At 68.4% G+C, this 49548-nt stretch carries 46 protein-coding genes; 24 read left to right on the top strand and 22 right to left on the bottom strand.

Annotation, left to right across the window (positions count from 1 at the left end):
- The 5 genes from EPO51_RS02680 to EPO51_RS02660 all read right to left on the bottom strand — a co-directional run.
- Positions 1-321 (bottom strand): aminotransferase class I/II-fold pyridoxal phosphate-dependent enzyme (locus tag EPO51_RS02680; RefSeq protein WP_293345707.1); only part of this gene is annotated, 321 nt, incomplete at its 3' end.
- 230 nt (positions 322-551) lie between these two features.
- The gene (gene mmsB, locus EPO51_RS02675) at positions 552-1448 is read right to left on the bottom strand and encodes a 3-hydroxyisobutyrate dehydrogenase (protein WP_293345705.1); all 897 of its coding nucleotides are present in this window, start codon (positions 1446-1448) and stop codon (positions 552-554) included.
- Positions 1449-1467: 19 nt separating this feature from the next.
- Positions 1468-2214, bottom strand: coding sequence for a class I SAM-dependent methyltransferase (locus tag EPO51_RS02670; protein ID WP_293345703.1), 747 nt, complete (start codon positions 2212-2214; stop codon positions 1468-1470).
- A gap of 40 nt (positions 2215-2254) precedes the next feature.
- On the bottom strand, positions 2255-3304 hold the full coding sequence (locus EPO51_RS02665) for an enoyl-CoA hydratase/isomerase family protein (RefSeq protein WP_293345701.1): 1050 nt from the start codon (positions 3302-3304) through the stop codon (positions 2255-2257).
- Complete coding sequence (locus EPO51_RS02660) at positions 3301-4440, bottom strand: isobutyryl-CoA dehydrogenase (RefSeq protein WP_293345699.1); 1140 nt, start codon at positions 4438-4440, stop codon at positions 3301-3303. The genes EPO51_RS02665 and EPO51_RS02660 overlap by 4 nt, the downstream gene beginning before the upstream one ends.
- Positions 4441-4550: 110 nt before the next feature.
- On the opposite strand from EPO51_RS02660, the gene EPO51_RS02655 reads away from it, so the two are divergent.
- Complete coding sequence (locus tag EPO51_RS02655; protein WP_293345697.1) at positions 4551-5165, top strand: hypothetical protein; 615 nt, start codon at positions 4551-4553, stop codon at positions 5163-5165.
- Positions 5166-5206: 41 nt separating this feature from the next.
- Positions 5207-6223, top strand: a complete 1017-nt coding sequence (gene hemB, locus EPO51_RS02650) for a porphobilinogen synthase (RefSeq protein WP_293345695.1) — start codon at positions 5207-5209, stop codon at positions 6221-6223.
- On the opposite strand, the gene EPO51_RS02645 is transcribed toward hemB, so the two are convergent.
- Positions 6220-7098: an SMP-30/gluconolactonase/LRE family protein gene (locus tag EPO51_RS02645; protein ID WP_293345693.1), complete on the bottom strand. Its 879-nt coding sequence runs from the start codon at positions 7096-7098 to the stop codon at positions 6220-6222. The two genes, hemB and EPO51_RS02645, sit on opposite strands and share 4 nt — an antisense overlap.
- A 32-nt stretch (positions 7099-7130) precedes the next feature.
- Here EPO51_RS02645 and EPO51_RS02640 point away from each other — a divergent pair, with 32 nt between their 5' ends.
- Positions 7131-7544, top strand: a complete 414-nt coding sequence (locus tag EPO51_RS02640) for an NUDIX hydrolase (RefSeq protein WP_293345691.1) — start codon at positions 7131-7133, stop codon at positions 7542-7544.
- Here the strand turns inward: EPO51_RS02640 and EPO51_RS02635 are convergent.
- Positions 7504-8373 carry an alpha/beta fold hydrolase gene (locus tag EPO51_RS02635; RefSeq protein ID WP_293345689.1) on the bottom strand — a complete coding sequence of 290 codons (870 nt, stop codon included), beginning with the start codon at positions 8371-8373 and terminating at the stop codon, positions 7504-7506. The two genes, EPO51_RS02640 and EPO51_RS02635, sit on opposite strands and share 41 nt — an antisense overlap.
- Positions 8370-8888, bottom strand: a complete 519-nt coding sequence (locus EPO51_RS02630; protein WP_293345687.1) for a GNAT family N-acetyltransferase — start codon at positions 8886-8888, stop codon at positions 8370-8372. Before EPO51_RS02630 ends, EPO51_RS02635 begins: the two co-directional genes overlap by 4 nt.
- 73 nt (positions 8889-8961) lie before the next feature.
- On the opposite strand from EPO51_RS02630, the gene EPO51_RS02625 reads away from it, so the two are divergent.
- From EPO51_RS02625 to EPO51_RS02595, 7 genes are all read left to right on the top strand, one after another.
- A complete protein-coding gene (locus tag EPO51_RS02625) occupies positions 8962-9867 on the top strand; it encodes a flagellar motor protein MotB (protein WP_293345685.1) in 906 nt (301 codons plus the stop codon).
- 75 nt (positions 9868-9942) lie between these two features.
- Positions 9943-10710, top strand: a complete 768-nt coding sequence (locus EPO51_RS02620) for an arginyltransferase (RefSeq protein ID WP_293345683.1) — start codon at positions 9943-9945, stop codon at positions 10708-10710.
- 86 nt (positions 10711-10796) lie between these two features.
- On the top strand, positions 10797-11441 hold the full coding sequence (locus EPO51_RS02615; protein WP_293345681.1) for a P-loop NTPase family protein: 645 nt from the start codon (positions 10797-10799) through the stop codon (positions 11439-11441).
- A 126-nt stretch (positions 11442-11567) separates the two neighbouring features.
- Positions 11568-13151, top strand: a complete 1584-nt coding sequence (locus tag EPO51_RS02610) for a CYTH and CHAD domain-containing protein (RefSeq protein ID WP_293345679.1) — start codon at positions 11568-11570, stop codon at positions 13149-13151.
- Positions 13152-13196: 45 nt separating this feature from the next.
- Positions 13197-15386, top strand: coding sequence for an RNA degradosome polyphosphate kinase (locus EPO51_RS02605; RefSeq protein ID WP_293345711.1), 2190 nt, complete (start codon positions 13197-13199; stop codon positions 15384-15386).
- On the top strand, positions 15367-16869 hold the full coding sequence (locus tag EPO51_RS02600; protein ID WP_293345677.1) for a Ppx/GppA phosphatase family protein: 1503 nt from the start codon (positions 15367-15369) through the stop codon (positions 16867-16869). The genes EPO51_RS02605 and EPO51_RS02600 overlap by 20 nt, the downstream gene beginning before the upstream one ends.
- Before the next feature lie 108 nt (positions 16870-16977).
- On the top strand, positions 16978-18537 hold the full coding sequence (locus tag EPO51_RS02595) for a calcium-binding protein (protein ID WP_293345675.1): 1560 nt from the start codon (positions 16978-16980) through the stop codon (positions 18535-18537).
- A gap of 483 nt (positions 18538-19020) precedes the next feature.
- Here the strand turns inward: EPO51_RS02595 and rnd are convergent, their stop codons facing one another.
- Complete coding sequence (rnd, locus tag EPO51_RS02590; RefSeq protein ID WP_293345673.1) at positions 19021-20199, bottom strand: ribonuclease D; 1179 nt, start codon at positions 20197-20199, stop codon at positions 19021-19023.
- Positions 20200-20276: 77 nt separating this feature from the next.
- Between rnd and purM the strand changes: the two genes are divergently transcribed.
- Positions 20277-21302 (top strand): phosphoribosylformylglycinamidine cyclo-ligase, encoded by a 1026-nt coding sequence (purM, locus tag EPO51_RS02585; protein WP_293345671.1) that lies wholly within the window; start codon positions 20277-20279, stop codon positions 21300-21302.
- A 148-nt stretch (positions 21303-21450) separates the two neighbouring features.
- Here the strand turns inward: purM and EPO51_RS02580 are convergent, their stop codons facing one another.
- Both EPO51_RS02580 and EPO51_RS02575 read right to left on the bottom strand, forming a co-directional pair.
- Positions 21451-22047, bottom strand: a complete 597-nt coding sequence (locus EPO51_RS02580; RefSeq protein ID WP_293345669.1) for a hypothetical protein — start codon at positions 22045-22047, stop codon at positions 21451-21453.
- A gap of 196 nt (positions 22048-22243) precedes the next feature.
- The gene (locus EPO51_RS02575) at positions 22244-23797 is read right to left on the bottom strand and encodes a winged helix-turn-helix domain-containing protein (RefSeq protein ID WP_293345667.1); all 1554 of its coding nucleotides are present in this window, start codon (positions 23795-23797) and stop codon (positions 22244-22246) included.
- Positions 23798-24012: 215 nt separating this feature from the next.
- On the opposite strand from EPO51_RS02575, the gene EPO51_RS02570 reads away from it, so the two are divergent.
- Genes EPO51_RS02570 through EPO51_RS02560 form a run of 3 tightly spaced genes read left to right on the top strand, consistent with a single transcriptional unit; the run spans position 24013 to position 25732 of the window.
- On the top strand, positions 24013-25026 hold the full coding sequence (locus tag EPO51_RS02570; protein WP_293345665.1) for a PEPxxWA-CTERM sorting domain-containing protein: 1014 nt from the start codon (positions 24013-24015) through the stop codon (positions 25024-25026).
- Entirely contained in the window at positions 25008-25187 is a 180-nt protein-coding gene (locus tag EPO51_RS02565; RefSeq protein ID WP_293345663.1) for a hypothetical protein, read from the top strand. The genes EPO51_RS02570 and EPO51_RS02565 overlap by 19 nt, the downstream gene beginning before the upstream one ends.
- Entirely contained in the window at positions 25184-25732 is a 549-nt protein-coding gene (locus EPO51_RS02560; RefSeq protein WP_293345661.1) for a CHRD domain-containing protein, read from the top strand. The genes EPO51_RS02565 and EPO51_RS02560 overlap by 4 nt, the downstream gene beginning before the upstream one ends.
- Before the next feature lie 147 nt (positions 25733-25879).
- Here EPO51_RS02560 and EPO51_RS02555 read toward each other — a convergent pair whose 3' ends face one another.
- Complete coding sequence (locus EPO51_RS02555) at positions 25880-26224, bottom strand: TfoX/Sxy family protein (protein ID WP_293345659.1); 345 nt, start codon at positions 26222-26224, stop codon at positions 25880-25882.
- 85 nt (positions 26225-26309) lie between these two features.
- Between EPO51_RS02555 and EPO51_RS02550 the strand changes: the two genes are divergently transcribed.
- The gene (locus EPO51_RS02550; protein WP_293345657.1) at positions 26310-26783 is read left to right on the top strand and encodes a GatB/YqeY domain-containing protein; all 474 of its coding nucleotides are present in this window, start codon (positions 26310-26312) and stop codon (positions 26781-26783) included.
- Between the two features lie 942 nt (positions 26784-27725).
- Positions 27726-29963 carry an Ig-like domain-containing protein gene (locus tag EPO51_RS02545; RefSeq protein ID WP_293345655.1) on the top strand — a complete coding sequence of 746 codons (2238 nt, stop codon included), beginning with the start codon at positions 27726-27728 and terminating at the stop codon, positions 29961-29963.
- Between the two features lie 90 nt (positions 29964-30053).
- Here EPO51_RS02545 and EPO51_RS02540 read toward each other — a convergent pair whose 3' ends face one another.
- Positions 30054-30848 (bottom strand): DUF3313 family protein, encoded by a 795-nt coding sequence (locus EPO51_RS02540; RefSeq protein ID WP_293345653.1) that lies wholly within the window; start codon positions 30846-30848, stop codon positions 30054-30056.
- Between the two features lie 140 nt (positions 30849-30988).
- On the opposite strand from EPO51_RS02540, the gene EPO51_RS02535 reads away from it, so the two are divergent.
- A complete protein-coding gene (locus EPO51_RS02535; RefSeq protein ID WP_293345651.1) occupies positions 30989-31732 on the top strand; it encodes a hypothetical protein in 744 nt (247 codons plus the stop codon).
- Here EPO51_RS02535 and EPO51_RS02530 read toward each other — a convergent pair.
- Genes EPO51_RS02530 through EPO51_RS02520 form a run of 3 tightly spaced genes read right to left on the bottom strand, consistent with a single transcriptional unit; the run spans position 31713 to position 36362 of the window.
- Positions 31713-32768, bottom strand: coding sequence for a 2-oxoacid:ferredoxin oxidoreductase subunit beta (locus tag EPO51_RS02530; RefSeq protein WP_293345649.1), 1056 nt, complete (start codon positions 32766-32768; stop codon positions 31713-31715). The genes EPO51_RS02535 and EPO51_RS02530 overlap by 20 nt on opposite strands.
- Entirely contained in the window at positions 32765-34585 is a 1821-nt protein-coding gene (locus EPO51_RS02525) for a 2-oxoacid:acceptor oxidoreductase subunit alpha (protein ID WP_293345647.1), read from the bottom strand. The genes EPO51_RS02530 and EPO51_RS02525 overlap by 4 nt, the downstream gene beginning before the upstream one ends.
- Positions 34578-36362, bottom strand: a complete 1785-nt coding sequence (locus EPO51_RS02520) for an FAD-dependent oxidoreductase (RefSeq protein ID WP_293345645.1) — start codon at positions 36360-36362, stop codon at positions 34578-34580. Before EPO51_RS02520 ends, EPO51_RS02525 begins: the two co-directional genes overlap by 8 nt.
- A gap of 340 nt (positions 36363-36702) precedes the next feature.
- On the opposite strand from EPO51_RS02520, the gene EPO51_RS02515 reads away from it, so the two are divergent.
- Positions 36703-36879, top strand: a complete 177-nt coding sequence (locus EPO51_RS02515; RefSeq protein WP_293345643.1) for a hypothetical protein — start codon at positions 36703-36705, stop codon at positions 36877-36879.
- A gap of 39 nt (positions 36880-36918) precedes the next feature.
- Here EPO51_RS02515 and tig read toward each other — a convergent pair whose 3' ends face one another.
- Positions 36919-38277 carry a trigger factor gene (tig, locus tag EPO51_RS02510; RefSeq protein WP_293345709.1) on the bottom strand — a complete coding sequence of 453 codons (1359 nt, stop codon included), beginning with the start codon at positions 38275-38277 and terminating at the stop codon, positions 36919-36921.
- Between the two features lie 323 nt (positions 38278-38600).
- Between tig and EPO51_RS02505 the strand changes: the two genes are divergently transcribed.
- Together EPO51_RS02505 and EPO51_RS02500 are read left to right on the top strand one after the other, a co-directional pair.
- The gene (locus tag EPO51_RS02505) at positions 38601-39029 is read left to right on the top strand and encodes a Zn-ribbon domain-containing OB-fold protein (RefSeq protein WP_293345641.1); all 429 of its coding nucleotides are present in this window, start codon (positions 38601-38603) and stop codon (positions 39027-39029) included.
- Entirely contained in the window at positions 39026-40168 is a 1143-nt protein-coding gene (locus EPO51_RS02500; protein WP_293345639.1) for a thiolase family protein, read from the top strand. Before EPO51_RS02505 ends, EPO51_RS02500 begins: the two co-directional genes overlap by 4 nt.
- Positions 40169-40170: 2 nt before the next feature.
- Here the strand turns inward: EPO51_RS02500 and EPO51_RS02495 are convergent, their stop codons facing one another.
- The 3 genes from EPO51_RS02495 to EPO51_RS02485 are packed head-to-tail and all read right to left on the bottom strand — an operon-like array spanning position 40171 to position 43346.
- Positions 40171-41328 carry a phosphotransferase gene (locus EPO51_RS02495; protein WP_293345637.1) on the bottom strand — a complete coding sequence of 386 codons (1158 nt, stop codon included), beginning with the start codon at positions 41326-41328 and terminating at the stop codon, positions 40171-40173.
- A gap of 30 nt (positions 41329-41358) precedes the next feature.
- Positions 41359-42108 (bottom strand): SDR family NAD(P)-dependent oxidoreductase, encoded by a 750-nt coding sequence (locus tag EPO51_RS02490; protein WP_293345635.1) that lies wholly within the window; start codon positions 42106-42108, stop codon positions 41359-41361.
- Positions 42105-43346 (bottom strand): aromatic ring-hydroxylating oxygenase subunit alpha, encoded by a 1242-nt coding sequence (locus EPO51_RS02485; protein WP_293345633.1) that lies wholly within the window; start codon positions 43344-43346, stop codon positions 42105-42107. Before EPO51_RS02485 ends, EPO51_RS02490 begins: the two co-directional genes overlap by 4 nt.
- 164 nt (positions 43347-43510) lie before the next feature.
- On the opposite strand from EPO51_RS02485, the gene EPO51_RS02480 reads away from it, so the two are divergent.
- The 3 genes from EPO51_RS02480 (at position 43511) to EPO51_RS02470 (ending at position 46615) form a co-directional block, all read left to right on the top strand.
- Complete coding sequence (locus tag EPO51_RS02480) at positions 43511-44155, top strand: glutathione S-transferase family protein (RefSeq protein ID WP_293345631.1); 645 nt, start codon at positions 43511-43513, stop codon at positions 44153-44155.
- A gap of 160 nt (positions 44156-44315) precedes the next feature.
- Entirely contained in the window at positions 44316-45731 is a 1416-nt protein-coding gene (locus EPO51_RS02475; protein WP_293345629.1) for an aromatic ring-hydroxylating oxygenase subunit alpha, read from the top strand.
- Between the two features lie 11 nt (positions 45732-45742).
- The gene (locus EPO51_RS02470; protein ID WP_293345627.1) at positions 45743-46615 is read left to right on the top strand and encodes an enoyl-CoA hydratase; all 873 of its coding nucleotides are present in this window, start codon (positions 45743-45745) and stop codon (positions 46613-46615) included.
- Here the strand turns inward: EPO51_RS02470 and EPO51_RS02465 are convergent.
- Positions 46612-47388, bottom strand: a complete 777-nt coding sequence (locus EPO51_RS02465; protein ID WP_293345625.1) for a TetR/AcrR family transcriptional regulator — start codon at positions 47386-47388, stop codon at positions 46612-46614. The two genes, EPO51_RS02470 and EPO51_RS02465, sit on opposite strands and share 4 nt — an antisense overlap.
- Before the next feature lie 121 nt (positions 47389-47509).
- Positions 47510-48331 (bottom strand): 2-oxo acid dehydrogenase subunit E2, encoded by an 822-nt coding sequence (locus EPO51_RS02460; RefSeq protein ID WP_293345623.1) that lies wholly within the window; start codon positions 48329-48331, stop codon positions 47510-47512.
- Positions 48332-48388: 57 nt separating this feature from the next.
- On the opposite strand from EPO51_RS02460, the gene EPO51_RS02455 reads away from it, so the two are divergent.
- Entirely contained in the window at positions 48389-49546 is a 1158-nt protein-coding gene (locus EPO51_RS02455) for an acyl-CoA dehydrogenase family protein (protein ID WP_293345621.1), read from the top strand.
- Positions 49547-49548 lie beyond the last annotated feature (2 nt).

Genomic DNA, 49548 nt, shown 5'->3' with positions numbered 1-49548 from the left:
TTCCTTCTGGTGAAGGTCGGCCAGCTCGTGCTCCAGCTCCACATGGTAGTGGGTCGTGCCCGAGATGTTCCGCGTGCCGCCCGATCCGGCCCCAGCCTCCTCGATGGCCTGATGCATCGCGTCCAGCACCACCGGGTTCTGCCCCTGCCCCAGGTAGTCGTTCGAACACCAGACCGTGACGTCGGCCGTCGAGCCGTCGCCCCGCGTCCAGGTGGCGCGCGGGAACTCGCCGCGATGCCGCTTCAGGTCCGCAAAGACCCGGTAGCGGCCTTCGGACCGGACGCGGTCCAAGGCGGTGCGGAAGGCTTCCCTGTAATCCATCGACTTGTTCCCGGTGCGCGTTCTTGGGAGCGCGCTCTTCCCGGCCCCTGAATTATGCACGCCTTTTGGCGCCGTGATTTCACGTTGTCCATAAATTCAGGGGTCGCAGGCGCTGCAACTTTCGTGACCTGATCCGCAGAATTCGTGAGTGGGGGGCCCGCATTGCGAGCCGTCCCGAGAGGCGCGCTAGAGAACGCTTCTCATTCGCGCGCCATCTGCCCTTGCGCGGATCAGGACGCCTGCGGCGCGTTGCCTCGGAGCATCTCCAGAATCGCCGAGAAGTCCTTACCCCCGCCACCCAGGCGATCGAACAGGGCGTAGAGACCTTCGGCCGCCCCGCCCAGCGGCGTGGCTGCGCCGGCCTTGGCTGCGGCGTCCTGGGCCAGTTTCAGATCCTTGAGCATCATGGCGGTGGCGAAGCCGCCCTCGTAGCCGCGATTCGAGGGCGCGGTCGGCACCGGGCCCGGGAACGGACAGTAGCTGGTCAGGCTCCAGCACTGGCCTGAGGACTTCGAGGCGATCTCGAAGAACCGCTCGCCCTCCAGACCCAGCTTCTCGGCGAGCGCGAAGGCTTCGCAAACTCCGATCATCGAGATGCCCAGCACCATGTTGTTGCAGATCTTGGCCGCCTGCCCCGCCCCGTGGTCGCCGGCGCGCATCGTCACGCGCGACATGGGCGCGATCATCTCCTCGACGGCGGCGAAATCGGCCTCGTCGCAGCCCACCATGAAGGCCAGGGTCCCGGCGTCGGCCGCCGCCGTGCCGCCGGAGACCGGAGCGTCGGCGAAGCGGAACCCCGCGGCTTTCGCCTGGGCGGCCACGGCGCGGGCGCTCTCCACGTCGATGGTCGAGGAGTCGATCAGCAGCGCCGACTTCGGCGCGTTGGGCAGGATCTGCTCCGCGTAGACCTGGCGGACATGCGGGCCGGCCGGCAGCATGGTGATGACGGCGTCGGCGGTCTTCACCGCCTCGGCCACCGACGCGGCCTTGGCGCAACCCGCCCCGGCGGCCTTGTCGAGAGCCGCCTGGGAGAGGTCGAAGGCCATGACCTCGCGCCCCGCCTTCGCCTGGTTGGCGGCCATTCCGCCGCCCATGTTGCCCAGGCCGATGAACGCTACGCGGGTCATGGATACCTCTTCGCTGTGGCTATTTGGGTTTGCGGAACTTGTAGACGAACTGGTCGGTGTGGCCGCGGATCGACGGGTCGAACACGGGCTTGGTGTGGTCGTCGGCCGGGTTGCGCAGCACGGTGCTCTCGCCGTCGTACTTGAAGCCCGAGCTCTCCAGTTGCTTGCGGACCGCCGCGGGATCGATCCGGTGCAGCTTGTCGTCGGGGTCGATCGGGGCGCCGGCCGCCGCGGCGTGGTCCAGGACGATGAAGACGCCGCCCGGCTTGATCGAGTCGAAGATCAGCTTGTCGACCTTCGCGATGTCGATGTTCCGGGCCCGCGCGAACAGGTCGTGGTAGTTTTGGGAGGTCCAGAATACGTCGACCTGCTCGGGCAAGGCGAAGCTGCCGATGCCGGTCGAGACGACGGTGATGTTTCCATATTGCGGGTCCGCCGCGATGCCGAGGATGGCCGGCGGGGTCGTGGCTGTGGCCGGCGGCGGGTTGGTCACCGCATAGACCTTGCCCTTCGGTCCGACCGTCTTGGCGAAGATGCGGGTGAAGTAACCGCCGCCCGGGATGAAGTCGGCCACCTTGTCGCCCGGCTTCACGCCGGCGAACTCCATCATCTCGGCCGGCTTGCGGTCGGCGTCGCGCTTGGTGTCGGCCTCGGGGCGGCCCTTGTCGGCGACCGCGGCCACGACGGCGGCGGACGGCGCAGCTTCGGCCATGCCGGTCGAGAGCGCGAGCACGGCGGCGGCCGCCAGCAGGATCTTGGATCTCATGTCGATGTTCCTCCCGCGGCAGATCTTCGCCGCCCTGCGGTCAAGGTAGAGGCGACCACTCCTGATCGGAAGGGAGAGGGGCGAAAATGGCGTCCAGCGTCGCATCATCCACCGCGGACGGCGTCGGCGGGTTCCATTTGGGGGCGTTGTCCTTCTCCACGATCACCGCGCGGACGCCCTCCAGGAAGTCGTGGCGCTGAACGACCCGGGCGCCGATCCGGTACTCCATGGTCATGTTTTCGGCGAAGTCCCTGGCCTTGCCGCCAAGCTGGAGCTGGCGGAAGGCCACCTTCAGCGTCTGCGGCGACTTGGTGGCCAGGATGGCGAGCTGCTCGCGGGCCCAGTCGGTGTCGGCCGCCTCGAGGGCCGCGACGATCGCCTCGACGCTGGGCTGGGCGAACAGGCGGGCAATCTCGTCCTGATGCTGGGCGATGGTCGGGCGGCCCGCATCGCCTTCGAACTCGGTCAGCAGCGCCTCGGTCCGCTCGGGATTGGCGACGATCGCGGCCTTCAGCTCCGGAATGCGGGCGCTCTCCACATAGTCCGTCGCGATCTGCAGCAGTTCGCAGTCCGCCGCCTTGATCCGCGCGCCGGTCAGGGCCAGCCACAGGCCGATGTGGTCGGGCATGCGCGGCAGGTACCAGCCGCCGCCCACGTCCGGGAACAGGCCGATCCCGGTCTCCGGCATGGCGAAGGTGGTCCGCTCGGTCGCCACCCGGAACCGGCAGGGCCGCGACAGGCCCACGCCGCCGCCCATGGTGATCCCGTCCATGATCGCCACCCGCGGCTTGGCATATCTGAATATCAGATCGTTCAGCCGGTACTCGTTGAAGAAGAACTCGCGGGCCTTGCTCCCGTCCCCGGCCCCGCTCTCCGCCAGCATCCGGATATCGCCGCCCGCGCAGAACCCGCGCTCGCCCGAATGGTCGATCAACACCAGCTCCACGGCTGGGTCGTCCCGCCAGGCCAGCAAGGCGTCGGTGATCAGGGCGATCATGTTGGTGGTCAGCGCGTGGATCGCCTGCGGCCGGTTGAGCGTGATCCGCCCGACCCTGCCCTCGATGCGACAAAGGACTTCTGGTTCGCTCATGCCCGGAACAGCTCCCGCGCGGTGATGACCCGCATGATCTCGTTGGTGCCTTCGAGGATCTGGTGGACCCGCAGGTCGCGCACGATCCGCTCCAGCGGATAGTCGCGCAGGTAGCCGTAGCCGCCGTGCAGCTGCAGCGCCTGGTTGGCCACCTCGAAGCCGGCGTCGGTAGCGAAGCGCTTGGCCATGGCGCAGTACTGGGTGGCCTTGGGATTCTTCTGGTCCAGGGCATGGGCGGCGCGGCGCACCATCAGGCGGGCGGCGTCCAGCTGCGTGGCCATGTCCGCCAGCCGCCATTGCAGGCCCTGGAATTCCTTCAGCGCCTGGCCGAACTGCTTGCGGGTCTCAAGGTAGGCCTTGGCGGTGTCCAGCGCGAGGCCGGCCCCGCCCAGCGAGCACGACGCGATGTTGATCCGCCCGCCGTCCAGGCCGGCCATGGCGAACTTGAAGCCCTCGCCCTCCTCGCCGATCCGGTTGGCTTCGGGCACGCGGCAGTCGTCGAAGTTCACCTGGGCGGTGGGCTGGGAGTTCCAGCCCATCTTCCGCTCCTGGGCGCCGAACGACAGGCCGGGCTCGTCCTTCTCGACCACGAAGGCCGACACGCCCTTGGCGCCCTGCCCCCCCGTCCGCGCCATCACCACATAGACGTCGGAGGTTCCGGCGCCGGAGATGAAGGCCTTGGAGCCGTTCAGGACATAGCCGTCGCCGTCCTTCACCGCCGTGGTCTTCATGGCCGCCGCGTCGGAGCCGGAGCCCGGCTCGGTCAGGGCGTAGGACGCGATCAGCTCCATGGTGGTGAGCCTGGGCAGGTAGCGGCGGCGCAGGTCCTCGGACCCGAACCGGTCGATCATCCACGACGCCATGTTGTGGATCGAGATGAAGGCCGCGGTCGACACGTCGCCGTAAGAGAGCTGCTCGAAGACGGTCGAGGCGTCCAGGCGGCTGAGCGCCGAGCCGCCTACGTCCTCGCGGACGTAGAGGCCTGCGAATCCCAACTCGGCGGCCTTCCTAAGCACGTCGACGGGAAAGTGCTTCTCCTCGTCCCAGCGGGCGGAATGGGGGGCCAGCTCGGCGGCGGCGAAGGCGCGCGCGGCGTCCTCGATGGCCCTCTGGTCCTCGGTGAGGTTGAAATCCATGGCGTGCGGAGTCGCGCGCCGTGTGCGGGGTGTCAATCGTCCGCTGCGGAAGTCGCCCGCCACATCCCCGTCGCTTTTCGCAGCTTGGCTGCCGTCGGGAGGACGACGGGATGATCGGCCGGACACGCGTGGCATCGCCACGCATCGCTGGCCGCCGAAGTCGGTCCCTCGCGCTGGCGCTGTCGGCGTTGGCCCACGTCATGGTGCTGGGGTGGTTCGGCCTGAAGCGCGCCGCGGAACAGCCGCTAGCCGAGGCGCCGACGGTGAACGTAGAGATCGTGCGCCTCCGCCCTGCCCCCCAGGCAACGCCCGCGAACGCGCCGACGGCTTCGGCGGGGCGCTCAACGCCGGCGCCGCCCGATACCGCGGTTGAGGGCCGCATCGCTTCGCCGTCCGCTGCGCCCGTGGCGGGCGGCGGCGCAGGGATCGATCCGCGCTGGGCGGTCGACCTCAACGGTCCGGTCTTCGCCGACGGCAAGTGGCCCCGGCCGCAGCAGCGGATCCTCGCCCGCTGCGACCCGCTCAAGGACCCGAAGCGCGAATCCAAGGCCTGTCGGCGGGAGGACGACGTCGCGAACGCCGTCACCCGCGCCTATGATCCGCAGAAGGGAACGGGGGAGTTCGCCCGCGAAGGGCGGCACAACGAGGCAGTGAAGCGCTATCGCGAGCTGCCGGGCGGGGCCGGCTATCCCGGCATCGCCTGCCACGTCTTTCATCGCTGCTAGGCCCTTGCGCGCCAGGGCCCCGCGGGTGCAAACGCGCGGCCATGACGAAAGCGCCCCTCGCCGCCTACCCCGCCCTGCGCCTGCGCCGCCTGCGCCAGGCCGATTGGATCCGCCGGATGGTCCGCGAGACCGTGCTGACCCCGAACGACCTGATCTGGTCGATGGTTGTGCATGAGGGCGAGGGGACGCTCCCGGTGGGCTCGATGCCGGGCGTCAGCCGCCTGTCGGTGAAGGACGCCGCCGCCGCCGCGAGGGAGGCCCGTACGCTGGGCATCCCGGCCATCGCGGTCTTCCCCCACATCGACGGCGCCAAGAAGGACGCCACCGGCAAGCTGGCCCACGACCCGAACGGGCTGGTCGCCACGGCCGTGAAGGCCATGAAGGACGCCGCCCCCGAGGTCGGGATCATGTGCGACGTGGCGCTCGACCCCTTTACCGACCACGGCCACGACGGGCTGCTGGAGAACGGCCGGATCGTCAACGACGCCACCGTTGAGACGCTGGTCGCCCAGGCGCTCATGCAGGCGAAGGCCGGCTGCGATATCCTGGCGCCGTCCGACATGATGGACGGCCGCTGCGGAGCGATCCGGACGGCGCTGGAGGCCGAAGGCCTGCAGGACGTGATGATCATGTCTTACGCGGCCAAGTACGCCTCGGCCTTCTACGGTCCGTATCGCGAGGCCATCGGTTCCGGGAAGCTCGGGACCGGCTCGGTGGACAATCCCGGCGATAAGAAGACCTACCAGATGGACTCGGCCAACCACGCGGAAGCGCTGCGTGAGGTGGCCCTCGACATCGCCGAGGGCGCCGACATGGTGATGGTGAAGCCGGGGATGCCGTACCTCGACATCGTCCGCCAGGTGGTCGACGCCTTCGCGATGCCGACCTACGCGTTCCAGGTCTCGGGCGAGTACGCCATGCTGATGGCCGCCGCCCAGAACGGCTGGCTGGACGAGGAGCGCGCCATCCTGGAGAGCCTAGGCGGCTTCAAGCGCGCCGGCGCGGCGGGGGTCATCACCTATTTCGCGCCGCGCGCGGCGCGGATGCTTGGGGCCTAGGGCCGGCCCGCGCGCGGGCTGTCGACGTCCGCGACCACGATCTTGCCGGTCTGCGCCTTGGCCGCGGCCTCGTGGTCCGAACTGGCGGCGGTCAGCATGAACAGTGTCTTCCCGTCGTCCCCGCCCAGCATGCACGCGTAGCAGGGTTGGCCGGTGTCGATCACCTCCAGCACCTCGCCGCCCTGGGCGATGCGCACGCATTGTGGCGCGATAGGGTTGGCCACCCAGATCGCCCCCTCGACATCGAGGCAAATGCCATCGGGAACCACAGGCAGGCACGAGGCCCACAAGCGGCGGTTGGACAGCGCCCCGCCCGCGCCGATGTCGAAGGCGGTCAGCGCCCCGGCAAGGGTCTCGCCCACGATCAACGTCCGGCCGTCCGGCGTGATCACCGAACCGTTCGGAAAGTGCATGTCCTCGGCCGCCACGCTGGCGGCGCCGTCCGGCGCCACATAGGCCAGTCTCGCGGTGGGATGCTCGGCCAGGACGCTCTCGACGCCCCGCACGCCGATCTCCGCGTCCAGGTCGAAGCCGAAGTTGCCGACATAGGCCCCGCCAATGGAATCGACCACCATGTCGTTGCAGTGGAAGCCCGCGATGTGGCCGAGCTCTGCATGGACGGCGATCTGCCCGCCCGGCCGTCGGCGCAGGAGCTGGCGCTTCGTCATGGAGACGATCAACATGGAGCCGTCGGGCATCCACCCCAGCCCCGAGGGCCGATCGTCGATCTCGACCTCGGTGCGCAGGTCGCCGGCCAGGGACACGGACTTGACCGCATGGGCGTAGAAGTCGCTGAACCACAGCCGCCCGTCACGCCAGCGCGGCCCTTCGCCGAAGTAGATTCCGCCGATCAGCTCGCGCGTCGCCCGCCCCATGGTGTCGCCTCTCTGTGGAAGGTCTCCGGAGCATGATCGTCGAGGTGGTGGGCGCTGTCATCCGTGACGCCGCGGGAAGGCTGCTCACGGTCCGCAAGCACGGGACCCAGCGCTTCATGCTGCCCGGCGGCAAGCGCGAGCCCGGGGAGGACGACTTGACCGCGCTCGCCCGCGAACTGCGCGAGGAACTGGGGGTGCGGCTGCTTTCGGCCGGACCGCTCGGGCGCTTTGAAGCCGCGGCGGCGAACGAAGCCGGCGCGACGGTCCGCTCTCACGCCTATCTGGTCGAGATCGAAGGCGAGGTCACGATCCAGGCCGAGATCGAGGAATTGCTCTGGATCGACCCGGCCGCGCCGCCCGACCTCCCGATCGCGCCGCTGCTGGCGGGCCAGATCCTGCCGGCCCTCAACGCGGTGCGGAAAGCCACGCCTTCAGGATCGGATTAACCTTTTCCGGCGCCTCCTGCTGCACCCAGTGGGAGACGCCGGGCAGGCGTTCGATGGTCAGGTCGCGGACGTACGCTTCCGTGCCGTCCAGCAGTTCGACGCCGAGCGCAGAGTCCTCCTCGCCCCAGATGATCAGCGTCGGCGTCTCGATCACCGGCCAGGGCCCGGCCAGCTTGCCCCGCAGGCGGAGGGCGGCGCGGTACCAGTTGATCATGCCGGTCATCGCGCCCGGCCGCTGGGCGTCCCGGGCGTAGCGGTCGAGGACGTCGGGTGTGAAGTGGGTCTTGTCGACCGCCATGTCGTAGAAGGCGCGGCGCACGGCGCGGGCGTCGTTGGCCGTGGTAAGCCGCTCGGGCAGGCCGGGGATCTGGAAGAAGAACATGTACCAGCTCTTCTTGAGCTGGGCCCACGACCGGCGCAGGTGCGCGTTCATCACCGCCGGGTGCGGCACGTTCATGATCACCAGGCGCTCCAGCGGCCTGGGCGCGTTGGCCGCGAAGGTCCAGGCCAGCCCCGCACCCCAGTCGTGGCCGATCAGGGTCACCGTCTTCGCCCCGCTGGCGTCGATCAGGGCGGCGACGTCCTCCATCAGCCGGTCGATCAGGTAGGACGCGACGTCGCGCGGCTTCGGCTCGGTCTCGCCGTAGCCCCGCAGGTCCGGCGCCCAGACGCGGTAACCCATCTCGGCCAGCAGCGGGATCTGATGGCGCCAGGAGAACCGGCTCTCCGGAAAGCCGTGCAGGCAGAGCGCGAGGCGGTCGCCCTCCCCGGCCTGATCGACGGCGAAGCGGAAGCCGTTGGCCTCGACGGTGCGGGTGGTGATGGTCATGGGGCGGTGAAGTGGGTGCTCTCGCGGTCGACGCCCGGGAGCTGGATCGTGCCCTGGTAGGTGAAGCCGACCTTCCTCAAGACCGCCATCGAGGCGAAATTCTCCAGGGTGGTGATCGCCGCCAGCTTCGGAATGCCCAGCGCCTCCCGCGCGTGGGCCAGCACGGCGGCGGCGGCCTCCTGGGCGTAGCCCTGGCCCCAGGCGCGCTGCGCGAACGCATAGCCCACATCCGGCATGTCGAGCCCCTCGCGCCGCACCAGGCCGGCCAGGCCGACGGCGGTGTTGTCGAGCTTCTGCACGGTCAGCCACATGCCGAAGCCGTGCTCGCGGTAGCTGCCGATGATCCGCTCGACGATATAGACGCGGGCCTCGTCCTCGGTGCGCACGCCGCGGTCGCCGATGTTCTCCAGGAAACCCGGCGAGTTCAGCAGCTCCAGCACGAACGGCGCGTCGGCCTCCTCGACCTCGCGCAGGGCCAGCCTCTCCGTCTCCAGCACCGTCACAGACGCCCCCAACGCTTCCTCTGAAACGTCATCTTAACGCGGTCCCCGCACTTTGCTCGGGAATCAGCGTTAAGCCGGGTGAACCATGGCGGTGGGCGAGCAGCCGATCGTAATCAAGAAGGTCAAGAAGGTCGTCGGTGGCGGACACCACGGCGGCGCGTGGAAGGTCGCCTACGCGGACTTCGTGACCGCCATGATGGCCTTCTTCCTGCTGATGTGGCTGATTAACACCACATCGCCGGAGCAGAAGCGCGGCATCGCCGACTATTTCGCCCCGGCCAGCGTATCGGAAACGACCTCCGGCGCCGGCGGCATCCTGGGCGGCGCGGCCTTGGGTCGCGATGGTTCCAAGAGCGCGGGCTCCAGCGACGTGATCGAGGAGCTCGCCCCGTCGTCCGAGCACCCCAACGACGGCGACTCGAAGGACGGCAGCAAGCCGCAGACTCCCGAGGAGGTCGCCGCGGCGGCGCGGCAGCAGGCGGACGCCGAGGCGGAGGCCGCGGTCTTCGCGTCGGCGGCGCAATCGCTGCGCCAGGCCCTGCAGTCGATGCCGGAGCTGGCCGAGCTGTCCAAGAACATCATCATCGACCAGACGCCCGAAGGCCTGCGCATCCAGCTCGTGGACCAGGAAGGCCGCTCGATGTTCAACCAGGGCTCCGCCCAGCCGAACGACCGCGCCAAGCTGCTGCTGCGGGCGATCTCGAAGATCGTCAACCAGCTTCCGAACCGGATCAGCCTCTACGGCCACACCAGCGCCAGCACCGGCGGCGTCAAGCCGGCCACGGACTGGCAGCTCTCGGCGGCCCGGGCCGATGCGTCGCGGGTGGTGCTGCAGGCCGCCGGCGTGGACGCCGACCGGATCTACCAGGTGTCGGGCAAGGCCAGCTCCGAGCCGCTCTACCCCGACGACCCGATGCTGCCGGGCAACCGGCGCATCGCCATCGTGTTGCTGCGCGAGGCGCCTGTGCTGCCGCCGAACCCGGGCCTGTAGGACAATCCTTGCGCGGAGCCGCAGCATGACGCCTAATCCGATCAGGCGTTTTGTTTCGAAAGCGACATCCGGTCCGTGACGCAGCACTTCCCGACCCGACAGCTCCGGTTCTTCCTGACCGCGCCGTCGCCGTGTCCGTACCTGCCTGAGCGCTTCGAGCGGAAGGTCTTCGCGCACCTGCCGCTGTCGGATGGGGCCTCGGTCAACGACAGCCTCACCCAAGTGGGCTTCCGGCGGTCGCAGAACATCGCCTATCGCCCGGCCTGCGAGGCGTGCTCGGCCTGCGTCTCGGCGCGCATTCCGGCGGCGGACTACATCTTCTCGCGCTCGGAGCGGAAGGTGCTGTCGCGCAACGACGACGTGGAGCGCCATCTGGTCGAGGCCGAGGCGACCATGGAGCAATTCGACCTGCTTCGCCGCTACCTCCTGGCGCGGCACGCCGACGGCGGCATGGCCGAGATGACCTGGCCCGACTACGTGGCCATGGTCGAGGACACCGCGGTCCGTACCCACATCATCGAGTACCGCGTCCGTTCGAAGGACGGCGGCCCCGGCGACCTGATCGCCTGCGCGCTGGTGGACCTGATGAGCGACGGCCTGTCGCTGGTCTACAGCTTCTACGACCCGACGCTGGCGCGGCGCAGCCTGGGCTCCTTCGTCATCCTGGACCACGTGATCCAGGCGGGCCTGACCAGCCTGCCCTACGTCTACCTCGGCTATTGGGTCCGGGGCTCCGAGAAGATGGCCTACAAGGTCCGCTTCAGCCCGATCGAGCTCCTGAAGCCCGATGGGTGGACGCTCGCCTCGGCCCGAGACCTGAAGGATCTGGACAACCGCGCCTGATCTGGGGACGACGGGCCGCGGCCAGTGGCGCTCGGCGGTCCGCAGGCCTAAGTTCGCGCCGTGACCTACTCCGACCGACAAGACCCATGGCGCGACAGCTTCGGCTGAGCCTGGGGCGCGAAGGGCCGCCTTCCTTCGACGACTTCGCACGCGGGCCCTCAAACGCCGACGCGGTCGCCGCCGTGCAGGCGTGGCCAGCGTGGCGAGACGGCTGCCTGGCGCTGGTCGGTCCCAAGGGCGCGGGCAAGAGCCACCTCGCGCGGGCCTGGGCGGAGGCGGCCGGCGCCCTGATCCTCGATCCCAAGACGCCGGACGTGATCGCCGCGGCGGGCCGGCCCGTGCTGCTGGAGGACGCCGACCGGGGCGTTTCCACCGAGGGATTGTTCCACCTGATCAACCTGGCGGCGCGGCCCGGCGGAGGCCTGCTGCTGACCGCCCGGACCCTGCCGGCGACCTGGCCCACCGCCCTGCCCGACCTGCGCTCGCGCCTGAACGCCCTCCCGGTGGCCGAGATCGGGCCGCCGGACGACGAGGTGCTGGAAGGCGTGCTCCGCCGCTTCTTCCGCGATCGGAACATCCGGCCGCCGGCCGAAGTCTATCCCTACCTGCTGGCCCGCATGAGCCGCTCGATCCCCGACGCCGCCGAGATCGTGCGACGGCTGGACGAGGCTGGCGACGCCGGATTCCGGCCCGTGACGCGGGTCCTGGCCCGCCAGATACTCGACGAATAGACGCCTGGCGGCGGGGCGGTCTCGCCCGCATCGCAAAAATCTTTCGCTGCGCGATAGACAAAACGATTCGTTTTCCTGCAGTGGTTGCCCGCGTGGCGCGTCGGCCACGTTTCCGAGACCCGCCGAATGCTCGCGCGGAACCCGGCCAAGGCCGCCCCGGAGCTGGAACTGAAGTTCCAGCTTGGCGTCGGCGCCGTCGAGGCGCTGCAGGGGGAGGTTTTTCCCCTCGCGAAGGCTTCGATCGCCCAGCTCCACGCCGTCTATTTCGACACGGCTGGCCATGCTCTGCGCGACGGCGGGTTCAGCCTGCGGGTCCGGCGCAAGGGCGACACCTACATCCAGACCCTGAAGCATCGCGCTGGCGGCGGACTGTTCGAGCGCGATGAATGGGAGACGGAGGTCCCCGGACCCGACCTGGACCTCGCCGCCCTGGCCGGCACGCCGGCGCGGGCCGCCATCGGCGACGCGCCGCTTTCCGCCGCCTTCACCGTCGAGGTCGAGCGGCGCACCCACGTCTGGGTGAAGGGCCGCACGCGGATCGAGGTGGTGTTCGACACCGGCCTGATCGTCGCCGGCGAGCGCCAGGACCCCATCGCCGAGATGGAGCTGGAGCTGCTGGCCGGCGCGCCGCAAGCCCTGTTCGACCTGGCGCGCGATCTGCAATCCAAAGCCGCCCTGACCCTCGCCTTCGAAAGCAAGGCCGAGCGCGGCTATCGCCTCGCCGGCCACGACGGCGTGGCGGCGCTCAGGGCCCAGGCCTCGGTCGTGGGACCCGGGACGAGCGGTGCGGAGGCCTTCCAGCAAATCGCGCGCGAGGCCGTGATCCAGATCGCCGGCAACGCGCGACTGCTGCAGCGGGCGCACAATCCCGATGTGCTGCACCAGATGCGGGTGGGCCTGCGCCGATTGCGGGCGGCGCTGTCGGTCTTCAAGGGAATGCTGGACGCCGAAGGCCTCAACACCGCCCGCGCCGAGACCCGCTGGCTGGCCGGCGAGTTGTCCGAGGCGCGCGACATCGACGTGTTCCTCCAGCGCGCCGCGACGCCGGATGAGATCGAGGAAAGCCCCGGCCGCGCCGCATTCTTCCGCGCCCTGCGCATCGCCCAGGCCGAGGCCTACGAGCGTGCGCTCGCCGCCGTGCGGTCCGAACGGTTCCGGACGCTGCTGCTCTCGCTGGGCGAATGGATCGAGGTGGGCGGCTGGATGCGCCTCGCCAACGACGAGCAGCGGGCCTTGCGCGAGGGCCCGGCCGTGGCGCTCGCCGCGCCGGTCCTGGACAGGCTCGACCATCGGCTGCGCCATCGCTCGCGCAAGTTCATGCAGATCGACGCCGCGGGGCGGCACGACCTGCGCAAGCAGGCCAAGAAGCTGCGCTATGCGGCCGCCTTCTTCGGCGAGGCGTTCCCGAAACACCCGAAGCGCCGCCAGCGCTTCGTGGCGGCGCTGAAGGCGCTGCAGGACCAGCTCGGCGAGCTCAACGACATGGCCGTGGCCCGCGCCGTCGCCATGCGCGCGGTCGGGCGGCGCTCTGGCGAGCTGGCTTTCGCCGCGGGCCTGGAGGTGGGCCGGCTCACCGGCGACGAGGAGGTCGTGCTCGCGACGGCCAACAAGGCCCTGAAAGCGTTCCGCAGGATGAAACCCTTCTGGTGGTCTTCAGACGGTCGCAATGAGGACATTAACCTTTCCCGAGCACGCTTGCGCAGCGCCTGACGCACCCAGGGAATCACTATGCCTCCGCCCAATGACGTCGCCCCGATGAACGCCTCCACCGCGGCGTCCGACGCGGTGACGGTCCCGGCCGAGGACCTGTCGCAGTCGCCGGCGCGGTTCTTCAACCGCGAATTGTCGTGGCTGGCGTTCAATCGCCGGGTGCTCGCGGAGAGCATGAACCCGCGCCATCCGCTGCTCGAACGGCTGCGGTTCCTGGCGATCAGCGCCAACAACCTCGACGAATTCTACATGGTGCGCGTGGCCGGCCTGAAGGCGCAGGTTCGCGAGGGCGTGCGATCCCTGAGCCAGGATGGCCTGACCCCGGCCGAGCAGCTGGTTCGGGTCAACGAGGCTGCGGCCGACCTGATCGGCCACCAGCAGACGCGCTGGCGCCAGCTCTGCGCCGAACTCGCGACCGAAGGACTGCGCTACATCTCCGCCGACGAGGTCACCGCGACGGAGCGCGCGGCGCTGGAGGAGCGCTTCCTCGCGGAACTGTTCCCGGTGCTGACGCCGCTGGCGATCGATCCGGCTCACCCCTTCCCTTTCATCCCGAACCTGGCGTTCTCGCTGGTGCTGAAGATCCGCCGCCTGTCGGACGGCCGCCAGCTCTATGCGCTCGCACCGTTGCCGGCCCAGGTCGCGCGATTCTGGGACGTGGCCCCGGGCCGGCCCAGCACGCGGCGCAAGGCCCAGCGCCGGGTGATCTCGCTGGAGAGCATGGTCACGCTGTTCCTCGACCATCTGTTCCCCGGCTGCGAGATCGAGGAACAGGGCGTGTTCCGTCTCATCCGTGACTCCGACGTCGAGATCGAGGAGGAGGCCGAAGACTTGGTGCGGGAGTTCGAGGCGCGCTTGAAGCAGCGGCGCCTGGGCTCGGTCGTCCGCGTCGAACTGGAGGCCTCGACGCCCGAGGAACTGCGCGGCTTCATCTCCGGCAGCCTCCACGCCAACCCCGAAGACATCATCGTCATGGACGGACTGCTGGGCCTGGACGAGCTGACCCAGCTCATCCCCGCCGACCGCCCCGACCTGAAGTTCAAACGCTTCGAGCCGCGCTTCCCCGAGCGAATCCGCGACCATGGCGGCGACTGCTTCGCGGCCATCCGCGAGAAGGACATCCTGGTCCACCATCCGTTCGAGAGCTTCGACGTGGTGGTCCAGTTCCTGCGCCAGGCGGCGCGCGACCCGAACGTGCTGGCGATCAAGCAGACGCTCTACCGCACGTCCAAGGACAGCCCGATCGTGGCGGCCCTGATCGAGGCCGCCGAGAACGGCAAGAACGTCACCGCCCTCATCGAGATCAAGGCGCGGTTCGACGAAGAGGCCAATCTGAAGTGGGCGCGCGACCTGGAACGCGCCGGCGTCCACGTCGTGTACGGCTTCATCGAGTACAAGACCCACGCCAAGCTCTCGACCGTCGTCCGCAAGGAGGGCGAGGCCCTGCGCAGCTACTGTCACTTCGGCACGGGCAACTACCACCCGGTGACGGCGCGGATTTACACTGACCTGTCGCTGTTCACCACCGAGCCGCCATTCGGGCGCGACTCGGCCAAGCTGTTCAACTTCATCACCGGCTACGCCCAGCCGGTCGGGCTGGAGCGCCTGTCGTTCTCGCCCGTCACCATGAAGCGCGACCTGCTGCGGATGATCGCGCAGGAGGCTGAAAACGCCCGCGCCGGCAAGCCCGCCGCCATCTGGGCCAAGATGAACTCGCTGGTCGACCCGGAGATCATCGATGGCCTGTACGCGGCCAGCCAGGCGGGCGTGCCGATCGACCTGGTCATCCGCGGCATCTGCTGTCTGCGCCCGGGCGTGCCGGGCCTGTCGGACAACATCCGGGTGAAGTCGATCGTCGGCCGATACCTCGAGCACGGGCGGATCGTCGCCTTCGCCAACGGCCATCCAATGCCGTCGCAACACGCGCGGCTCTACATGTCCTCCGCGGACTGGATGCCACGGAACCTCGACCGCCGCGTGGAGGTCATGACGCCGATCGAGAACCCGACCGTACATCAGCAGGTTCTACAGCAGATCATGCTGGCGAACCTGAAGGACGAAGCGCAAAGCTGGACCCTGGACGCCGACGGCCGCTATACGCGTGACCCTGCCTGGGACCACCCGAACGCCTTTTCGGCGCACGAGTATTTCATGACCAATCCGAGTCTCTCCGGTCGCGGGCAGAAAGTGAAAGACATGCCGCGCGCGATCGAAAATGTGGCCTCTCGGGGATAGCGACAGTCGCGCGGCGGGCCACCAGGCCGCCGTCATCGATGTCGGATCGAATTCCGTGCGCCTGGTGATCTACCGGGTCGACGGCCGCGCGCTCTGGACCATCTACAACGAGAAGGTCGTCGCCGGCCTCGGCAAGGACCTGACCGCCACCCGCCGCCTGTCACCCGAGGGGGTCGAGGCGGCCATCGGCGCGCTGCGGCGGTTCCGAGCGGCCCTGGACGGCTGGAAGGCCGACGAGGTCACCGCCTGCGCCACCGCCGCCGTGCGCGAGGCGGCGGACGGCAAGGCCTTCCTGAAGCGCGTCATGGACGAGACGGGCCTGCAGGTCCGCGTCCTCTCCGGCGAGGAAGAGGCGCGGTATGCCGGCCTGGGCGTGATCTGCGGCCAGCCCGACGCCGAGGGCGTGGTCGGCGACCTAGGCGGCTCCAGCCTGGAGCTGGTGCGTCTGAACGGTTTCACCAACATCGAGGGCGCGACCCTGCCTCTGGGCCCGTTCGCCCTGGGGGCGCCGAAGCCGCTGAACCTGGATCGCACGAAGCGGCTGGTGGACGATCACCTGGGCCCGCTGGCCAAGCGCTACGCCAGCCCCGAGTTCCATGCGGTCGGCGGCGCCTGGCGCAACCTGGCGCTCCTGCACATGCAGCTCGCCGACTATCCGCTGCACGTCGCGCACCAGTACGAGATCAGCCGCACCGATGGGCTGGAGCTGGCGCGGTTCGTCCAGCGCCAGTCGCGCGGGTCGCTGGAGGGGATCGAGGGCCTGTCCAAGAAGCGCTTCGACACCCTGCCCTACGCCGCGGTGGTGCTGGAGCGGCTGATCGAGCGCCTGGGGGTGGAGAAGGTGGTGATCTCCGCCTACGGGGTCCGCGAGGGCCTGCTGCTGGAGGCCATGCCGCCCGAGGTGCGCCAGCTCAGCCCGCTGATCGAAGGCTGCGAGGCCTTGGCCGCGCACCGCGGGATCGCGCCCGGCCTCGGCCAGGCGCTGGAGGCCTGGGTCGGACCGCTGTTCGAGAAGCTCCCGCCCCTGTTCGGCGACCGCGACGGGGTGCTGCTGGCCGCCGCCTGCCGGCTGGCCGACCTCGGCGCCTTCCTTCACCCCGACCATCGGGCGGACCTGGCGTTCGAGCAGGTGCTGCGGGCGCCTCTGGCCGGGATGAACCACGCCGAGCGTGCGTTCCTCGCCAACGTCGCCTTCGCCCGTCACTCGGCCTCGCCGCAGCCGCCGGACGCCACGGCGGTCGGCCGGGTGCTCACGCCGGAGCGCCGCCAGCGAGCCCGAGCCCTGGGCTCGGCCATCCGGCTCGGCTGCGACCTGTCAGCCCGTAATCCGCGCCTGCTGGAGAAGTCCGCGGTGACGATCCGTGGCGAGCGCCTGTCGCTGACCGCACTCGCCGGCTGGGAGGACATGCTGCTGGGCGAGCAGACGGCGCGCCGCGCCCAGGCGCTGGCCCAGGCCCTGAAGCTCAAGCTGGAGATGGGCTGAGCACTTCGACGCGGTTCTGGGCCAGTTCGTCGCAACGCAGCTTGCGGCGCGCCTTCCGCCAGACAAGGTGCCCGCGCGAGTACCGCGATCAGAGTTCGAGTAGAGTTCATGCCCACGATTTCGACCACCACCCTGGCCAATGGCAGCCGCGTCGAGTTGTCGATCCCCAGCGTTCCCACCAACGGCGCCTACACCCTGGTCGCCCAACTCCTCGACCCGAAGGGCGCGGTAGTCCGCACCATCACCGTCGACACGGCCACCAACAGCGACGGCTCCACCGCGCCCCCGCGCGCCGAAAGCTTCGCCAACTTCTCGGTGGTCAGCCTCTCCGGCGGCGGCTTCGCGATCGCCTACGACGACACCGTCGTGAACCCGCCCGGCGGGTCGAACGCCGTCGAGGTCCACCTGTATGACGCGGCGGGCGTCGAGACGGGCTCGCAGCGTATCGGCACCACCACCGGGGGCGAGCCGTATCCCACCGGGGGCGTTCCGCAGCTCGCCGCCACGCTCGATGACGGCGTCGTCGTCGTCTCGCGGCTGTCGGACGGCCGCAGTTCCGTCGCGGTGCTAGGGTCCGACGGGACGGTCGAGGGCAGCCGGTTCTACGATGGGCGCCCGCAAGTCTATCACGCCGGCTTCAGCGATCAGGTCGTGGTCACGCTCACGACCGGCAGGACTGGCGAGCCCTTGGCGAACCCGGTCCGCGAGGTGCTGACGCACTCCATGACCGTGGTCTCCAGCACACCGGTCACCGAAACCCGTGGAAGCGAGAGCGGCGACCTGCTCACCGGCGGGGCGAACGCTGACCTGCTTTTCGGCCAGGGCGGGAACGACACACTGCAGGGGGGCGCCAGTTTCGACTCCCTGACCGGCGGCGCCGGCCGCGACAAGTTCGTGTTCGCGGTGGACGGATCGGTCGACCAGGTCACCGATTTCAACGCTGCGGAGGACACCCTGGCGCTGGTCGACGCCAGCGGCGCGCCGCTCAATTCCGCGACGGGCGTCCTCACCTTCTGGCGCTCGACGGGCGTCCTGACCTACGATGCCGATGGCGATCTGGGGCCGGGGGCGGCCCAGACCGTGGCGGTGCTGCCAGGCGTCACGACGCTGACCCAGGCCAACTTCGCCCCGGGCTACGAGCCGGCGCTGCTGCGCATCTACAATCCGATCGCGCCCGCCCAGGCCGGGCTGGAACCTGGATCGCGCAGCGACATGACCTTCGGGTTCGGCAAGCAAGGCTATGTCTCGGCCAGCGCCGACTACAGCGTCACCGGCACGCTGCTCACCTATGGTGTCAGCTTCGCCGACGGCAGGTCGTCGATGCAGTGGTTCGACACCCTGAACGCCCAACCCTGGAAGAACCTGGTCGCCAGCTATGACGCCCAGGCCCGGCTCACCGTCTACGCCACCTACGACGACGACGGCTCGCACATCCTGTGGAACTACGACGTCAACTCCACCCAGACCTGGCAGCGGACCATAGACCACTACGACGCCCAGGGCCGCTACACGGCGCGCGACGTGGTCAACGACGACGGCTCGCGTTTCGAGGCCATCTACGACGTCGCCGGGACCCAGCCGTGGGGCTATTCGGTCGAGCACTTCACGGCGGCGGGCGCGTCGGTCGGGCGCAGCTTCTTCAACGACGACGGCACGCCGTACGGCTGACGAGACGGAGGACCGCCGCCGGCGACCTCCATCCCCGGACCTTCGGCACCGGAGAACCGCAGCCGTAGGGCCCAAATGAAGAGGGCGGCGTCCCGGTCGCCCGGAACACCGCCCTCTGAAACAGATCCGTTGGGGGACCTGTGCCTGCTGGTGGGAGTGGAACCTCGGCCCGGCTGGTCGCCCAGCCGAACTCCGCTCCGTCTCCTTTGCCCGCCGTCTCTCCGAACTTCCGGGTCGCCCCGGACGCCTTCGATCTGGAAGACCTCCTGCCCGCTTCGCCTTCCGGTCGCCCGGTCCGCCGCGCCGCAGTTCCTCTCGGCAAGGAGAGGTTCACCCATCCTCGGGCGGCCCGCAACGTTGTCTTGCGGCGGCCCTGTGAACGTTCCGTGGCGCCTTCGGTGCAGAACCTGTGGACGGCGCGGGGGCGGCGGCCGAAACCGGCGTTCGATCAAGCGTTTGGAGTTATCACAAGGTTCGCGCGGATCATCCCGCCGCGGCCGTTCGCGGGGCCCGTCGGACCTCGACGACCCGCACCCGCGCGCCGTCCAGCACCAGGGCCAGCTCGCCGCGCTTCAGCTTCAGGGCGTCCTCGCCGAACGCCTCGCGCCGCCAGCCCTTGAGGGCGGCGACGTCGGCCTCGTCGTCGTTGGCGATCTGCTCCAGGTCCGAGACCGTGGCGATCAGCTTGGAGGCCACCCCGGCCTCCTCCGCCCGCGCCTTCAGCAGCACCTTGAGCAGCTCGACCACGGCGCCGGCGGCGGGCGACGCCGACTGGCGGGCCCGCTCGATCACCGGGGCGTAGGCCTCGGGATCCTTCAGCGCCTCGCGGATCGCCATCACCAGGTCGGGGCCGAACCGCGAGCCCGAGAAGCCCTTGGGCACCGAGCGCAGCCGGTCCAGGCCGTCGGCGTCGGTCGGGGCCTGCGTCGCGATCTCGTCGATCGCCTCGTCCTTGAGGATCCGGCCGCGCGGCTGGTCGCGGGTCTGGGCGGTGCGCTCGCGCCAGGCGGCGACGGCGCGGTACACCGCCAGGTACTTGGAATTGTGCTTGCGCGGACGCAGACGCTTCCAGGCGTTCTCCGGCTCGACGTCGTAGTTCGACGGGTCGGTGAGGTCGTTCATCTCGTCCTGCACCCAGCCCAGGCGGCCTTCCCGCTCGAGCCGATCGCGCAGCAGGGGGAACAGCTTGGCCAGGTAGGTCACGTCGGCCAGGGCGTAGGTGAGCTGGTTGTCCGACAGCGGCCGGCGCGCCCAGTCGGTGAAGCGCGAGCTCTTGTCGAGCTCGATCTTCAGCATCTGCCGGACCAGGGCGTCATAGGCGATCTGCTCGCCGTAGCCCGCCGCCATGCCGGCCACCTGGGTGTCGAACAGCGGCCTGGGCATCGCCTGCAGGTTGTTGAAGATCTCCACGTCCTGCCGGGCGGCGTGGAACACCTTCAGGATCGACGTATCCCGCATGATCGCCAGGAACGGCTCCAGATCCAGGCCCTCGGCCATCGGATCGATGCACGCCTCGGCGGACGGCGCCGCCGCCTGGATCAGGCACAGCTTGGGCCAGTACGTGGTTTCACGCATGAACTCGGTGTCGACCGCAACGAACGGCTGGCCCTTGATCTTGTCGCAGAACGCCGCGAGTTCGGCGGTGGTAGTGATAGGCGTCATAAATCAGCTATAGCCCCGCGCGCGGACGACTCCAGTCCGCAAGCGCGTCTCTCTGCACTCCAAGTCCGGGTTCGTAAATGTCCGAACGGCCAAACGGTCTCACCTATGCGCAAGCCGGCGTCTCCATCGACGCCGGAAACGAGCTCGTGGAGCGCATCAAGCCCCTGGCGAAATCGACCCGCCGGTCGGGTTCGGAGCCGTCGCTGGGCGGGTTCGGCGCCCTCTTCGACCTCAAGGCCGCGGGCTACGACGACCCGCTGTTGGTCACCACGACCGATGGGGTGGGCACCAAGCTGAAGGTGGCGATCGAGACCGGGCGGCACGGCACGGTCGGCATCGACCTGGTCGGCATGTGCGTCAACGACCTCTTGGCCCAGGGCGCCGAGCCGCTGATGTTCCTGGACTACTACGCCACCGGCAAGCTGGACGTGGAGGCCGCCGCCTCGGTCGTGGCCGGCATCGCCGAGGGCTGCCGCCAGGCGGGCTGCGCCCTGGTGGGCGGCGAGACGGCCGAGATGCCCGGCATGTACGCCGAGGGCGACTATGACATGGCTGGGTTCTGCGTGGGCGCCGTCGACCGTGACAAGGTGATCCCGCGCCTGGGCGACCAGAAGCCGGGCGACATCCTGGTGGGCCTGGCCTCGTCCGGCCCGCACTCCAACGGCTATTCGCTGATCCGCCGCATCGTCGAGCGCTCGGGCCTGGCCTGGGACGCGCCGGCGCCGTTCGCCGAGGGAAAGACCCTGGCCGAGGCGCTGCTGGAGCCCACGCGCATCTACATCAAGTCGGTGCTGCCGCATCTGAAGGCCGGCCGGATCAAGGGCCTGGCGCACATCACCGGTGGCGGCCTGGTCGAGAACCCGCCGCGCGCCATCGCCGAGGGCCTGGCGCCCCGGTTCGACTGGAACGCCTGGGCCCTCCCCCCGGTGTTCGAATGGCTGCAGCAGGCCGGCGGCGTCTCGGAACAGGAGATGCGCCGCACCTTCAACTGCGGCCTGGGCCTGGTGCTGATCGTGGCTCCGCACGACCTCCCGGACGTGCTGGAAGGCCTGGTGCGCGACGGCGAGGACGCGTTCGTGGTGGGCGAACTGGCGACGGCGTAGCCCCGTCCCTCCCTTAATGGGGAGGGACAGGTCGCGCAGCGGCCAGGGTGGGGAGGTTTGGATCCTCCCCGCCGTCTGAAATCTGGCCCCGTATTCCCCACCCTGCTCGCCGCCGGCGAGCTGTCCCTCCCCATTAAGGGAGGGACGGTTACGCCGAGCTTTCCCAGTCGATCTCCTCGGCGACGGTGTCGAGGGCGGCCTGCGGCGGATCGGGCAGATCGCGCCAGCGGACGATGATGTCGGGCGGCAGGCGCAGGTCCATCGCCAGGCGGGCGACGTCGTCGTCCAGCGGCGCCTCGCCGAAGTCGGGTTTGAGGCAGGCCTGCGTCACGAGGATTTCGACCCCCTCGCGCCGGGAGGCGAACTCCTCGCAGGCGGCCGCGAACTCGGCGGTGTCGTCTTCGGTTTCAGGCGGATCGGCCTCGTCCCAGGTCAGGCGCAGGAGCGCGGTGCGCAGCTCGCCGATCCGGCGCGCCACCGCGGCCCCGCCGGGCCTGGGCCGGGGCGTGTCGGCCCGCACCCTCGCCGCGGCCGCCAGATCGCGCTTCAGCCGCGCCTTGACCGCCAGCGTCTGGCGATACGACCGCGCCGCGCGCTGATAGCTGCGCGCCAGCCGATTGGCTTCGTCGTTGTCCTCGGCCTCCAGCGCCCGGCGCGCGAAGTCCCGCGCCAGCTCCAGGTCATGCCGCGCGATCTCCGCCAGCCCCTGGGCCTCTTCTTCGGTGATGTCGAGGGCGTCCCACATGTCGGCGGGAGTGTGGAGGCGTGGTGCGTCAGGTTCGGACGTGGGTGGTCGGGCGTGGGTGGGAGGGCCGGATTTGACTCAACAGCGAAGTTCGGAAGGTCTGCTCTCTGGAAGCGCTGTAACGAGTAGATCGAGCATCACACAAGCCGCGCCATTTCGTCGGTGAAAACGCAGCCGTGGCGATCAACGCTCGACCTTAGCCTTCAAGCCGCCTGTAGTCGGGTTGCGCCTTCGCCTCTCTCCAGTAGCGTTCGAGGCCGAGTTCCTCGGTTAGACGACTGAAGCGGGGATCCGCGCGCATCGCGCGCGTGGCGGGAAGGAAGAGCAAGGACGGTTCGCGTTCCTCGAGCACGGCCCTCGCCTGTTCCCCAGGCCCCGCCGGGACATCGGGGATGACGAAGCCGCGCGAGAAGAAGTAGGCGTCGGCCAAGGCAAAGGCCTCGTCCACGCGCCCGACAGCGCTCAGGTTCTCGATCGCGTACCGGGCCGGGGTGGGCGAGCTTCGTCCCCTGCGCGTCTCATAGGCGACGAGGGCCGCAACCGCGGGCGGGGCGCGGGTCTCGACGGCGACGGCAAGCCGCATCAGATCGTCGACATTTTCCTGCGGCATCCCACGTGGACGAGACTCGGCGTCCCGAAGCATCGCGACGGCGGCGCTCGCGCGCCCGCCGAACAGCAGCAGCTTGAAGCGCGTGAACCAGATGCTCTGATTGGCCGCGTAGATCGACATGGCCTCGTCCAGGAGGCGCTCGGCCTCATCCTGCCGGCCCGCGCCCCACAGGGCGTCGATCTGGTGTCGGTACTGGTTCACGGTCGGAGCCACATCGCGGACCCGCTCGAACAGCGGCGCGGCTTCCGAGAACCGGCCGACGAGCAGGAGCAGACGGGCCACGCCGAAGGGCCCGAGCGTCTTGCCCGGCTGGTCCGCCATCGCCCGCCTGAATTCTCGCTCCATGAGCAGCCAATTGCCTCGGATGGGCCGCGCCCAGGCGATCGCAACGCGGCCGCAGGCGTTCCTGGAATCCAGCTCCAGTGAGCGCCGGCCCGCCGAGCTCGCGCGAAGGCGGACAGACTCACGCTCGGAGGGGCGGACCCAACCCTGGGCGCGATCGGCATAGGCGCACCCGAGGAGGCCCCAACCGTCCGCCGAGCGGGGATTCGCGTCCAGCAGACGCCGATAGAGACCGATCGCCTGCGAGTTTCCCTCAGCACTGCCCTGGGTCCATGCCGCCCACGCCTGCGCCATGAGCGCTTCGTTCTCGGGGGTCTCGGCGCCACCGCGACGTCCGCGGATCGCCACGGCCAGGCCGGCGACGCCCGCCACGCCGACGGCCGCGGCCCCCGCCAGCGCCGCACGCCGCGAGAACACGGGCCCCGTCGCGGCTTTCGGGACCGCCGGCGCTTCATGCCCGGCCCCGCCCTGCGCCACCAGCCGATACCCGACCTTGGTGATCGTCTCGATGGCGAACGAGCCCGCGCCGATCCCCTCGGCGGCCTTGCGCAGGCGCGACATCACCCGGTTGATCGCGTCCTCGCCGACCACGCGCCCGCTCCAGCAGCGCGCCAACAACTCTTCGCGCGTGAGGATCGCGCCATTGGCCCTGGACAGGGCGATCAGCACCTGCATGACGCGGTGCTCCAGCACTTCTCGTTGACCATCGTCACGGACCAGCTCGCGCTGGGCGGGCAGGACGGTCACGCGACCGAGCTGGAAGCCCGGTTCATGCGCCAGTTCGATCGTGTCGATCATCCCTCCCTCGCGCCACTGTCGACGGCGCCCGCACCACAGGCGCCGACCCCAGATTACAGACGGGGCCGTAACGAACAGTAGCGGCGAAATGTCAGCCGCGAAGCCGAGATGTCGGCGAAACATCGGCGATTCATCAGGTCCTAATCCTGTCGCTCCGGCGCCCGTCGATGCACCTCTCAAGTTCGCGTCGGTGCGGCAGGCACGGAGTAGAACAGATGAACGGCAAGTCTTGGATGATCGCGGCGGCGCTGATCGTGGTCCCGGTGAGCGCTCAGGCGCTGGGCCGAACGATGACGAACGGTTCCGGCGACGGCCAAGTCTCGATCACTGTGACCGGGGGCGGCGGGGCAGGCAACAGCGCCGGCGGCGCGGGTGGCTTCTACAATCCCGTTGGGCCTAGCGCCACTGCGTACACTGTGGCCCAGTCGGACCTTTACTATCGTGTTGGTGGCAGGGGCCCACTTACTAGTCTGACCAAAGCATTCGCCAATGGAGAATATACGACATTCACGTTGGATCTCACGACCAAGGAGGTCTTCAGCCGCTTTTATTACGATGGCTTGTTCATCCAATTGAGGCAGCAGCTTTCGGGCATTTTCGATATGGGCATCCAGGTCGGATCATTGCTCACGCAGGAGTATGGGTTCTTTTCGCAAGATTCGATCACACTCGATCTGGTGCGCTATCTGGACGTCGATCTGGTGTTCGACGGCGGCACTGAGGTTAATGACGGGGGCGGCATGCTCACGCAGGTGGACGGCAGCGCGATGCTGTTTGGGATCGAGGGCGACCTCAGCCCCGACGCCGCCACGACGTCGGTCGGCATCTACAATGAAGGCGGTGTCGCCAACGGCTACCAGATCGGCAACTATATCACCCTCAATGACCTCGTAACCGCGGGCGGCGCGCTGAGTGGCTCGATCGCGGGCGACGGGTCCGACTCAGATCTCTTCATCGACGCCGGGGCCGGCCACGACGTGGCGTTGGCTCTCGGTGCGCGCCTCGATGTCCCCGCGGACATCGTCACGAGGTTCACCACCTACACCTTCTTCCGCTCAGACCCCTTGGTCGCTGGGCAAGGCCCGGGCGGCCCAATTGGGGGCGTTCCGGAACCCACCACCTGGGCAATGATGATCATCGGCTTCGGCCTGACTGGCAGCGTGGTGCGCCGTCGCAAGCCCTCTAACGAGCCAAGAATGGAGATCGGCCTATGCCAAACCCTGAACTGACCAAGGGGCCCGATTTCGCGGGAGTCCTCCGCTCGGCCGGCAAGATCCGCCGGCAGTTTTCCAACCTTGGCGTCAAGGGCGGGCTGGCGGTGGTCGGCGGCGGCCAGGCGCCAACCGAGGTCGGCTGCATCTTCGACTTCTCCGGCGTCAGCAAATCATGAAACGAGCTTTAGCGACTATCGCGCTTCTTGCCGCCGCCCTCGCGGGCACCGCTCACGCAGCTACGTTCAACTTCTACGGAACGATGAGCGGCGAGAACGAGGCTCCAGCAAACGCATCGGCTGCGACGGGAGACTTCACGGCCATACTCGATGATGTGGCGAACAGCTTCTTCGTCGACCTGTCCTATTCGGGCCTATCGACCAACGCCTCCATAGGCATACTTCATTGCTGCGCCCCTGCCGGAGCCAACGCCGTATCAATCCTAAATTTCACCGGATTCCCGTCTGCGACGTCGGGCACATATAGCAGCACCCTCTTCGGCCTCACCGAGGCCGACATAACCGGCATCAAGAGCGGGCTGTCCTATATCAACATTCACACAGTCGCTTTGCCACAAGGCGAAATTCGGGGGCAGTTGATCTCGTCTGCGGGTGCGGCCATTCCGGAGCCGGTCACGTGGGTGATGATTGTCGTTGGCTTTGGAGTTCTCGGCTCCAGCCTGCGCCGGAAGCAGCGCCAAAAGTTGCGTTTCAACTTCGGCTAAGGCCCCTCGCGTCGGCAGGGAACACCAGTTTGCTCGGGCGCCCTCGGTCATTACAGGCAGACTATCGGTTGGCGGCGAACGCCTGCTTCTCGGACCGATGCTAATGTCTCCAACTGGCGCCCAAGAGACCTTGCCGCCTTACACTAACTACCGGGTCCCCTTTTGCGCCTTAGCCACCTTCGGCTTCGGCGCGGGTAATGCCGCCGCCGTGGCGCGGACGAGATCGCTGAGCGCGTCCTGATCCTCCCAGCGGTCCGCATCGATCAGCATGTGGGGCTTCGCGCCGGGATAGGGCGGGGCCTCTTCGGCGCCGGCGGCCAGGGCGCGACCGGCCGGGGTGGGTTTGAGGAAGAGCTGACCGTCGGCGATGATCGCGACCATCTTGCCGTCACAGTAGACACCGTACTCGCCGAACATCGGCCGGGCGGACACAGGCCCGGCCTTCGACATCTGGTCGACGAGGTAGTCCACGGTCTTGCGATCGGTCGCCATGGTTTCTTGCGGTCCCTGGATGGCCGAGGGCGGCCCCCTGCCCTAACTACAGCTACGGAATAGCGTGAATTGGAAGGACGGCGACATGGCTTTGCTCGATGCGCTGAAGGCGGATCAACTCGCGGCGCGCAAGGCGAACGACCGTCTGAAGGCGGACCTGCTCAGCACGCTGATCGGCGAGGCGACGCAGATCACGACCGAGGAGTTCAAGCGTGGCGTGACGGAGGTCACGGACGAAAAGGTCGCCGCGACCGTCGCGAAGTTCCTGAAGAACACGAAGCTGACGCTGGAGAACCTGAGCACCGAGCGCGCGAGGCTGGTCGAGGCCGGCGGCGATGCGTCGAAGGTCGAGGCGCGCACCACGGCGGCGGAAACCGAACTGGCGATCCTGGCCTCGTATAGCCCCAAGCAGATGACGGAGGCGGAACTGCGCGCGGCCATCGACGATTTCCGGGCCAGGACCCCCGACGCCAACGTCGGGGCGATCATGGCCTACCTGAAGACCAGCTTCGGCGGCCAGTATGACGGCAAGGCCGCCAGCGCGTTGGCGAGGAGCTGAGCGGGAGAATTCGGGGACGGGTTATCCCGCCCGAGCTGGCGGCGTGGCGAGTGTACGAGCGGGCGGGATAATCTGTCCCCGAATTCGAGGATCCCGCCGACAAGACGCCGAGCGGACCTTCGGTTCTCCGCCCCCCAATGGACGCTCCGAACGTCAGTGCGGGATGGGAAGGCGATGTCGGTCAGTCGAAGACCTTTGTGGCTTCACGGTCTTGCCGCGCCCAGCGGCGTAGAAAGTATGCTAGCGCGATCAGGCTAGTAGCTTGGGCGACCACAGCCACGCCAATTGCGTGCTCCGTGGGGTCAAGGCCTAACACCATAGCTGCGATAACCGTGACGGCACCGCCGGCGAAAACTATCAAGCCTCCAAGAACCAGCCGTCGGGCGCTGAAGTGTAGCTGCTTGGGACTGTCCGCCATCGGAATATGGCTGCACGCCGACGGAACTTCCGCAAGGGGTCGGTTTCGCCCGTTGGCTCTCGGCCTGGAAGCAGCACTCGAGCGGCAAAACGAAATCCAAGGGTGACCGGCGGAACGGGGCCTGGGATCGCGTCGTCGTTGGCCGCGGCAAGCGTCTTCCCGCGCGGGCGCTCGAGGCGCCTACGGCGCGGCGCCCTGACTGGCCCCAAGGCGGCGCATTCAGGCCACGATGCGCGAGGTCATCAGGTCAAAAGCTGAGGTCAAGCTTGGTGACGTGGTATTAAGCGTGACGACCTAAGTCGGCTGCAGGGCGGCAGCCGCAACGTAGTCGGATGGACTGGGGGATCTATTTCGGATCCCGGATCGATCCGACCTATTCCGGACGCCGTCGCGAGATTCAGAAAATCAGACGCCAGGTGGCGTAGACGTGTGTCTACACGCGCGGCCTTTGTCGACGCCGCGACCCGGCGAAGTCCTAGCGGCGCCGGTCAATACTGGTCGCCGCGCGTTCATCAGGCGACTTCATGGCTTATCCCGATCCCAACATCGTTGTCTCGAACACCACGCTCGGCATCGGCGGGACGGCCCTCGTCACGTTCACGTTCGACCAAGATATTTCCGGGTTCACCAACGCCGACCTGACGGTCGCCAACGGCTCGCTGAGCACCTTGAACGTAATCAATGCGCGGACCTACACAGCGACCCTTACGCCGGACGCTGGAGTCTCCGACACCACCAACATCATCATCTTCAACAACGAAGGCGTGATCGACGCCGGGGGTGTGCGGGCTGGGGACGGACTTACGCTGTCCGCCAACTACGTCGTGGATACGGTTCGGCCAACCGCCACCATCGTGCTGGCCGACAGCGCCCTCGCCGCGGGTCAAACCTCGCTCGTGACCTTCACCTTCTCGGAAGCCGTGACGGGTTTCGCCAACGCCAACCTGACCATCGGCAATGGCACGCTCTCCAGTGTGAGCAGCGCCGACGGCGGGATCACCTATACGGCGACCTTGACCCCCACCGCAGCCCTGAACGAGCCGGTCAATGTGATCACGCTCGACTACAGCGGCGTGACGGACCTCGCCGGCAACGCGGGGACCGGATCGACAACATCGGCCAACTACGTCCTCGACAGCACCGCGCCCACCGCCACCGTCGTCGTGGCGGACACCGCCTTGGCCGCGGGGGAAACCTCGCTGGTCACCATCACGTTCTCAGAAGCCGTGACGAGTTTCACCAACGCCGACCTCACCGTGGGCAATGGCGTCTTGACCACTGTCAGTTCAGTCGACGGCGGGATCAGCTACACGACGACCTTCACGCCGACAGCTTCGATCGTCGCTGGCGCCAACGTCATCACGCTGGCGAACGCAGACCTCACAGACCTGGCGGGGAACGCGGGCTCCGGAACTACGGACTCCAACAACTACGGTGTCAGCACCGTGCGTCCGGGCGTGACCGTGTCGGTCTCCGACACCTCGCTCGCCCTCGGCGACACTTCGAACGTGAGCTTCACGTTCTCGGAAGCCGTGACGGGCTTCGACAACGCCGACATCACGATCGCCAACGGCGCGCTCTCGACGGTGGCGACCAGCGACAACATCACCTTCACGGCCACGCTGACGCCGACCACGGCGATCACCGACACCACCAATGCGATCACGGTGGCCAACACCGGCTATGCCGCAACCAGCAGCAGCAACGCCGGGATCGGCACGACGGACTCCAACACCTACGCGGTTGATACGGCGCGCCCGACGGCCACCATCGTCCTGGCCGACACCGCGTTGACCACCGGCGAGACATCGCTGGTCACCATCACCTTCTCGGAGGCGGTGAGCGGCTTCAACAACAGCGACCTGACCATCGGAAACGGCTCGCTCAGCACAGTCGCCTCGGCGGATGCGGGCGTGACCTGGACGGCTACGTTCACGCCATCGGTCCCGGTAAGCGACACGACGAACATCATCACCCTGGCCGGCAGCGGTGTGACGGACGCCGCTGGCAACGCGGGCAGTGGGACCTATGCCTCGGCCAACTTCACGATCGTGACCTCCGCCCCGCTGCCCGATCCTGAGCCGATCCCGCCGGTTGCGCCCGGTTCCACCGCGCCCGACGTCATCGTCGGCGACGCCCAGAACAACTTGGTTACAGCCGGCGCGGGCAATGACACCGCCGGGGGCGGGCTGGGCGCCGACAGCATCTCGGGCGACGCCGGGGACGACGTCGTACAGGGCAACGCCGGCAATGACGATCTGGCCGGCGGAACCGGCGACGACGTGGTGTTGGGCGGCCAGGACAACGACCAGGTCCAAGGCAACACCGAGAACGACTATGTCTCGGGCGACAAGGGCAATGACATCGTTCACGGCGGCCAAGGCGACGACGTCGCCTACGGCGGCGAAGGCGACGACTTCGTGTTCGGCGACCGGGACAACGACATCGTCCGGGGCGGCCAGGGCGACGATCTGGTGCAGGGCGGCGACGGCGATGACTACGTCTCCGGCGACCGTGGCTCCGACACCGTCACCGGCGGCGCCGGGTCGGACCTTTTCCACTCCTTCGGCGAAGCCGGCATGGACCTGGTCACCGACTTCGACCGGACGCAGGGCGACCGTGTCTTCCTGGATTTCGGGACCACCTACACCACCTCGCAGGTGGCTTCGGACACCGTCATCGACATGTCGGGCGGCGGGCAGATGATCCTGGCCGGGGTGCAACTGTCCACGCTGACCCCTGGGTGGATCTTCGTCGGCTAGGACGGCGCGGCTCCCGCGGATTCTGCCCCGATGCGGGAGTCCGCCTCTGGCGCCAACCCAGCGCTCAGGCGCTCAGCAGCCCTCGATGCGTCATGCCCCGTCGTCCTTCGGCGCTTCCTTCGGCACAGCCTTCGCGCCGCTCATCTGGGGGACGTAGAGGCCGCTGGCCAGGCCGGCGAGGAAGCCTTCCGGGCGGAACCTGGGGCCGAACTGGGCGCAGGGGTCCTCGCCGGACTCGATCTTGCGCGACTTCAGCCCCTTGGGGGTCATGGTCGCAGCCGCAACGTCGGCGAACGGCTCGGCGAACTGCAGGGCGTCGCCCAGGCGGCTGAGCGAGGGATCGTCGGTGCCGACGGCCGTGGCGTCGCGGTTCCAGACCAGGGCCGCGACCTGGCGGCCGCCGTCGGTCACCATCTCGGCCTCGGCGCCCAGGCCCCCCAGCGTGCCGGGCACGCGCAGGCCGATGGGTCCGGGGATGAAGAAGCCGGCGGCCGCCGAGGCGGTCGAGGCGAACCGGCCCGTGGGCCTGACCCGCGTGACCACGGCGCGCACCCGGGCGTCGGCCTGGGCCGGGTCGTAGGTGAGTTCGTAGCGCTCGGTGATCTCGAAACACATCTGGGCGTCCAGCTCTCGCAGCAGGAGCGCGCGCTCCTTGTCGTTGAGCCAGCCGGTCTCCGGCCCCGGCGCCATACGCGCCGGCTCCAGCATCACCCGCCTGACGGCCGTCAGGTCCGGCTCGCTCTTGCGCTCCGCGATGCCGGTGCGGAGCGTGCCCGTGCGGGGGGTCAGGCCCTCATAGCTGGACAAGGCGCCCGAGGGCTTTCCCGCCGTCGCGCAGGCGGTGAGCGGCAGGGCGGCCAGGAGGAGTGCAGTCAGGGGTTTCATGGGAACTCACGGTTGCAGGCTGCAACCGGCGCTTCCCTTGCGGCGGAGTTGTGGCGAAGCTCGCCTTCGGCGGGCGGCGGCCCTATGAGGGATGGACCTGCCTCGGGATCACACACCGTGCGCCCCGCGTTCCGGCCCTCATGAGCATCCATCCGCGCAATATCCTCGTCATCGGCGCCGTGGCGCTCGGGCTGGGGGCGCCGGCGTTGCAGGCGATGACGGGGTTTGGGCTCTCCGCCGCCGAGTTCGCCGGCGACGGGAACGGGACCCTGCGCGCGGCCGGCTACGCCTTCTCGATCTGGAGCCTGATCTACGCCGGGCTGGTGGCCTATGCCGTCTGGCAGACCCTGCCGCGCAATCGGGACGATCCGCGCCTGGCGGCCATCGCCGGCCCGTCGATCGTCGCCATCCTGGGGTGCGGGCTGTGGATCTGCGCCTCGGCGCTGGACCTGAAGATCGCCAGCGTCGGGATCATCGTGGTGTCGGCCCTGGCCCTGACCATCGGCCTGTGGCGGACCGCGCCGCGTGACGCCGACCTCAAGAGCCGCTTCTTCGTCTGGTGGCCGCTCAGCCTGCTGGCCGGCTGGCTGACCATCGCCTCGGCGCTCAACATCCTGACCGTGCTGACGGCCATGGAGGCCCTGCAGGGCGTCGCCAGGGCCGCGGCCTTCGCGGGCGTCGTGGCGGTGCTGATCGTGGCGCTGTTCGTGCTACGCACCGGCCGGCTGGCGGTGTACGGCATCCCGATCGCGTGGGGCCTCGTCGCGGTGTGGGTGGCGGAGAAGGACGGCAAGCCCGACGTGGCAGCCGTGGCGCTGGGGGCGGCGGTGCTGGTGGGGTGCTATGCGGCCTGGCAGGCCAGACCTAGCGCAGCGCGGCGTTGATGCGGTCCAGGGCGGCCGAGCCCGGCACCAGCTCGGCCTCGGCGAGCTGGTTGAGCGGGGTGTCCACAGTGCCCACCGCGTCGTGCAGGTCGCCGGCCTCGGGGTCGACGAACAGCAGACCGGTGACGATCTGGCCCCTCGCCTGCCGGGCCTGGAGGTAGCCCAGGGCCTGGGCGCGGTTGCCGGGGTTGTAGAGCTCGGCCAGCTTGTGGAGCGACAGGATCGAGCCGTCGTGCTGCTGCACCCGCACGGTCTCGCCGGGCTTGTAGTCCACCTGGATCGGGTCGCGCGGCGTGATGACGTCCAGGCGGTTCACCGCCTCGTTGTGCTCGCGCACATAGTCGAAGCTCTTGGTCGAGCCCACGTGGTTGTTGAACTGCACGCAGGGGCTGATGCAGTCGATGAAGGCCGCGCCCTTGTGGGCCAGGCCGGCCTTGATCAGGGGCACGAGCTGGTCCTTGTCGCCTGAGAAGCTGCGGGCCACGAAGGTGGCGCCCATCTGCAGGGCCAGGCCCACCATGTCGATGCCGGTGTCGTGGTTGACCACGCCCTTCTTCGACTTCGACCCGCGGTCCGAGGTGGCGGAGAACTGGCCCTTGGTCAGGCCGTACACGCCGTTGTTCTCGACGATGTAGAGCATGTTCACGCCGCGCCGGATGGCGTGGGCGAACTGGCCGAGGCCGATGGAGGCTGAGTCCCCGTCGCCCGAGACGCCGAGGTAGATCAGGTCGCGGTTGGCCAGGTTGGCGCCGGTCAGCACCGAGGGCATCCGCCCGTGGACGGTGTTGAAGCCGTGCGAATTGCCGAGGAAGTAATCCGGCGTCTTCGACGAACAGCCGATGCCCGAGAGCTTGGCCACCCGGTGCGGCGGCAGCTCCAGCTCGAAGCAGGCCTGGATGATCGCCGAGGAGATGCTGTCGTGGCCGCAGCCGGCGCAGAGCGTCGAGACCGAGCCCTCGTAGTCGCGGCGGGTGTAGCCCAGGCTGTTCTTCGGCAGGCTGGGGTGATGCAGCTGGGGCTTCAGGATGTAGGTCATTCCGCCGCCTCGCTTTGAGCCATCTGCATCCGCTGGCCGATGGCGCCGGCGATGAACCGCGCCGTGATGGGCGTTCCGTCGTAGTGCAGCACCGAGACCAGCTTGCCCGGGTCGACCTCGCCCTCGGTGACCACCAGGGTCTTGAACTGGGCGTCGCGGTTCTGCTCGACCACGTAGACGCGATCGTGGGCGGCGATGAAGTCGAACACCTCGTCGGCGAAGGGGAAGCCGCGCACCCGCATGGCGTTCAGCCGGCGGCCCTGAGCCTCCAGCATCTCCAGCGCCTCGTGCATGGCCGGCGTGGTGGAGCCGAAGTAGAGGACGCCCTCGCTGGCCTTGCCCTTGGCGGGGCGAAGGACCGGCGCCGGGACCAGGGTCTTGGCCGTCTCGAACTTGCGGAGCAGGCGCTCCATGTTGTCGACGTAGACCGCCCCCTCCTCGGAATAGCGGGCGTAGGGGTTGCGGGACGTGCCGCGGGTGAAATAGCCGCCCTTGGTCGGGTGCGTGCCGGGATAGGTGCGGTACGGGATGCCGTCGCCGTCCACCTCCTTGTAGCGGCCGAAGTCGGCGCCGGCTTCGAGCTGTTGGGCGGTCATCACCTTGCCGCGGTCGAGGCGGCGGCTGTCGTCCCACCGGAAGGGCTGGGTCAGCCACTCGTTCATGCCGATGTCCAGGTCCAGCATGACGAAGATCGTCGTCTGCAGCCGGTCGGCCAGGTCGAAGGCCTGGGCCCCCATCTCGAAGCACTCGCCGGGGTCGGCGGGCAGCAGCATCGGGTGCTTGGTGTCGCCGTGGCCGGAATAGGCCGCGGCCAGCAGGTCAGCCTGCTGGGTCCGCGTCGGCATGCCGGTGGACGGGCCGCCCCGCTGCACGTCGAAGATCACCGCCGGGATCTCGGCGAAATAGCTGAGGCCGATGAACTCGGTCATCAGCGAGACGCCCGGCCCCGAGGTGGCCGTGAAGGCCCGGCAGCCGTTCCAGCCGGCGCCCACCACCATGCCGATCGAGGCGATCTCGTCCTCGCCCTGGATGATGGCGTAGCGGGCCTTTCCCGTCTCAGGATCCACCCGCAAGTCCTGGCAATAGCTGGTGAAAGCCTCGGCCAGGGAGGTGGACGGCGTGATCGGGTACCAGGCGCAGACCGTGGCCCCGCCATAGACCGCGCCCAGGGCCGCGGCCTGGTTGCCCTCCACATAGATCCGGTCGCCCACCGCGTCGGCCGGGCGCACCTGCAGCGGCAGCGGCGCGAGGTGTTCCAGTACATGGCCGTGGCCCATGCGCAGGGCCTCGACATTGGCCTTGATCAGCCGGTCCTTGCCCGCGAAGTCGTCCGCCACCAGCGCCTCGACGGCGGACAGATCCATGCCAAGAAGCGCCGCCAAGGCCCCGACATATATGGTGTTCTTGAAAAGCTGCCGTTCGCGCGGAAGCTCGTAGGCCTCGTTGCACATGGCCGTCAGCGGCACGCCGATCACGCCGATGTCGTCGCGGAACCGGGCCAGCGGCATGGGTTTGGTCGAGTCGTAGAACAGGAACCCCCCGGACTCGATCTCGGCCAGGTCGCGGTCCCAGGTCTGCGGGTTCATGGCGACCATCAGGTCGACGCCGCCGCGCCGCCCCAGGCGCCCCGCTTCGGTAACCCGCACCTCGTACCAGGTGGGCAGGCCCTGGATGTTGGACGGGAAGATGTTCCGCGCCGCCACCGGCACGCCCATCCGCATGACCGACCGGGCGAACAGGCCGTTGGCGCTGGCCGAGCCCGAGCCGTTCACATTGGCGAACTTGACGACGAAGTCGTTGATGCGCGGCTCAGGCATGACAGCCCTCCGCGTGGGTCATCTCCAGGTAGAACTTCTGCATATCCCACGCCCCCGTCGGACATCGTTCGGCGCAGAGGCCGCAGTGCAGGCAGACGTCCTCGTCCTTGGCCATCACCCGGCCCGTGGCCAGCTTGCCCGAGACATAGAGGTCCTGGGTCAGGTTGGTCGCCGGCGCCTTCAGGCGGCCGCGCAGGTCGTCCTCGTCCCCGTCCTCGGTGAAGGTGATGCAGTCCATCGGGCAGATGTCGACGCAGGCGTCGCACTCGATGCACAGCTTGTCGGCAAACACGGTCTGGACGTCGCAGTTCAGGCAGCGCTGCGACTCCGCCAGCGCCTGCTCCAGATCGAAGCCCAGCTCGACCTCGACCCGCACGCTCTTCAGCGCCTCGGCCTTCTCCCGCAGCGGCACCCGGTAACGGTGGTCGTTGGAGACGTCGTTGTCGTAGCTCCACTCGTGGATGCCCATCTTTTGGCTGACCAGGGTGGCGCCAGGCGGCGGCCGGTCGGCGACGTCCTGGCCCTCGCAGAACCGGTGGATGGAGACCGCGGCGTCGTGGCCGTGGGCCACCGCCCAGATAATGTTCTTGGGCCCGAAGGCGGCGTCACCGCCGAAGAAGACGCCCGGGATCGTGGACTGGAAGGTGACGGGGTCGACCTTGGGCATATGCCACTCGTCGAACGCCAGGCCGATGTCCGGCTCGATCCACGGGAAGGCGTTCTCCTGGCCGACCGCCACCAGCACATCGTCGCATTCGTGGTGCTCGTCCGGCTCGCCCGAGGGGACGAGCCGACGTCGGCCCGACACGTCGAACTCCGCCTTGACCACTTCGAATAGCACGCCGGTCAGCCGCCCGGCCTCGTGGGTGAAGGCCTTGGGGACGCGGAAGTTGAGGATCGGGATGTCCTCGTGCATCGCATCCTCCTTTTCCCAGGGGGACGCCTTCATCTCCTCGAATCCCGAGCGGACGATCACCTTCACGTCCTCGCCGCCCAGGCGGCGCGAGGTGCGGCAGCAGTCCATGGCGGTGTTGCCGCCGCCCAGGACGATCACGCGCCGGCCGATCTTGTCGATGTGGCCGAACGAGACGGTGGAGAGCCAGTCGATGCCGATGTGGATGTTGGCCGCGGCCTCCCGGCGGCCCGGCAGGTCGAGATCGCGGCCGCGCGGGGCCCCGGAGCCCACGAACACCGCGTCGTAGCCTTCGCCCAACAGCGCCTTCAGGCTGTCGATCGGGGTCCCGAACCGCATCTCGACGCCGCCCAGGGCCTGGATATAGCCGACCTCCTCGTCGATCACCTCCTCCGGCAGGCGAAAGCGCGGGATCTGGCTGCGGATCATGCCGGCCGACTTGGAATCCTTGTCGAAGATGGTGAGCTGGTAGCCCAGCGGGGCCAGGTCGCGGGCGACGGTGAGCGAGGCGGGGCCGCAGCCCACGAGGGCGATGCGCTTGCCGTTGGGCGCTGCGGCCCGCGGCGGCATCAGGCCCGTGACGTCGTCCTTGTGGTCGGCCGCCACCCTTTTCAGGCGGCAGATCGCCACCGGCTCCTCTTCCACCCGGCCTCGTCGGCAGGCCGGCTCGCACGGTCGGTCGCACGTCCGGCCCAGGATTCCCGGGAAGACGTTGGACTTCCAGTTGATCATGTAGGCTTCGGAGTATCGGCCCTCGGCGATGAGGCGGATGTACTCCGGGACCGGGGTGTGGGCCGGACAGGCCCACTGGCAGTCTACGACCTTGTGAAAGTAGTCGGACTCAAGCTCACGCGTGCGCTGCAAAACTCGCTTCCTTCCGGGGACGCTCTACTCCCGAGGACAAGAAGTCGAACTCTGCGGTCGGCAGAGATGGCTCCGCGCCCCGACGCGGCGATGGAAAGGCAGGTTACGTCCCGAACCCCGCGGAAGCCAACCGATTCCTGATCACGGTTCATCGATTTCTGATGGGCCAACCCCGAAGACCACGGTTCATTTCAAAAGGGCGAAGGCATGAACTTCCACACCACAGTGTGATCGCCGGCGCCTCGTTTCGGGGCATCGGCCCGTTGGCGGGTGTGACAGGTAAATGATACCTTAAGCGTCGGGAGAGGCCCTGCGTCCGCAGGGTGATGGGAGACTGACTATGGACATGCCTCATGGGCGCGTGCCTGAAGCCACGCCGACCGCTTATGACGACCTGGATACGTCGATCCTGAGCCCGCTGGACCCGGCCGAGGCGCTGGACCTGCACCGCGCCATCAACGAACGCCGCGCCCAGCTGGAGAATGCGGAAATGCTGCGGCGGCTCCGGTCGCTGTAAATACCCGCTCATCCCCGCGCATGCGGGGATGAAGGCTGATTATTCGGAGTAGCCGTCCGGCAGGTCGTCTTCCTTCATCAGCTCGTCCTTGCTGACCTTCTTGTCCTTGACCTTGGCCTTGGAGACGATGAGGTCGACGACCTTGTCCTCGAAGATCGGAGCGCGGAGCTGGGCCTGGGCGTTCTGGTTCTCGCGCAGCAGGTTGAAGATCTGCTGGGCCTGGGCGCCGTACTTGATGGCTTCACGGCGGATCGCTTCGTTGAGCTCGGCCTCGGTCACCTGGACGTTGTTGGCCCGGCCGATCTCGGCCAGCACCAGGCCCAGGCGCACGCGGCGCTCGGCGATCTTGCGGTATTCCTTCTGGAGCTGCTCCTCGGACTTCTCCGCGTCCTCGGGCGGCAGCTGGCCGGCTTCCTTGTCCTGCTGGACCTGGCTCCAGATCGAGGAGAATTCGGCCTCGACCATCTTCGGCGGCAGCGGGAAGTCGTGCTTCGAGTCCAGCTCGTCCAGCAGGGCGCGCTTCAGCTTGAAGCGCGAGGCGCCGGCGTACTGCTCTTCGAGGTTGCCCTTCACCAGCTCCTTGAGCTTGTCCAGGCTCTCAAGGCCCAGGCGTTCGGCGAAGGCGTCGTCGGCGGGCGATTCGACCGGGCCGCGGACTTCCTTCACCTTGGTCTCGAACTCGGCGTCCTTGCCGGCCAGGTTGGCGGCCTGGTAGTCGGCCGGGAAGGTCACCTTCACGGTCACGTCGCTGTCCGGCTTAGCGCCGACCAACTGGGCTTCGAAGCCCGGGATGAAGTTGCCGGAACCCAGCACCAGCTCCACGTCGGTGGCCGTGCCACCTTCGAAGGCTTCGCCGTCCACGCGGCCGATGAAGTCGATGACGACCTGGTCGCCGTCCTTCGCCTTCACGGTCTTGCCGGTCTTGGGCTCGTAGGTGCGGTTCTGGCTGGCCAGTTCGGCCACCGCCTCGTCCACTTCCTTGTCGGTCGGGGTGTAGACCGGCTTAGTCAGCGACAGGGTGGAGCCGTCGACCGGCTCGAACTCGGGCATCAGGTCGATGGAGAGCTCGTAGGCGAGGTCCGCCTTGCCGTCCATGACCGCCGCGATGTCGCCCTCCGGCTTCAGCTCGGGCTCGCCGGCCGGGCGCAGCTTGTTGTCGTCCAGGATCTTCTGGGTGGTTTCGGTCAGGCTCTGCTGGACCACTTCGCTCATCAGCGACTTGCCGTACAGGCGACGGACGTGGGCGGCGGGCACCTTGCCCGGGCGGAAGCCCTTCACGTTGAGGGTGGGGGCGATCTCCTTGATCCGCGCCTCGAGGCGCTCGGCCAGATCGGAGACGGGGACCGTCACGCCGTAAACGCGGCTAAGGCCTTCGCCAGACTTCTCAACGATTTGCATCGGCATTCTCAGATTCTCGGGGCCCGGCGCCAGTGCGCGCCTGGTCCGCCCTTCACGTCAAACAGGGGAAGGCCGCCGAACGGGGTCCGGCGGCGCGCGGGCGCCCTTATGTCACGACGCGGACGCCGGTCCAAGTCCCCACCCCCCTGACGCGGGCCCACGCGTCCCGACGGCGGGCCCCTACCCCACGCGGATGTGGCGGAATTGGCGGACGCACTGGAGCCGGGCGCCGCCATCCGAATCCAGAAACTAATACGCATGATATTTTTCGTTGTCCCCCTCCCGCAGCGCGCCTAACGTGCCTGGCAGACAGCGGAGGATGCATGGCGACGCGAATGGTGGCCGAAGGCCTGGTGAGCGGGCTGGGCGACGACGCACGCCTGCTCGGCGGGCGGCGTCGCGCCGACGGGAAGGTGGTGTTCCCCTTGCCCCTGGGCGCCGGGGCCGAGGCGTATGACGCCATCGAGCTGCCCCGCGAGGGCACGCTCTGGTCCTATACCGTCCAGCGCTTCAGGCCGAAGCCACCCTATGCCGGGCCCGGCGACGACCGGAGCTTCACGCCCTATGCGGTGGGCTATGTGGCGTTGCCCGACGCGATCATCGTCGAGACCCGCATCGAGACCGACGCGATCGATCGCCTGCGCATCGGGATGCCGATGACATTCACCCTGCAGACCTTCCGGACCGACGCCGATGGCGCCGAGGTCCTCACCTATGCCTTCCGGCCGTCGAAAGAGGGAGACGCACCATGACCGACGTCCATATCGTGGGAGCGGGGATCCACCCCTTCGGTCGCACCGAAGGCCGCAGCGGCCTCGACCAAGGGCTGTTCGCGACCAATGAAGCTCTGGCGGACGCCGGGCTCGACTGGTCGCAGATGGAGTTCGCCTTCGGCGGCTCGGCCGCCGCCGGCAACGCCGACGCGCTGCTGCCGCGGCTGGGGCTGACGGGCGTGCAGTTCATCAACGTCGCGAACGGCTGCGCCACCGGCGGCTCGGCGCTGCTCGCCGGCTATTGGGCGATCAAGTCCGGCGAATTCGACCTGGGCCTGGTCGTCGGTTTCGACAAGCACCCCCGGGGCGCGTTCAACGCCGACCCGGAGAAGTCGGGCCTGCCGGCCTGGTACGGCGAGACCGGCCTGATGCTGACGACCCAGTTCTTCGGGATGAAGATCCAGCGCTACATGGGACTGCACGGCATCACCGCGGAGACCCTGGGCCGGGTGGCCGAGAAGGCCTACGAAAACGGCGCTCGGACACCGCACGCCTGGCGACGCGAGCCGGTCGGCCTGAACGTGATCATGAGCGCGGATCTGGTCAGCGACCCGCTCACCAAGTTCATGTTCTGCTCGCCCGCGGAGGGCGGGGCCGCGCTGATCCTCGCCTCCGATCGCAAGATGCGGGAGCTGGGTCTTGCCGGACCGAAGGTGCGGGGCGCCGCCGTGCGCACGCGGGTCAGCGGATCCTTCGAAGTGTTCTCGCCCTCGCTCGAACTCGAGCGCGGGCCCTCGCCGACCGTTCTGGCGTCGAAGGCGGCCTACGAGATGGCCGGGGTCGGTCCCACGGACATCGACGTGATCCAGATCCAGGACACCGAGAGCGGGGCCGAGATCATGCACATGGCCGAGAACGGATTCTGCCAGGATGGCGAGCAGGAAGAGCTGATCGCCGCCGGCGCGACCCGGATCGGGGGGCGCATGCCGGTCAACACCGACGGCGGGTGCCTGGCCTGCGGAGAGCCGATCGGCGCGTCCGGCCTGCGGCAGGTCTACGAGAATGTGCAGCAACTCCGCGGTCGCGCCGAGGGACGCCAGGTCGAGCAGGCTCGCCTGGGCTATAGCCAAGTGTACGGCGCCCCCGGGCTCTCCGCCGTCGCGATCCTCGAGGCCTGAGCCTATCCGGGAAGGCGATCGAGCAACTGGTGGTCCATGATCACCGCCGAAGCGCGCGCCATCAGCTGTTCCATCATCAGCGCGGCGCGCGCGTTGCCCGGGTCCAACGCCCCGGCGATCACGACCCCGTAGCTGAACAGATAGAGCGCCGCGACCAGGTAGTCCTCCCATGCCTGCTCGGCGCTGTAGTCGGCGATCCCCTGCTCGCGCAGCCGCTGCTGGTAGCGGGCGACGAGGCGACGTTCATGGCGGCGCCGCTCGTCGGTCCGAAGGTTCTGGGTCAGCAAATAGGCCAGGTCGTGGATGGCGGCCGAGAACGTCACGATCCAGTCGATGGCGACCGCCGGCCGCTGGCCCGGGGCTTGCCCGAACATCAGGTTATCGAGGCGAAGATCCCCGTGGACCAGGGTCTGGGGGGCCGCCCCCATTCGCCGGCTGAGTTCGGGCACCGCGGCCACGAATTGATCCCGTCGGGACAGGATATCCTGTCCGATCACATGGCCGAAGCGAGACACGCACGGCTCCCACCCTGCCGCGCAGCCTTGCGCGAATCCTTCGAGCTGCATTGGACCGTCGATCCGCGGCGCCCAAGCCAGGCCCGGATCGTCTACCCGCCCCCAGTGCCGCACATGCATGGGGATGAGGAGCTCGATGACATCTTCCACTTCGCGCGCCGCGCATCCCGCCACCTGATCGCCCATCCGGTAGGCGGCGAGGTCCTCGAGGATCAGGACGCTCCCCCCGGACGCGGCGTCGTACTCCGCCGCGAAGCAGCGTGGCGCGATCCCGGGAAGGTGGGGCGCGACATGGCGATAGAACCCGACCTCGCGGGCGTAGACGCCGAAGGCCATGGCGACGGCGCGGTTCTCGGCATTGGAGGTGGAGAACTTCGCCACCAGCGTCCTGGGCGCTTCCCCGCCCGACGCCCGACAGACGACGCCGATCCGCACAAGGGCTCCGAGCAGGCCAACCCCCTCGCCAAGCGGCGACGTCTGGAAGGTCAGGACCTCGTCCCCCACCCCCAAGGCTCCCGCGTCCTGGAGAACCGCCTGGAGCCAAGCGCAGCTGAGTGCGTCCGGCGCCCAAGGCGTCGTGGACACCGATCCGGCGATCATCTCCTGCTCCCCCGTCTTTCCGATGCTGGCGAACGCCTCGCTCATCCTAGGCTCGCCTCATGTCCTGCCCCGGGATCACCAGTTCTCGCCGCCGCCGCCGACATAGATGGCGCCGCCGGTCATGTAGGAGGCGTCCGAGGAACACAGGAACGCCGCCGCGGCCGCGACCTCCTCGGGCTTGCCGAGCCGCTTCAGGCTGGTGCGCTGGGACACCATCTGATCGAATCGCGCGGCGCCTTCCGGCGTGGCGGTGATCCGGTCGAACAGGGGCGTCTCGGTATATCCCGGCGCCAGGACATTCACCCGAATGCCGCGCGGCGCCAGTTCCTCGGCCCAGCAGCGGGCGAACTGAATGAGCGCGGCCTTGCTGGCCGCATAGGCCGAGCCGCCGGGCACCACGATCTTGGCGGCGATGGACCCGATCATGACAATCGACGCCGACGGGCGAAGCAGGGGCAACGCCCGCTGCGCGGTGAAGAAGACGCTGCGCAGGTTGAGATCCATCAGCTGGTCGAAGGCCTCCTCGGTGACGTCGGCGAGCGCCCCTCCCCCGGCCATGCCCGCGTTCATCACCAGCGCATCCAGGCCCCCCAGATGCTCCGCCGCCGCGTCGAACATGCGCGCGAGGTCCTCGGTGCGGGTGACGTCGCAGACGATGGGAACAGCCATGGGCCCCAGCCGTGCGGCCGCGGCCTCCAGCACGTCGGCGCGTCGCGCGACCATCGCCACCCGAGCCCCCTCGGCGAGCAGCCGCTCGGTGATCGCAAGGCCGATGCCTTCGCTGGCGCCGGTCACCAGCGCCGTCCGGCCTTCCAGGCGGTTCATGCGGCCCCCCGCGTGGCGGCGTGCGGGCGGCGCGATGCGGGGGCTTCGACGAACCGTCCGAGCACCGGCGGCACGCGCAGCTCCGACGGCACCGCGTCGACCCCGATCGCCCGGTCGATCTCTTCGTGCGCCCAGTAGAGACGGCGCTCCTGGTATCCGAGCATCATGCCGGTGAAGGCGCCGGACTCCAGGGAGGCCTGGATCGCGGCGAGGTTCTCGATGTCCTCCATCAGCACGCCATCGAAGCGGGTGTTGGCCAGGTCGCGGTCGGCCGGAAGCCCGCCCTCGCCCCAGGCCGGCCCCACGCCCATGACTTCAATCTCGCACTCGCCGGGCCCGATCGGCCAGAACAGGATGAAGCGGCCCGATCCGGCGCCCCAGGGGACCACCATGTTCGGCCAGAGCGTGTGGGCGACGCTGGAGCGCCGGTAGATCTCCCCATCCGGCCACCCGCCGTCCGGGACCTCGTCGATATCCACGGTCTTCAGTTGGACGCACATCCGGGAATGTCCCCGCGGCAGGAGGCTCATGGCCGCGACGGAGTGGACGAGCGTCGCCCCGACCGTCTGGGGATGCAGGGTGTTGATGTGGTAGACCTCCTGGAACGCGTCGAGGCCGCACTTCCAGTTGCAGCTGACCCGGCGGGAGAAGCGGTAGTCGACCTGTCCGTCGGCCAGGCCGAGGTCGCCCCACTCCTCGGCCAGGGGGCCGACCGCCTCGAGAAGATCCGGCGCGGCCTCGTCCTGGTTCACGAAGATGAGCCCGTGCAGAAGTTCGCAGCGCACCGGAATGAGGCCTCGCGCCGCCCGGTCCAGGTTCGGAAACTCGTGCTCGTCCGGAACCTGCACCAGTCGGCCGTCGAAGTCGTACGCCCAGGAGTGGTACTGGCACCGCAGCACGTTGCATCGGCCCGCATGGTCCTTGACCACCGGCGCGCCGCGATGCCGGCAGGTGTTGTAGAAGGCCCGCACCTGGCCGTCCCGGCCGCGCACGATGAGGATGGGGGCGCTCGGCAGCTTGGCGAACACCTTGTAGCTTCCGCTCTTCGGCAGCTCCGAGATGTGCCCGGCCAGCACCCAGGACCGGCGGAAGACGCGCGCCATCTCCAGGTCGAAGAAATCCCGGCGCGTGTAGCGCCCACCCGGAATCTCGGCCAAGGCCGGAAACCCGTCGGGAACGGCCTTGCGCGCGCGTTCGGACCGCAGTTCCTGGAAGATCAGGTCATCCATCTTGCCCATGCGGTCCTCCAAGTTCACGCAGCGGCGCGCCGCCTGCGGCCTGCCGTCGCCGCTCCGAAGATCGAGCTTAATCTTACGAAAATTGCGTGTCATGCTATTATTAATCTGCGACGCAGCGCGATCGGTGACGCGCGGCGGCGCCTCCGCCGGACCGGGATGTCGCCATGAAGTTGTACGCTGTCGCCCGATCGCCGTTCGGGGCCCGGGTTGAGGCCGCCGCCATCCTGAAGGGCATCCCGCTCGAGATCCTCCCGCCGCCGGCCGAGGGCCTCAAGTCGCCCGCCTACCTCGCCGTCAATCCGATGGGTCGCCTGCCGACCCTGGTGCTCGACGACGGGCGGACCCTCCCCGAATCCGAAGTGATCGTAGAATACCTGGAGCAGATGTTCCCCGAGCCGGCGCTGCTCCCCGCGGCGCCTTGGGACCGCGCCAGGACGAGACTGATCGGTCGGGTCGCGGAACTCTATGTGATGGGGCCGCTGTTCGGGCTCTTCCGCCACCTGGCCGCGCCCGCGGATCCGGCGGCGGAAGCGCTGTTCGTGGACATCGAGCGCGGGCTCGGCCACGTGGAGGCCGTGCTGGGCGGCCAGGGGTTCGCCTGGGGCGACGCGCCGACCCTGGCCGACTGCGCCCTCGCCCCGTTCCTGTTCTGGGTCAAGGAGCTGCACCGGATGTTCGCGCGGCCATCGCCGATCGGCAGCTTTCCGAAGCTGGCCTCGTACGACGCCGGCCTGCAAACCCACCCCGTCTTCGGGCCGTTGCTGGCGGCCATGGCGGAAGACTTGGCGGCGCTGCGCGCGGGCCGCTGAGCCTGTCGGCGGGCGGCGCGCGCGGGCTGGAATCGAGTCTCGTCAAAAAGTAACACGCGCAGCAATTTACGTTGACAGCCCAGACCCTGCCGGCGTTACGTTCCCGGCGACGGCCCGTGAGGTGCCGCGGGCTGAGACAACGACCAGGGAGGACTCACCGATGGACGGATCAGGTTCCGTGGAACGCGCCGACCGTCATCCCGGCGACAGCTATGAGGACATCCTGAACCGGGACAGCCGGCCCGTGCCGAGCTACCTGCGCGAGGGTCGCGTGCCGGACGTGGGCGTGCAGCCCGTCGCGGCGTCACGCTATTTCGACCGCGCCTTCTTCGAGAAGGAAGCACGCTTCATGTGGAGCCGCATATGGCACATGGCCTGCCGCGAAGAGGACATTCCCGCCGTGGGCGACCATCACCTCTATGAGGTGCTCGGCAAGTCGCTGATCGTGGTGCGAACCTCGCCCACCGAGGTGAAGGCCCTGTACAACTCCTGCCTCCACCGCGGGCGGAAGCTGGTCACCCACAACGGTTGCAAGGACGAGTTCAAGTGCCCGTATCACGGGTTCACCTGGCACGCCGATGGCCGGTTCAAGGAGAACCCGATCGCCTGGGACTTCCCGCAGTGGAAGGACCGCGACATGCGCCTCCCCGAGGCGAAGGTCGACCGCTGGGGTGGCTTCATCTTCGTGAACTTCGACGCCAACGCCAAGCCGCTCGCCGAGTTCATCGGCCCGCTCGCGGCGGACTTCGAGAGGTTCGACTGGGAAAGTCGCACCCGCACCCTCTGGATCCAGAAGAAGGTGCGCTGCAACTGGAAGGTGCTCACCGAAGCCTTCATGGAGAGCCACCACAGCTTCACCACCCACCCGCAGATCCTGGGCAGCCTGGGCGATGCGAACAGCCAGTACGACCTTCCGAACGACTACGTGTCCCGCCACTTCTCGGCGAGCGGCGTCTCCAGTCCCTTCCTGCCGCCCGCGTCCGAGCAGGAGGTGGTCGACTTCATGCTCGGTCGCCGCCGCAACCCCATCGCGGACGCCGACAAGGAGCACCAGCTGTCGGAAGGCGACACCGCGCGGCGCTACATGGCCGACCTCACCCGCCGCGGCCTGACGGAAACGCTGGGCTATGACTACGATGACGCGGCCGATGCGGAGATGCTCGACGCGCTTCTCTACAACCTGTTCCCCAATCTCAGCTTCTGGGCGGGGCACGGGACGAAGCTGACCTACCGCTGGCGGCCGAACGGCCTGGATCCGGAGACCAGCATCATGGACATCATGATGCACGGGCGCTGGCCAAAGGATCAGCCGCGTCCCAAGGCGGCCGCGGCGATCGAGCTGGATTTCGACGAGACCGTGTCGTCGATCGGCCTGCCCGGCCTCGAAGGCCTGGCGGCGGTCTTCGACCAGGACTTCAGCAACCTGCCGCATGTGCACGAGGGGCTGCGCGCCACGGGCACTGGCGAAGTCCATTTCGGGCGCTACAGCGAGATGCGGATCCGCCACCTGCATCACATGATCGACCGCTACATCGCCGAGGGCGAGGCGGCGTCGACAGCCGCGGGCGCGGGCTGAGGAGACGAGGGATGGATATGCCCGAGCCCGTGGCGGCGTCCACCGACGAGGCCCCGGTCCTGTACGAGGTGCGCGACGGCGTCGCCCTGATCACGCTGAACCGGCCCCGCTACGGCAACGCGCAAAATCCACACATGCTCTACGAGCTGGATGCGGCGTTCATCCGAGCGGTCGAGGACGACGAGGTCGGCGCGATCGTGCTCGCGGGCTCGGGCAAGCACTTCTCGTCCGGACACGACCTCGGCACGCCGGGCGGGCACGACTGGGTCCGTGAGGTCGACAAGAAGACCCCCTGGTACGAGCCGCGCCGCCGCGCCGGCGCCGAAGGCCAGTATGCGGCCGAGCAGGAAGTCTACCTTGGCCTTTGCCGACGCTGGCGCGACCTGCCCAAGCCCACCATCGCCGCGGTTCAGGGCGCCTGCATCGCGGGCGGCCTCATGCTGGCGTGGGTCTGCGACATCATCGTCGCGTCGGAGGACGCCTATTTCAGCGACCCGGTCCTGGCGATGGGGGTGCCCGGCGTGGAGTATTTTGCGCACGCCTTCGAGATGCCCTCGCGCATCGCTCGCGAGTTCCTGATGCTGGGCGAGAAGATGACGGCCGCCCGCGCCTATGAGGTCGGAATGGTCAACCGCGTCGTCGGCCCCGAGGCGCTGGTCGAAGAGGCGCTGCGCATCGGGCAGAGGCTGGCCCAACGACCCCGCTTCGCCTTGGCCCTGACCAAGCAGGCCTTCAACTTCGTCGACGACCTGCAGGGCAAACGGAACGCCATGGAAGGCGTGTTCGCGATGCACCACCTGGCGCACACCCACAATCGCATCGTCCACGGCTCGCCGGTCGCCGTGCAGTCACCGCAGGACATCAAGAAGACGAACGGCGGCTAGGTCGCCCGCTTCTTGCGCGATCGCGCGGAAGGCGGCTTCTCGGTGTGAAGTTCAAGGCTGTCGATCGTGGGCACCTCGGCAAGCCGGCGCAGCGCCGTCCAGCTGGGCCGCTGATTGCGGAGATCCTCCAGCCATCGCTGCGCCTCGGCCTGTATCTTGCCCTTGGCCGAGGAGACCACGCCGCAGAGGAAGTTCTCGGTGATGTGGTCCACCAGCTTCGCGTCGGGGATCTCGCCGAGGCACCAGTCGGTGAGGGTGGCGTAGACGTTGGTGGTCTGCAGCTTGATGAACCCCTCCAGGGTGACCCCCGGCGCGAGCTGCCGCGTCGTGACCAGCCAGTTGGCGAACGGACGCAATCCCTCCTCGGAGACGTGACGGATCACCTGGCGGATCGCGGGATCGGCGGTGAAGGAGTTGTACACGCCCATGATCGCCGTGGTGTACGGACGGATCTGCACGTTCCGGGAATGCACCTTGATGAGCCTTTCGAGCCGCTCCTCCAGGGTCCCGGTCTCAAAGCTGGTGGTCATCCGCGCGTTGAAGTCGTCCATGTACTGGCGGATGGCCAGGGCGATCACGTTCTCCTTGCTGCCGAACGCGTTGTAGAGGGTCTTCTGGGCGATGCCGGCCCGCTGCGCGAGCTCGCGCACGCTGAAGCCTGAAAGCCCGCTCTCGACGATCATCTTGCGGGCGACGCGCAGGATGCGTTTGCGTCGCTCGACGATGTTGTCGCTTCTGTAGACGAGCGTGCGACCGCCCGTGAATTCGTCCATGGCCTGACTCTCGATCACCCCGCCGCGCGCTTTGCGGTTGCGGCCCTCACACGCTACACGTGAAGCCGAACAATAGCATCTGTGGCAAGATCGTCAGGTTGAAAGATCGAAGATCCTCCAATCAGTCGAGCCATGCCTGCGGCGACTCCACAAGCTGGCGGAACGCGTCCAGCCACTGGGCGCCGATGGCTCCGTCGACCGCGCGGTGATCGCAGGTGAGCGTGACTTCCAGGACCGTCGCCACATAGGGGTCGTCGCCGCGGAAGCGGTACTGTTTCTCGGCCTGTCCAATGGAGAGGATGCACCCCTGCGGGGGATTCAGGATCGAACCGAAACTCGCGACGCCGTACATGCCGAGGTTCGAAATCGAGAAGGTCCCACCGGTGTATTCGGGCGGGAGGAGCCGTTTCGCCCGCCCGCGCGCCGCCAGGTCCTTCATCTCCGTTGAAATCTGCCAGACGTCCTTCACCTCGGCCTGGCGCAGGATCGGGGTGACGAGACCGCCCTCCATCGCGACGGCGACGGCGATGTCGGCGTGCCGGTGGAAAATCAGGCCTCGCTCCGTGTAGCTCGCGTTGGCCGCCGGAAAGCGCGCCAGCGCCAGACCTGCCGCCTTGATCAGTAGGTCGTTGAGCGAGATCCGCCCCCGCCCCTGCGCGTTCAGCCGCATGCGCGCCGCCAGCAACGCGTCCGCTTCGATTTTCCCAAGCAGCGCGAAGTGGGGGACGTCGCGGAAGGACTCGGTCATCCGCCGCGCGATGGCCTTGCGCATGAGGTCGAGCGGCTGAAACCGATAGGAGCCGGGCGCGATGCCCTGCTGCTCGAGTTGAGCCACGAGTTCGTCGGGGGCCGTCGGCTGGGGCCTCGCCTTGCCGGTCGCTTCGCTCATCCACGCCTCCCTGGATAGACACGACCGCAGTGTAGACGCGGCGTCGGCAAACATGCAATGTGTGATAGTTTTTAAGATCCGCCAGCCTGGCGTTCGGGAGGCCGTGTACGGATGAGCTTGGATTTGACCGAGCAGCAGACGCTGCTGCGCGACAGCGTCGGACGGTTCCTGTCCGATCGGTACAGCTTCGAAGCCAGGCGCCAGATCCTGAACGGCGATCCGGGATGGAGCCCCACGATCTGGCGCGCCTTCGCGGAGGAGCTCGGCATCCTGGGGGCGGCTTTCGCCGAATCCGCGGGCGGGCTGGGCGGCGACGCCCTGGACACCATGGTGTTGATGGAGGAACTGGGCCGGGCGCTGGTCCTGGAGCCGTTCCTCGAGACTGTCGTCCTCGGCGGGGGCCTGCTCAAGCGTTGCGCGGCCCCGCTCGCGACGGAGACGATCCGGGGGATTGTCGAGGGCCATACGCGACTGGCCTTCGCCTACAGCGAACCGCAGGCCCGCTACCGTTGGGACGACATCCTGACGCAGGCGCGGCCGGAGGGGGCCGCTCAGGTGTTGCGCGGGCGGAAGTCCGTGGTCTTCGGGGCGCCCGCCGCCACCCACCTGATCGTCAGCGCCCGAACGGGCGGCGGACGCCACGACCACGAGGGCGTGGTCCTGGTTCTGGTCGACCCCAAAGCGCCCGGCGTGAGCCTGCGATCCTATCGCACGCTGGATGGTCGGCTGGCCGCCGACATCGACTTCCACGACGTGCGCATCCCTCCCGAAGCGGTGCTGGCGACCTCGGAGGTCGCGCCAGGGATCATCGAGGCGGCGCTGGACGAGGCGACCGCCGCCGTCTGCGCCGAGGCGGCGGGGATTCTCGACCGGCTGGTCTCGGACACCGTCGCCTACACGAAGGAGCGCCGGCAGTTCGGCGCGCCGATCGCGAGCTTCCAGGTGCTGCAGCACCGGATGGTGAACATGTTCGTCAAGGCGCAGCAGTCCGCCGCGATGAGCCACATGGCGGCGCTCAAGCTGGCGGAGGCGGCCGCGGACGGCGCGCGATCGGTGGCGGCCGCCAAGGCGTACGTGGGCGAAGCCTGCCGGGAGGTGGGCCAGAGCGCGATCCAACTGCATGGCGCCATGGGCGTCACCGACGAGTTGGCGGTCAGCCACTACTTCAAGCGTGCGATCGCCATCGAAACCCAGTTCGGCTCCGCCGAACACCACCTGAACCGGTTCCAGCAACTGTCCTTGGGCATGGCCTCAAAAACTGCTGCATGAAC

The organism is Phenylobacterium sp., from assembly GCF_004297125.1.
GTDB lineage: Bacteria > Pseudomonadota > Alphaproteobacteria > Caulobacterales > Caulobacteraceae > Phenylobacterium.
Note: the sequence above shows the minus strand (reverse complement) of the source record. Positions and strands in the feature narration are given on the sequence as shown.

Coding starts and splice junctions, on each gene's coding strand:
- EPO51_RS02655 (WP_293345697.1), top strand. CDS start 4,551: ATGATCGGCCGGACACGCGTGGCATCGCCACGCATCGCTGGCCGCCGA.
- EPO51_RS02460 (WP_293345623.1), bottom strand. CDS start 48,331: ATGTTTGCCGACGCCGCGTCTACACTGCGGTCGTGTCTATCCAGGGAG.
- EPO51_RS02550 (WP_293345657.1), top strand. CDS start 26,310: ATGGCTTTGCTCGATGCGCTGAAGGCGGATCAACTCGCGGCGCGCAAG.
- EPO51_RS02575 (WP_293345667.1), bottom strand. CDS start 23,797: ATGATCGACACGATCGAACTGGCGCATGAACCGGGCTTCCAGCTCGGT.
- EPO51_RS02485 (WP_293345633.1), bottom strand. CDS start 43,346: ATGGGCAAGATGGATGACCTGATCTTCCAGGAACTGCGGTCCGAACGC.
- EPO51_RS02540 (WP_293345653.1), bottom strand. CDS start 30,848: ATGAAACCCCTGACTGCACTCCTCCTGGCCGCCCTGCCGCTCACCGCC.
- EPO51_RS02490 (WP_293345635.1), bottom strand. CDS start 42,108: ATGAACCGCCTGGAAGGCCGGACGGCGCTGGTGACCGGCGCCAGCGAA.
- EPO51_RS02495 (WP_293345637.1), bottom strand. CDS start 41,328: ATGAGCGAGGCGTTCGCCAGCATCGGAAAGACGGGGGAGCAGGAGATG.
- EPO51_RS02545 (WP_293345655.1), top strand. CDS start 27,726: ATGGCTTATCCCGATCCCAACATCGTTGTCTCGAACACCACGCTCGGC.
- EPO51_RS02610 (WP_293345679.1), top strand. CDS start 11,568: ATGCTCGCGCGGAACCCGGCCAAGGCCGCCCCGGAGCTGGAACTGAAG.
- EPO51_RS02525 (WP_293345647.1), bottom strand. CDS start 34,585: ATGCCTGAGCCGCGCATCAACGACTTCGTCGTCAAGTTCGCCAATGTG.
- EPO51_RS02660 (WP_293345699.1), bottom strand. CDS start 4,440: ATGGATTTCAACCTCACCGAGGACCAGAGGGCCATCGAGGACGCCGCG.
- EPO51_RS02535 (WP_293345651.1), top strand. CDS start 30,989: ATGAGCATCCATCCGCGCAATATCCTCGTCATCGGCGCCGTGGCGCTC.
- EPO51_RS02580 (WP_293345669.1), bottom strand. CDS start 22,047: ATGTGGGACGCCCTCGACATCACCGAAGAAGAGGCCCAGGGGCTGGCG.
- EPO51_RS02600 (WP_293345677.1), top strand. CDS start 15,367: ATGTGGCCTCTCGGGGATAGCGACAGTCGCGCGGCGGGCCACCAGGCC.
- tig (WP_293345709.1), bottom strand. CDS start 38,277: ATGCAAATCGTTGAGAAGTCTGGCGAAGGCCTTAGCCGCGTTTACGGC.
- EPO51_RS02470 (WP_293345627.1), top strand. CDS start 45,743: ATGGATATGCCCGAGCCCGTGGCGGCGTCCACCGACGAGGCCCCGGTC.
- mmsB (WP_293345705.1), bottom strand. CDS start 1,448: ATGACCCGCGTAGCGTTCATCGGCCTGGGCAACATGGGCGGCGGAATG.
- EPO51_RS02480 (WP_293345631.1), top strand. CDS start 43,511: ATGAAGTTGTACGCTGTCGCCCGATCGCCGTTCGGGGCCCGGGTTGAG.
- rnd (WP_293345673.1), bottom strand. CDS start 20,199: ATGACGCCTATCACTACCACCGCCGAACTCGCGGCGTTCTGCGACAAG.
- EPO51_RS02645 (WP_293345693.1), bottom strand. CDS start 7,098: ATGGGGCGGGCGACGCGCGAGCTGATCGGCGGAATCTACTTCGGCGAA.
- EPO51_RS02530 (WP_293345649.1), bottom strand. CDS start 32,768: ATGACCTACATCCTGAAGCCCCAGCTGCATCACCCCAGCCTGCCGAAG.
- EPO51_RS02570 (WP_293345665.1), top strand. CDS start 24,013: ATGAACGGCAAGTCTTGGATGATCGCGGCGGCGCTGATCGTGGTCCCG.
- EPO51_RS02515 (WP_293345643.1), top strand. CDS start 36,703: ATGGACATGCCTCATGGGCGCGTGCCTGAAGCCACGCCGACCGCTTAT.
- EPO51_RS02475 (WP_293345629.1), top strand. CDS start 44,316: ATGGACGGATCAGGTTCCGTGGAACGCGCCGACCGTCATCCCGGCGAC.
- EPO51_RS02635 (WP_293345689.1), bottom strand. CDS start 8,373: ATGACCATCACCACCCGCACCGTCGAGGCCAACGGCTTCCGCTTCGCC.
- EPO51_RS02555 (WP_293345659.1), bottom strand. CDS start 26,224: ATGGCGACCGATCGCAAGACCGTGGACTACCTCGTCGACCAGATGTCG.
- EPO51_RS02560 (WP_293345661.1), top strand. CDS start 25,184: ATGAAACGAGCTTTAGCGACTATCGCGCTTCTTGCCGCCGCCCTCGCG.
- EPO51_RS02505 (WP_293345641.1), top strand. CDS start 38,601: ATGGCGACGCGAATGGTGGCCGAAGGCCTGGTGAGCGGGCTGGGCGAC.
- EPO51_RS02500 (WP_293345639.1), top strand. CDS start 39,026: ATGACCGACGTCCATATCGTGGGAGCGGGGATCCACCCCTTCGGTCGC.
- EPO51_RS02665 (WP_293345701.1), bottom strand. CDS start 3,304: ATGAGCGAACCAGAAGTCCTTTGTCGCATCGAGGGCAGGGTCGGGCGG.
- EPO51_RS02605 (WP_293345711.1), top strand. CDS start 13,197: ATGAACGCCTCCACCGCGGCGTCCGACGCGGTGACGGTCCCGGCCGAG.
- EPO51_RS02625 (WP_293345685.1), top strand. CDS start 8,962: ATGGCGGTGGGCGAGCAGCCGATCGTAATCAAGAAGGTCAAGAAGGTC.
- EPO51_RS02640 (WP_293345691.1), top strand. CDS start 7,131: ATGATCGTCGAGGTGGTGGGCGCTGTCATCCGTGACGCCGCGGGAAGG.
- EPO51_RS02615 (WP_293345681.1), top strand. CDS start 10,797: ATGGCGCGACAGCTTCGGCTGAGCCTGGGGCGCGAAGGGCCGCCTTCC.
- purM (WP_293345671.1), top strand. CDS start 20,277: ATGTCCGAACGGCCAAACGGTCTCACCTATGCGCAAGCCGGCGTCTCC.
- EPO51_RS02565 (WP_293345663.1), top strand. CDS start 25,008: ATGCCAAACCCTGAACTGACCAAGGGGCCCGATTTCGCGGGAGTCCTC.
- hemB (WP_293345695.1), top strand. CDS start 5,207: ATGACGAAAGCGCCCCTCGCCGCCTACCCCGCCCTGCGCCTGCGCCGC.
- EPO51_RS02670 (WP_293345703.1), bottom strand. CDS start 2,214: ATGAGATCCAAGATCCTGCTGGCGGCCGCCGCCGTGCTCGCGCTCTCG.
- EPO51_RS02465 (WP_293345625.1), bottom strand. CDS start 47,388: ATGGACGAATTCACGGGCGGTCGCACGCTCGTCTACAGAAGCGACAAC.
- EPO51_RS02455 (WP_293345621.1), top strand. CDS start 48,389: ATGAGCTTGGATTTGACCGAGCAGCAGACGCTGCTGCGCGACAGCGTC.
- EPO51_RS02595 (WP_293345675.1), top strand. CDS start 16,978: ATGCCCACGATTTCGACCACCACCCTGGCCAATGGCAGCCGCGTCGAG.